Annotated in this window: 53 protein-coding genes and 1 other annotated feature (2 of these 54 cut by a window edge); of the genes, 11 read left to right on the forward strand and 42 right to left on the reverse strand. The window is 47.7% G+C overall.

Annotation, left to right across the window (positions count from 1 at the left end):
• From rlmN to RCO25_RS02935, 16 genes are all read right to left on the reverse strand, one after another.
• Positions 1 to 915, reverse strand: the 5' portion of a protein-coding gene (rlmN, locus tag RCO25_RS02860; protein WP_308994627.1) for a dual-specificity RNA methyltransferase RlmN. 132 nt of this gene lie to the left of the window's left edge; 915 of the gene's 1,047 nt are visible here — the first part of the coding sequence; it begins with the start codon at positions 913 to 915; its stop codon lies off the left edge, out of view.
• 100 nt (positions 916 to 1,015) lie between these two features.
• Positions 1,016 to 2,530: a 16S rRNA (cytosine(967)-C(5))-methyltransferase RsmB gene (rsmB, locus tag RCO25_RS02865; protein WP_308994628.1), complete on the reverse strand. Its 1,515-nt coding sequence runs from the start codon at positions 2,528 to 2,530 to the stop codon at positions 1,016 to 1,018.
• Positions 2,527 to 3,480 (reverse strand): methionyl-tRNA formyltransferase, encoded by a 954-nt coding sequence (fmt, locus tag RCO25_RS02870; protein ID WP_308994629.1) that lies wholly within the window; start codon positions 3,478 to 3,480, stop codon positions 2,527 to 2,529. The genes rsmB and fmt overlap by 4 nt, the downstream gene beginning before the upstream one ends.
• A 4-nt stretch (positions 3,481 to 3,484) precedes the next feature.
• The gene (def, locus tag RCO25_RS02875; protein ID WP_308994630.1) at positions 3,485 to 3,970 is read right to left on the reverse strand and encodes a peptide deformylase; all 486 of its coding nucleotides are present in this window, start codon (positions 3,968 to 3,970) and stop codon (positions 3,485 to 3,487) included.
• A gap of 42 nt (positions 3,971 to 4,012) precedes the next feature.
• Positions 4,013 to 6,505, reverse strand: coding sequence for a primosomal protein N' (priA, locus tag RCO25_RS02880; RefSeq protein WP_308994631.1), 2,493 nt, complete (start codon positions 6,503 to 6,505; stop codon positions 4,013 to 4,015).
• Positions 6,502 to 7,716: a bifunctional phosphopantothenoylcysteine decarboxylase/phosphopantothenate--cysteine ligase CoaBC gene (coaBC, locus tag RCO25_RS02885; RefSeq protein WP_308994632.1), complete on the reverse strand. Its 1,215-nt coding sequence runs from the start codon at positions 7,714 to 7,716 to the stop codon at positions 6,502 to 6,504. The genes priA and coaBC overlap by 4 nt, the downstream gene beginning before the upstream one ends.
• Before the next feature lie 87 nt (positions 7,717 to 7,803).
• Complete coding sequence (locus tag RCO25_RS02890; protein WP_308994633.1) at positions 7,804 to 8,328, reverse strand: YfiT family bacillithiol transferase; 525 nt, start codon at positions 8,326 to 8,328, stop codon at positions 7,804 to 7,806.
• 121 nt (positions 8,329 to 8,449) lie between these two features.
• A complete protein-coding gene (locus tag RCO25_RS02895; RefSeq protein WP_308994634.1) occupies positions 8,450 to 8,989 on the reverse strand; it encodes an NUDIX domain-containing protein in 540 nt (179 codons plus the stop codon).
• 480 nt (positions 8,990 to 9,469) lie between these two features.
• Positions 9,470 to 9,652 carry a hypothetical protein gene (locus RCO25_RS02900; protein ID WP_308994635.1) on the reverse strand — a complete coding sequence of 61 codons (183 nt, stop codon included), beginning with the start codon at positions 9,650 to 9,652 and terminating at the stop codon, positions 9,470 to 9,472.
• Between the two features lie 35 nt (positions 9,653 to 9,687).
• On the reverse strand, positions 9,688 to 9,870 hold the full coding sequence (locus tag RCO25_RS02905; RefSeq protein ID WP_308994636.1) for a hypothetical protein: 183 nt from the start codon (positions 9,868 to 9,870) through the stop codon (positions 9,688 to 9,690).
• A 185-nt stretch (positions 9,871 to 10,055) separates the two neighbouring features.
• Positions 10,056 to 10,265 (reverse strand): DNA-directed RNA polymerase subunit omega, encoded by a 210-nt coding sequence (gene rpoZ, locus RCO25_RS02910; protein ID WP_053375625.1) that lies wholly within the window; start codon positions 10,263 to 10,265, stop codon positions 10,056 to 10,058.
• Between the two features lie 16 nt (positions 10,266 to 10,281).
• Positions 10,282 to 10,899, reverse strand: a complete 618-nt coding sequence (gmk, locus tag RCO25_RS02915; RefSeq protein ID WP_308994637.1) for a guanylate kinase — start codon at positions 10,897 to 10,899, stop codon at positions 10,282 to 10,284.
• Between the two features lie 13 nt (positions 10,900 to 10,912).
• Entirely contained in the window at positions 10,913 to 11,173 is a 261-nt protein-coding gene (gene remA, locus RCO25_RS02920; RefSeq protein ID WP_005548256.1) for an extracellular matrix/biofilm regulator RemA, read from the reverse strand.
• 344 nt (positions 11,174 to 11,517) lie between these two features.
• Complete coding sequence (locus RCO25_RS02925; protein ID WP_308994638.1) at positions 11,518 to 13,389, reverse strand: bifunctional homocysteine S-methyltransferase/methylenetetrahydrofolate reductase; 1,872 nt, start codon at positions 13,387 to 13,389, stop codon at positions 11,518 to 11,520.
• Between the two features lie 30 nt (positions 13,390 to 13,419).
• Positions 13,420 to 14,250: a diaminopimelate epimerase gene (dapF, locus tag RCO25_RS02930; protein ID WP_308994639.1), complete on the reverse strand. Its 831-nt coding sequence runs from the start codon at positions 14,248 to 14,250 to the stop codon at positions 13,420 to 13,422.
• A gap of 121 nt (positions 14,251 to 14,371) precedes the next feature.
• Positions 14,372 to 17,155: a calcium-translocating P-type ATPase, SERCA-type gene (locus RCO25_RS02935; RefSeq protein WP_308994640.1), complete on the reverse strand. Its 2,784-nt coding sequence runs from the start codon at positions 17,153 to 17,155 to the stop codon at positions 14,372 to 14,374.
• Between the two features lie 178 nt (positions 17,156 to 17,333).
• On the opposite strand from RCO25_RS02935, the gene RCO25_RS02940 reads away from it, so the two are divergent.
• Complete coding sequence (locus tag RCO25_RS02940) at positions 17,334 to 19,094, forward strand: Rqc2 family fibronectin-binding protein (RefSeq protein ID WP_308994641.1); 1,761 nt, start codon at positions 17,334 to 17,336, stop codon at positions 19,092 to 19,094.
• A 54-nt stretch (positions 19,095 to 19,148) separates the two neighbouring features.
• On the opposite strand, the gene RCO25_RS02945 is transcribed toward RCO25_RS02940, so the two are convergent.
• The 8 genes from RCO25_RS02945 to RCO25_RS02980 form a co-directional block, all read right to left on the reverse strand.
• Positions 19,149 to 20,120: a MerR family transcriptional regulator gene (locus RCO25_RS02945; RefSeq protein WP_308994642.1), complete on the reverse strand. Its 972-nt coding sequence runs from the start codon at positions 20,118 to 20,120 to the stop codon at positions 19,149 to 19,151.
• A complete protein-coding gene (locus tag RCO25_RS02950; protein ID WP_308994643.1) occupies positions 20,110 to 20,997 on the reverse strand; it encodes a PHP domain-containing protein in 888 nt (295 codons plus the stop codon). The genes RCO25_RS02945 and RCO25_RS02950 overlap by 11 nt, the downstream gene beginning before the upstream one ends.
• Complete coding sequence (locus RCO25_RS02955) at positions 20,988 to 21,899, reverse strand: selenium metabolism-associated LysR family transcriptional regulator (protein WP_308994644.1); 912 nt, start codon at positions 21,897 to 21,899, stop codon at positions 20,988 to 20,990. The genes RCO25_RS02950 and RCO25_RS02955 overlap by 10 nt, the downstream gene beginning before the upstream one ends.
• Positions 21,900 to 22,029: 130 nt before the next feature.
• Entirely contained in the window at positions 22,030 to 22,467 is a 438-nt protein-coding gene (locus RCO25_RS02960; protein ID WP_308994645.1) for a hypothetical protein, read from the reverse strand.
• 240 nt (positions 22,468 to 22,707) lie between these two features.
• On the reverse strand, positions 22,708 to 22,971 hold the full coding sequence (locus RCO25_RS02965; protein ID WP_138751699.1) for a YlbG family protein: 264 nt from the start codon (positions 22,969 to 22,971) through the stop codon (positions 22,708 to 22,710).
• Between the two features lie 111 nt (positions 22,972 to 23,082).
• Positions 23,083 to 23,577, reverse strand: a complete 495-nt coding sequence (locus RCO25_RS02970) for a YlbF/YmcA family competence regulator (RefSeq protein ID WP_308994646.1) — start codon at positions 23,575 to 23,577, stop codon at positions 23,083 to 23,085.
• A gap of 69 nt (positions 23,578 to 23,646) precedes the next feature.
• Positions 23,647 to 25,695: a helicase-associated domain-containing protein gene (locus RCO25_RS02975; RefSeq protein ID WP_308994647.1), complete on the reverse strand. Its 2,049-nt coding sequence runs from the start codon at positions 25,693 to 25,695 to the stop codon at positions 23,647 to 23,649.
• On the reverse strand, positions 25,692 to 27,383 hold the full coding sequence (locus tag RCO25_RS02980; RefSeq protein WP_308994648.1) for a DNA repair helicase XPB: 1,692 nt from the start codon (positions 27,381 to 27,383) through the stop codon (positions 25,692 to 25,694). Before RCO25_RS02980 ends, RCO25_RS02975 begins: the two co-directional genes overlap by 4 nt.
• Positions 27,384 to 27,714: 331 nt before the next feature.
• Here RCO25_RS02980 and RCO25_RS02985 point away from each other — a divergent pair, with 331 nt between their 5' ends.
• A complete protein-coding gene (locus RCO25_RS02985) occupies positions 27,715 to 28,563 on the forward strand; it encodes a thermonuclease family protein (RefSeq protein ID WP_308994649.1) in 849 nt (282 codons plus the stop codon).
• A 134-nt stretch (positions 28,564 to 28,697) separates the two neighbouring features.
• On the opposite strand, the gene RCO25_RS02990 is transcribed toward RCO25_RS02985, so the two are convergent.
• Entirely contained in the window at positions 28,698 to 29,894 is a 1,197-nt protein-coding gene (locus RCO25_RS02990; protein ID WP_308994650.1) for a M20 family metallopeptidase, read from the reverse strand.
• A gap of 345 nt (positions 29,895 to 30,239) precedes the next feature.
• Here RCO25_RS02990 and RCO25_RS02995 point away from each other — a divergent pair, with 345 nt between their 5' ends.
• On the forward strand, positions 30,240 to 30,584 hold the full coding sequence (locus tag RCO25_RS02995) for a YugN family protein (RefSeq protein ID WP_183561949.1): 345 nt from the start codon (positions 30,240 to 30,242) through the stop codon (positions 30,582 to 30,584).
• Positions 30,585 to 30,594: 10 nt separating this feature from the next.
• Entirely contained in the window at positions 30,595 to 31,797 is a 1,203-nt protein-coding gene (gene ftsW / locus RCO25_RS03000; RefSeq protein WP_308994651.1) for a putative lipid II flippase FtsW, read from the forward strand.
• Between the two features lie 35 nt (positions 31,798 to 31,832).
• Here the strand turns inward: ftsW and RCO25_RS03005 are convergent, their stop codons facing one another.
• Positions 31,833 to 32,216 (reverse strand): Asp23/Gls24 family envelope stress response protein, encoded by a 384-nt coding sequence (locus tag RCO25_RS03005; protein WP_308994652.1) that lies wholly within the window; start codon positions 32,214 to 32,216, stop codon positions 31,833 to 31,835.
• Between the two features lie 244 nt (positions 32,217 to 32,460).
• Here RCO25_RS03005 and cax point away from each other — a divergent pair, with 244 nt between their 5' ends.
• Positions 32,461 to 33,519 (forward strand): calcium/proton exchanger, encoded by a 1,059-nt coding sequence (gene cax, locus RCO25_RS03010; protein WP_308994653.1) that lies wholly within the window; start codon positions 32,461 to 32,463, stop codon positions 33,517 to 33,519.
• 44 nt (positions 33,520 to 33,563) lie between these two features.
• On the opposite strand, the gene RCO25_RS03015 is transcribed toward cax, so the two are convergent.
• The 5 genes from RCO25_RS03015 to RCO25_RS03035 all read right to left on the reverse strand — a co-directional run bounded on the left by RCO25_RS03015 (position 33,564) and on the right by RCO25_RS03035 (position 38,353).
• Complete coding sequence (locus RCO25_RS03015; RefSeq protein ID WP_308994654.1) at positions 33,564 to 33,851, reverse strand: Fpa/YlaN family protein; 288 nt, start codon at positions 33,849 to 33,851, stop codon at positions 33,564 to 33,566.
• Positions 33,852 to 33,989: 138 nt separating this feature from the next.
• Positions 33,990 to 34,232 (reverse strand): HPr family phosphocarrier protein, encoded by a 243-nt coding sequence (locus RCO25_RS03020; RefSeq protein WP_183561958.1) that lies wholly within the window; start codon positions 34,230 to 34,232, stop codon positions 33,990 to 33,992.
• Between the two features lie 137 nt (positions 34,233 to 34,369).
• Positions 34,370 to 35,485, reverse strand: coding sequence for an aminopeptidase (locus RCO25_RS03025; RefSeq protein ID WP_308994655.1), 1,116 nt, complete (start codon positions 35,483 to 35,485; stop codon positions 34,370 to 34,372).
• Between the two features lie 52 nt (positions 35,486 to 35,537).
• A complete protein-coding gene (locus RCO25_RS03030) occupies positions 35,538 to 36,275 on the reverse strand; it encodes a hypothetical protein (RefSeq protein WP_308994656.1) in 738 nt (245 codons plus the stop codon).
• A gap of 134 nt (positions 36,276 to 36,409) precedes the next feature.
• Entirely contained in the window at positions 36,410 to 38,353 is a 1,944-nt protein-coding gene (locus RCO25_RS03035) for a sensor domain-containing diguanylate cyclase (protein ID WP_308994657.1), read from the reverse strand.
• Between the two features lie 362 nt (positions 38,354 to 38,715).
• Here RCO25_RS03035 and rpsD point away from each other — a divergent pair, with 362 nt between their 5' ends.
• Entirely contained in the window at positions 38,716 to 39,318 is a 603-nt protein-coding gene (gene rpsD / locus RCO25_RS03040) for a 30S ribosomal protein S4 (RefSeq protein ID WP_308994735.1), read from the forward strand.
• Positions 39,319 to 39,376: 58 nt separating this feature from the next.
• On the opposite strand, the gene RCO25_RS03045 is transcribed toward rpsD, so the two are convergent.
• The 3 genes from RCO25_RS03045 to tyrS form a co-directional block, all read right to left on the reverse strand.
• Entirely contained in the window at positions 39,377 to 40,906 is a 1,530-nt protein-coding gene (locus RCO25_RS03045; protein WP_308994658.1) for a flotillin lipid rafts scaffold protein FloT, read from the reverse strand.
• A gap of 26 nt (positions 40,907 to 40,932) precedes the next feature.
• Positions 40,933 to 41,463, reverse strand: coding sequence for an NfeD family membrane protein (locus RCO25_RS03050; RefSeq protein ID WP_308994659.1), 531 nt, complete (start codon positions 41,461 to 41,463; stop codon positions 40,933 to 40,935).
• A gap of 132 nt (positions 41,464 to 41,595) precedes the next feature.
• Positions 41,596 to 42,852, reverse strand: coding sequence for a tyrosine--tRNA ligase (tyrS, locus tag RCO25_RS03055; RefSeq protein WP_308994660.1), 1,257 nt, complete (start codon positions 42,850 to 42,852; stop codon positions 41,596 to 41,598).
• A gap of 54 nt (positions 42,853 to 42,906) precedes the next feature.
• Positions 42,907 to 43,208: a binding site (T-box leader), on the reverse strand.
• Between the two features lie 121 nt (positions 43,209 to 43,329).
• Between tyrS and RCO25_RS03060 the strand changes: the two genes are divergently transcribed.
• Positions 43,330 to 46,389 carry a transglycosylase domain-containing protein gene (locus RCO25_RS03060; RefSeq protein ID WP_308994661.1) on the forward strand — a complete coding sequence of 1,020 codons (3,060 nt, stop codon included), beginning with the start codon at positions 43,330 to 43,332 and terminating at the stop codon, positions 46,387 to 46,389.
• Between the two features lie 85 nt (positions 46,390 to 46,474).
• Here RCO25_RS03060 and RCO25_RS03065 read toward each other — a convergent pair whose 3' ends face one another.
• Positions 46,475 to 47,434: an aldo/keto reductase gene (locus RCO25_RS03065; protein WP_308994662.1), complete on the reverse strand. Its 960-nt coding sequence runs from the start codon at positions 47,432 to 47,434 to the stop codon at positions 46,475 to 46,477.
• Positions 47,435 to 47,656: 222 nt separating this feature from the next.
• Here RCO25_RS03065 and RCO25_RS03070 point away from each other — a divergent pair, with 222 nt between their 5' ends.
• The gene (locus RCO25_RS03070) at positions 47,657 to 48,040 is read left to right on the forward strand and encodes a VOC family protein (protein ID WP_308994663.1); all 384 of its coding nucleotides are present in this window, start codon (positions 47,657 to 47,659) and stop codon (positions 48,038 to 48,040) included.
• Between the two features lie 96 nt (positions 48,041 to 48,136).
• Here RCO25_RS03070 and acsA read toward each other — a convergent pair whose 3' ends face one another.
• Positions 48,137 to 49,861, reverse strand: coding sequence for an acetate--CoA ligase (acsA, locus tag RCO25_RS03075; RefSeq protein WP_308994664.1), 1,725 nt, complete (start codon positions 49,859 to 49,861; stop codon positions 48,137 to 48,139).
• 243 nt (positions 49,862 to 50,104) lie between these two features.
• On the opposite strand from acsA, the gene RCO25_RS03080 reads away from it, so the two are divergent.
• Positions 50,105 to 50,740: a GNAT family N-acetyltransferase gene (locus tag RCO25_RS03080; RefSeq protein ID WP_308994665.1), complete on the forward strand. Its 636-nt coding sequence runs from the start codon at positions 50,105 to 50,107 to the stop codon at positions 50,738 to 50,740.
• A 126-nt stretch (positions 50,741 to 50,866) separates the two neighbouring features.
• Positions 50,867 to 52,045, forward strand: coding sequence for an acetoin utilization protein AcuC (locus RCO25_RS03085; protein ID WP_308994666.1), 1,179 nt, complete (start codon positions 50,867 to 50,869; stop codon positions 52,043 to 52,045).
• 90 nt (positions 52,046 to 52,135) lie between these two features.
• Here RCO25_RS03085 and RCO25_RS03090 read toward each other — a convergent pair whose 3' ends face one another.
• From RCO25_RS03090 to RCO25_RS03105, 4 genes are all read right to left on the reverse strand, one after another.
• Positions 52,136 to 52,834, reverse strand: a complete 699-nt coding sequence (locus RCO25_RS03090; protein ID WP_308994667.1) for a 5'-methylthioadenosine/adenosylhomocysteine nucleosidase — start codon at positions 52,832 to 52,834, stop codon at positions 52,136 to 52,138.
• Between the two features lie 5 nt (positions 52,835 to 52,839).
• A complete protein-coding gene (gene ccpA, locus RCO25_RS03095) occupies positions 52,840 to 53,844 on the reverse strand; it encodes a catabolite control protein A (RefSeq protein WP_308994668.1) in 1,005 nt (334 codons plus the stop codon).
• A 139-nt stretch (positions 53,845 to 53,983) separates the two neighbouring features.
• Positions 53,984 to 54,367, reverse strand: coding sequence for a hypothetical protein (locus RCO25_RS03100; protein WP_308994669.1), 384 nt, complete (start codon positions 54,365 to 54,367; stop codon positions 53,984 to 53,986).
• A gap of 186 nt (positions 54,368 to 54,553) precedes the next feature.
• Complete coding sequence (locus RCO25_RS03105; protein ID WP_308994670.1) at positions 54,554 to 54,991, reverse strand: VanZ family protein; 438 nt, start codon at positions 54,989 to 54,991, stop codon at positions 54,554 to 54,556.
• A 52-nt stretch (positions 54,992 to 55,043) separates the two neighbouring features.
• Between RCO25_RS03105 and RCO25_RS03110 the strand changes: the two genes are divergently transcribed.
• Positions 55,044 to 55,574 (forward strand): type 1 glutamine amidotransferase domain-containing protein, encoded by a 531-nt coding sequence (locus tag RCO25_RS03110; RefSeq protein ID WP_308994671.1) that lies wholly within the window; start codon positions 55,044 to 55,046, stop codon positions 55,572 to 55,574.
• Here the strand turns inward: RCO25_RS03110 and ptsP are convergent.
• Together ptsP and RCO25_RS03120 are read right to left on the reverse strand one after the other, a co-directional pair.
• Positions 55,571 to 57,313, reverse strand: coding sequence for a phosphoenolpyruvate--protein phosphotransferase (ptsP, locus tag RCO25_RS03115; protein WP_308994672.1), 1,743 nt, complete (start codon positions 57,311 to 57,313; stop codon positions 55,571 to 55,573). The two genes, RCO25_RS03110 and ptsP, sit on opposite strands and share 4 nt — an antisense overlap.
• A protein-coding gene (locus RCO25_RS03120; RefSeq protein WP_308994673.1) for a glucose PTS transporter subunit IIA crosses the window boundary here: on the reverse strand, positions 57,310 to 57,671 show its end. 1,525 nt of this gene lie beyond the right edge of the window; only the last 362 of its 1,887 coding nucleotides appear in the window; the start codon falls outside the window, past its right edge — the gene reads right to left on this strand; the stop codon is at positions 57,310 to 57,312. The genes ptsP and RCO25_RS03120 overlap by 4 nt, the downstream gene beginning before the upstream one ends.

Raw genomic sequence — 57,671 nt, forward strand, 5'->3', positions numbered from 1 at the left:
CTCGCGCGGCGTCCGAACATAATTTCGTTCAGGGACATGGTTTACAGGAATTAAATTAACGTGGCATAACATGCCTTGAAGTACATCAGCAAGCTCTTGCGCATGCTCCGCGCGGTCGTTCACTCCGCCAATCAAGGCGTACTCAAACGTAATTCTCCGGCCAGTTTTCGCGATATAGTTATGGCAAGCCGCCATAACGTCATCAAATGGAAAACGGCGGTTAACCGGCATCAGCTTCGAACGCAGCGCATCATTCGGCGCATGGATCGATAGGGCAAGGTTAATTTGAGTATTTTCCTCTGCGAATTTATACATGCTTGGTACAATTCCACTCGTAGAAACCGTAATGTGGCGTTGACCGATGTTTAGCCCTTTTTCGTGAATCATAATACGCAGGAAAGCCATCGTTGCATCATAGTTTTCAAAAGGCTCTCCAGAGCCCATGATGACGATACTGGATACGCGCTCGCCTGTTGCGTCAAGCATTTGCTGAGCAGTAACAACTTGAGCAACAATTTCTCCCGCTGTCAGGTTACGCTTCAAGCCGCCTAGCGTTGATGCGCAAAACGTACAGCCGATTCGGCATCCGACCTGAGTCGTCACGCAGATGCTATTGCCGTAATTATGACGCATAATAACCGTTTCGATCGCGTGCGCGTCATGCAGACCGAATAGAAACTTGACAGTGCCGTCCTTCGATTCGAATTTCGTAATTTCGCTAAGCGTAATAATCTGGAAGTTCTCCTCGAGCTTATCGCGAAGCGCCTTGGATAGGTTAGACATATCTTCAAAGCTCTTTACACGCTTCACATAAAGCCAATCAAACAACTGTCCGCCGCGGAATACCGGCTCGTCGTTATCTTTCATCCACTGTTGAAGCTGTTCGAGCGTGTAGTCATATATGCATGGTTTCATTTCATCACACCTGTACCTTATAGTAGGGCGGACCAAGCGTTCTGGTTCCAGCCATCGATTTATTTTACCACAAACGCCCATGTTCAGCCATAAGCGCGGTTTATGGACGCTTTACCATCCTTGCAATGTAAAAACCGTCGCTGTCAAAATGCTGCGGAAGCAGCTGCGCTTGACCATCGAAATGCTCATCGATTGCGCCTGCTTTCATCAACTGATCCACAATGGCTTCCGGCCAGTTGCGATCCAATTCATACTCAGGATGCTCCTGTAGGAACCGGGCGACCTGCTGCTCGTTCTCGTCTTTCTCGATCGTGCATGTGCTGTAAACGAGCACTCCCCCAGGGCGAACCAAATCGCATACAGCGTTTAATAAACGCTGCTGAATGGCAGCGATATCCGAAACATCGCCGGCAGTTTTGGTCCATTTGATCTCCGGCTTGCGTTTAATAACGCCAAATCCGGAACAAGGAGCATCGAGTAACACAGCATCCATCGATTGCGGCTTGAAGCGGCCAGCCAGCTTAAGTGCATCCTCGGTAATGGCTTCGACATTGCGAAGCTTCAAACGCTCGGACTGAGTCACGATCAAATCGCGCTTATGCGCGTGCAAATCGTTAGCCCATACCTTGCCCTTGCCATCCATTAATTCAGCCAAATGCGTGCTCTTTCCGCCGGGTGCAGCGCAGCAATCCAGCACCTGCATGCCGGCTGTAGGCGCAACCACCTCAGCAACCAGCATCGAGCTTTCATCCTGCACAGACCACAGCCCTTCGCGGAAACCGTCAGTATCAGCAAGATTGCCGCCTCGCTGAATAGTTATACCTCCTGGCGCAATAATAGATGACTCGGCCTCAAAGCCTGCTTCTTTCAAAAGCGCAATGGCTTCTTCGCGGCTAACCTTTAATCGATTAGCACGCAGGCTTGTATGCGGATGGTCATTCCCCGCCGCACAGATTTCTTCTGCCTTTTCCGCTCCGTAGGCTGTTACCCAGCGGCTTACCAGCCATTCCGGATACGAATGGCGAAGAGCAATTTGAACGACAGGGTCAGCATGCTTGATCTCGAGAGCCTGCAGTTCCGTCCGGCCGCGGTCAATGCTGCGCAATACACCGTTTACCATGCCGGAAATACCCGAATGCCCGCGTTTCTTCGCTATGGTTACTGCTTCATTCACAGCTGCGTGCGCAGGTATGCGATCTAAATATAGCAACTGGTATGCGCTCATTCGAAGCAGCTGATGAACCCATGGCTCAAGCTTATGTAGACCTTTCGAAACGAATCGGTTTAACCAATAGTCAAGCGTTGCTTGACGCTGGATTGTCCCATATACGAGCTCTGTTACCAGCCCCGCGTCCGCACGCTGCAAGCCGGCATCCTGCAGTGTCCGATTGAGCTGCAAATTACTGTATGCTCCAGTCTGAGCAACCTTAACCAATGTATCCATCGCCAGCTCGCGCGGCGATTTCGCTTTGCGGGTTCCCTGCTGCGGCGGTGTCTGGCCAGCCTGAGCGGGTCTGCCGTCGGAAGTTGGACGCTTATGGCCGTTTCTTGCTTTAGGCTTGCCTTTTGCGCCATTACCATTGTTGCCCGTTTTTTTCGTGCTGCTCTCCGTCATGCTGTACCTCCATCGCCAAGCAGCGTGCCTGCTTCAAGGCGTGCGCCTTTCAGCCAATCTGCCGCGCTCATCGCTCGTTTGCCTGCTGGCTGAATTTCTTTCAATACTAGCACGCCCTCGCCAGTCTGGACATGAATGCCGCTGCTGTCCGATGCAAGAACGGTTCCTGGTGCAGCAGCTTCTTTTGAAGCAGCGGCTGAAGGCACGGCGCACTGCCATAACTTAAATACTTCTCCATTCAAATAGGTAAAAGCACCAGCCATCGGCGACAAGCCCCGGACCTGATTAAAAATCGCGCGAGCCGGTTTCGTCCAATCGATACGCTCATCCTCACGCGTTAAGTTGGGTGCGTAGGTTGCTTCCTCATTCTGCTGCGGAACGGCCTTTGCTTCTCCCAAAATAATGGACGGCAGCGTTTGTCCAAGCAGCTCCGCCCCGGCAAGACTGAGTTTCTCAAACATGGTCCCGGATGTATCCTCGTCACCTATCGGCAGTTCGACAACGCTGATCATATCGCCGGTGTCCAAGCCTTCCGCCATATACATAATCGTAACGCCAGTCGAGCTCTCGCCGTTAATGATAGAGCGCTGGATAGGAGCGCCGCCGCGATATTTCGGCAGCAAAGAGCCATGCACGTTAATACAGCCAAGGCGTGGAATATCAAGCAGCGCCTTCGGCAAAATTTGGCCGTAGGCAGCCGTAACAATCAGGTCCGGCTTCAGCTCGGCTACCGCTGCAACGGCGTCTGCATTGCGCATCCGCTCAGGCTGGAGCACAGGCAGATTGAATGACAACGCCGCTTCCTTTACAGGCGGCGGCGTTAGCGTTTTTTTGCGGCCCTTCGGCCGATCAGGCTGTGTGACCACAGCAACAACATTGTACTGCTGCTCCAAGAGCAGCTTCAAAGAGGGAACGGCAAATTCCGGCGTTCCCATAAATACGATACGCATGAAGCTATTCGCCGCCTTTTCTAGCTCTTTCCGAAATGTCGTAGATGCTCTCCGCCAAATCGGTAAACAAAATACCGTTCAAATGGTCGACTTCGTGTTGGAACGCACGGGCAAAATAGCCCTTCGCTTCGACCGTAAACGTCTTTCCGCTGCTATCTTGTCCAGTAACCACGATGCGGTCTGCACGCAGCACATCGCCGTTTAGATTGGGTATGCTCAGGCAGCCTTCAGGACCAAGCTGCTCGCCTTCTTGCTCAACGATAACAGGGTTTACCATTTCGACTAAACCATTCTCATCGCCCACATCCACAACAATAATCCGTTTCGAAATCCCAATTTGCGGCGCCGCAAGGCCTACGCCCTCTGCGTCGTACATCGTATCGGCCATATCCTTAAGCAGTTTTTGCAAATTTGAATTAAATTTCGTTACTTCCTTTGCCACTTCCCGCAATACCGGGTCCGGCTCTTTCACAATTATACGGATACTCATTGTATTCCCTTCCTTTACGATCATTAAAATAGTAATAGCTATTTATAATATAACTTGTGGATCTACGTCAATACTGAATTGCACAAGGCGTTGCGGCGGACCATCCGTGAATGGGATAAGCGCCTTGCGGACAAGAGCTGAAGCATCGATGCTCCCACGATATTTTATCACACATTGAAAACGGTAGCGATCTTTCATTCTCGAAATCGGTGAGGCGACTGGTCCAAGCACCTCCAGCGCTCTTCCGAAACCGCTGCTAAGCGAAATTAGCACGCCTTCATTTTCCGCAATCTCTCGCAGCTCAGCGGCAAAGCTTTCGCTGATTGAGGATAACAGGGGCAGTTGTTCATGCGACATCGTCACAAGAATCAGCCTGCAATATGGCGGATAGCCCATCGCACTGCGATGCCGGAGCTCCTCGCTTACGAAAGCCGCGTAATCATGCTGCTGCGCCGTAATGACAGCATAATGCTCTGGCGCATAGGTTTGTATGACGACCTCGCCCGCCAAATGATGCCGGCCCGCGCGACCCGCAACCTGCGTGAGCAATTGAAATGTACGTTCCGCCGCACGAAAATCAGGCAGATTAAGCGACGTATCCGCAGCGATCACGCCAACAAGTGTAACGTAAGGAAAATCGAGACCCTTTGCTACCATCTGCGTCCCAAGCAGCACATCCGCTTTCCGTTCGCCGAATTGCTTCAACAGCTTCTCATGGGCATTTTTTTCAGTCGTCGTATCGACATCCATGCGGATTACTCTGATGCCGGGGAAAAGCTTGGACAGCTCCTCCTCAACCCGCTGGGTACCGGTTCCAAAATATCGAATATGCTCGCTTTGGCAGGATGGACAGCTTGTTGGCGCCTGCTCCGCATGCCCGCAATAATGACAGCGCAGCGCCCGCGACTTTTGGTGATAGGTCAGCGAAATGTCGCAGTGCGGGCAGGCAGCGGTATAACCGCAGGAGCGGCACATGACAAAGGTCGAATAACCTCGGCGATTGAGCAGAAGCACGGATTGTTCGCCACGCTCCAGCCTCTCAGAAAGCGAGCTGTGCAACAGCCTGCTGAACATCGAACGATTGCCCTCTTTTAGTTCCTCCCGCATATCGATTACCGTGACGGGCGGCAGCGGCCTTCCTCCGACACGCCCCGGCATTGGAAGCAGCGCCGGCTCGCGCCCTTCATCACGTGCGGTTAACGGACGGCTTGCCGCAGCAAAGGATTCAAGGGATGGCGTCGCCGACCCAAGCACAACAGCCGCGCCATGCTGCTTAGCCCTGCGTACCGCTACATCGCGGGCATGATACTTCGGACTCTCCTCTTGTTTATAGGATGATTCATGCTCTTCATCCATTATAATAAGCCCAATTCTCTCAAAAGGTGCAAAAATGGCCGAGCGTGCTCCAATGGCTACCTGCACCTGCCGGCTGCGAATTTTGCGCCATTCGTCGTATCGTTCCCCATTCGAAAGTCTGCTGTGAAGTACTGCAACCGCATCACCGAATCTGCCTTTAAACCGTTCTACCATTTGGGGCGTCAACGAGATTTCCGGGACTAGAACAATCGCCTGCTTCTCCTGCTCCAAGCAAAATTGAATGGATTGCAAATAAACCTCTGTTTTCCCGCTTCCCGTAACGCCATGCAGCAGCATGGTTTGGGGCTCGCCAGCATCAACGGCTCTGACTATACGGTCATACACAGCCTTCTGACCTTCAGTCAGCTCTAGCGGCGATGTTCTCTCAAACTCTCTGCCTGCATAAGGATCGCGCTGCTGCTCAACTTCCCGCAGCTCAAGCAGCCCTTTCTCGGCTAATGAACGCACGCTTGCGGCAGACCCGCCTGCTTCGGTGAGAAGCAGCTGGAGCTGCAACGGACCGCCATGTTCAAGCATAAAGGCAAGAACTTCGCGCTGCTTCGCCGCCCGCGAGGGCAGTGCTTCCATTTGCTCGCGCACTGCCTCGACATTGTCCGGCAAATAAACGGTCAGCACCTTGCGAACAGCAAGCCGGTCGCGTACCTTGGTGTGCTCAACGAGCACGCCTTCGCGCAGCGCGGCCTTTACAGCCTTCGCATGCTCTGGAAAACGCTCCAGCAGAACCTCAAGCTTGACAAGCTGTCCGCTCGTCCCCATCCATTCCGTCATAGCAAGCGGCAGATCCTCTCTCGCCGCTTCCTCATCCTCAATGCCGACAAGCCTCTCGGCTTTGCCTTTCAAAGCAGCCGGGATCATAGCCTGCAGCGCCGTTGTCCAGGAGCAGCAATATTTATCGCTCATCCACTTGGCCAGTCCGATAAGATCAGGCAGCAGCGGCGGCACATGATCGAGCAGCTCAGAGATAGGTTTTAACCGCTTTGAATCGATATTAGACGTCTCGGCTAGCTGCGTAACGAAGCCCTGCAGCACTCGTCCGCCGAACGGTACGCCAACGCGGCTTCCCACCTCGATCCAATCCGCAAAGGCCTCAGGCACCTCATAATCAAACGGCCGATCCGTCTGGCGGCTCGGCACGTCTACAATTACTTTAGCAATCATTCGGCAATCCCTCCGGGAGAGATAAGCCGCCCCGCAACCAACTCCAGCAAACGAACGGCAACTTCGCGCTTAGACAATAACGGCATCGCTTCGACGAGCCCCTCCGGACCGAATACCTGAACGATATTCGTATCGCCGTTAAAGCCTGCCCCATCCTTGCTCACATCATTTGCCACAATAAGATCGCAACGCTTCCTGCTCAGCTTGTCCATGGCATAATGCTCGATCTGCTCTGTTTCTGCAGCAAAGCCAACAAGAAATTGATGCCGTTTCCGCTGTCCGAGCGTTTCCAAAATATCAGTCGTCCGCTCAAGCTCAAGCACTATCTTCTCTCCGTTTTTCTTCTGCTTCTGTTCGCTTACATTCACCGCGCGGTAATCGGCAACCGCTGCGGCTTTTATGACAATGTCCATCTCGTCGTAACGGTTCGTAACGGCTTCCAGCATTTGCTGTGCGGACTCTACCCGAATAACCTTTACGCCAGCAGGCAGCGCAGCAGTGGTCCGGCCTACAACTATAGTGACATCGGCCCCCATTAACAGCGCTGCCTCCGCAATCGCAAAGCCCATCTTGCCTGATGAATCATTAGTCAAAAATCTAACCGGATCCAGCCTCTCCATCGTTCCGCCCGCGGTAACAAGCACGCGTTTTCCTTTTAGTTTGGCGCCTCTGCTAAACCACGATTCAATCGCCGCGACAATGTCTTCAGGCTCTGCAAGCCGGCCTTTGGCAACATAGCCGCAAGCCAGCTGGCCTGTGCCAGGCTCAACGAACATTGCCCCACGCGAAGAAAGCAGCTCTAAATTATGGACGACTGCAGGATGCTCATACATATGTACGTTCATTGCCGGCGCAATGAGAACAGGACAAGTTGCTGCGAGCAGCGTCGTGCTCAGCATGTCGTCGGCATGGCCTCCGGCTAGCTTAGCCAACGTATTGGCGGTAGCCGGAGCAATGACGATCAAATCCGCATGATCTGCCAAATGGATATGCGAGACGACTGCCGGATCTATCTCATCGAAGGTATCGATATAGACCGGGTTGCGGGATAACGTTTGCAAAGTCAGCGGCGTTATAAATTTCACTGCTGACTCCGTCATGATCACATGGACATTAGCGCCAGCCTGCACCAGCTTGCTGCATAATGCTGCTCCTTTATAGGCTGCAATTCCGCCTGTAATTCCTAGTATAATGGTTTTCCCTTTTAGCATGGTGTATCTCCTATCAAGCGAAACAATGAGTAACAAGCTTGTCATTTGTATTTTAAATAAAGATGCCTTTTCAATTCCGCGCTTAAGTTACCAATCCTTGCGTTCTCTCAAGCTTGTTATTTGAGCAACGTGATGTCTTCCATGCCACGCTACAAATCCTAAAAAATAAGCTAAGCCTATCTGGCTTCCCTTTTCGGGATGATAGAACATTTTTTCAAAATCAGAGGGCTGCATCGAACGAAGCAGCAGCACCCAGCGGGTATATATGCCCTCTACGATCGCAAAGCTAATCTCCGGCGATGCCTGCAGGCTATCCGCCGTTTCTGCCCAGCGCTCTTCGTTAAAGGGCTTAATTGTCGGGTTATTCTCCGTAAGCGCCAGCTTGAAGCGTGAAAAACAATTCATTGAAGCATCCGCCAGATGATGCGCAACCTGACGCACGGTCCAGCCTCCGCTTCGATATGGCGTATCCAGCTGCTCCTCATCTAAATCCGCTAACGCAGCTCGCAATTGACCTGGCAGCCTCTCGATGTCCGCAATCCACTGTTCACGATGCTTATTGGTCATTCCTTCGAACGAGTACCTGCCAATCGGATAACGTAATTTGTCCATTCCGTTCCCTCCTGTTCATTCGTCCACGAAACATAAGTCCCGCCATCTATCATAACATATGCGGACTCAAAATCTAACCAGACCTTATACTTTTTGAACAATAAAGCCGCTCATCGCAAAATTACAAAAGGCCATTTCGGATACGATGCGCCATCCAATAAAGCTCGGCGATATCCGGACGTCCGATCGTTCTGAAACGTCTGACGGCTTCATCAATGTCGACTACCTCTACGACTGCCACTTGCTCGCCATCCGGGGGATTTAAAGGTTTTCCCACAAGCTTTACCTCGCCGTATCCGACAAGCCTCACAAAATTCGGATGGGGAATATGCGGCCGATAAGGCTCTTTAGCTGCTGAATGGCATGCGAAGCAGCCGAATAAGGTATAGGAAAGCAGTTCAGCACCAAGCTCCTCCTTCACTTCCCTGACCAAAGCATCCATGTGATGCTCTTCAGGCTCCAGCGTCCCCCCTGCAAGCTCCCACCTTTCATCCTCCAATTGCATGACCGCATACCCATCACCAACGGTAGGAATTATGCTGATATTGCTCACCAGCGCTTCATCAACCTGATAATCCTGGGTAAAGCAGTTTTCAACCGCTCCCCAAACAATACTTTTTGACAATGCTGGAAAATCACTTATGCTGAGGCTCTTGTTCATATCATCAATCATCCTATTCCCTTTAAATTCTGTTCAATTTCATCCATTTCACGTATAGCATTCTTAATAGTTTAACAAATTAACGGCTTCTGTTCACACAAATTATAGCCTCAACGCCATTTAAACCTTCTTGCAATCGTAAACGGCTGTCGTCGTCCTCTGTGGCAAAAGCAGTCGTTTCGCGGAGATATATAAGCACATTTATATGTGAAAACATATAAATTCTTAGATATCAATAAAAAGCCGCTCAGCGATCCTGCTGAACGGCCCTTTATTTCCAAATGCGAAGCTTATTCGAGAAGCATTGCGGTAATTTCTTCTGCCTGTGCTAAGATCGACACGGGGTCGAAGCCTTTTTGTCGTCCCCGCCATGAATCATAATGCTCGGATTCTTTTCATGATCATCATCCAATGATAACCATTATCAATTATAAAGGCAGAATAGGCTTCGGGGAAGTACGACTTCTGTAGAAATGGCCGCTAACTTATGAATTGAAGCACGCCTACGGAGATTATAAATACGGCAAAAACAATAAGAAAACCAATACCAAAGCTGGCCCAGCTTGAGCGACTGCCTCTTGACCCCGCCTTCAGCTCCGCCACCTGCGCCTCTAGCTTAATAATGGATTCCTTGATTTCACGAATCTCCTGCTCATTAGCCATTCTGATCGCTCCCTTCAATCTCTGCTTTTTATCGTCTATAATCGCTTATCGACGATATGTTTATTTTCGTGAATTTCCTTTCTCAGCAGCTTCATTTCTTGGTTAAGCGATTCCAACTGCTCTGTTAATTTAGAAGAATTAATAGCACCGCGAATGACAACCGACAGAAGCAGCATGAAAACGACAAAGACAATAATCGAAAGTAAAATAGGATCCATTTCTCAACCCCCCTTTGGACAGACATATACACTTCAGAAGTTCATATTCGTCTCGAATATAACCTATATTTTACCATTAAAGTATAGATTATTTAAAGATTTTCAGCGTTATTAAAAAAGAAAGCGGAGTGCTTCACTGTCGCCAGTAAGCACTCCGCCATTACAATGATTATTAAAACCTCTGCTTAGTCCTCTTTTGTTGCGAGGTTTTCTACTTGGAGAATGTCGCCGTAAATTTCTTCTAGCGCAACACCTACATACTTGCGGGAGCGCGGGTTTTTAAGTTCCGACTTGTCTCCGTTGCGAAGCATACGGGCACGTCTGGAAGCTGCTACGACTAACGTGTATTTGCTGTCAACTTTTTTCACCATTTCATCAATGGACGGGTATAACATCGTTCATTCTCCTCACTCATGCTTTCTCAATTGCTGCGACCATACCCGAAACGTAAGGTAAATATCTGTCTCTGCGGCAATGTTCTGCTATCATGATGCTGCGAATACGATCGCAAGCAGCATCTATCTCATCATTCAATACCGCATAGTCGTAATGGCCAAGCAAATTCATTTCCTCGACCGCGACAGACATGCGATTATTGATCGTATCCAAGGATTCCGTACCACGTCCGGTAATTCGCTGCTTTAGCTCATCCAAGGAAGGAGGCAATAAAAATACAAAAATACCTTCAGGAAACTTTTGTTTCACTTTCAGAGCACCTTGTACTTCGATCTCCAAAATGACATCCTTGCCGCTCGCTAACGTGCGTTCAACGAAATCACGCGGCGTACCGTAGTAGTTACCAACATATTCGGCATGTTCCAGAAGTGCGTCTCGCGCGATCATATCCTGAAACTGCGCCTTGCTTTTGAAAAAATAATTCACGCCGTCTACTTCACCCTGACGCGGCAGTCTAGTCGTTGCCGACACCGAATACACCAGCTCAGGAACCTTATTACGAAGAACGGAACAAACCGTCCCTTTGCCAACCCCTGAAGGGCCGGACAATACAATTAGCAATCCCTTATCCATATTACTCCCCGTACTATTCGTCGTTATCGTCGTCCTTAGTGGATAGTCGGTGTGCAACCGTCTCAGGCTGAACTGCCGACAATATCACATGATCGCTATCCGTAATAATAACAGCGCGCGTGCGGCGTCCATATGTCGCATCAATAAGCATATGGCGGTCGCGAGCTTCTTGAATGATCCTCTTAATCGGAGCCGATTCCGGGCTTACGATTGAAATAATGCGGTTTGCCGATACAATATTACCGAATCCGATATTAATAAGTTTAATAGCCAAGCCTGGTTCCTCCCCCGCCTACGGTCTTCCCTGTGCATCTGTCTGCAAGTGTTCAAAAAGCATGTTTATATTTAATGAATGTGAATACGACAAGTTTGCGTTCTTGCCAAATACCGACAGAACTACTGCACTATTGTTGACGAAAAAAGTGCCGTGCATACTTCTCTTTGTAGACTAAAGCATCTACCGTTACCGGTTTCCAGCAGCCTGTCCTTGCCATGCCGTGTAAGTGTGGCAACTGTATCCATGCTTTATTTTAATTGATTTTCCGCGAACGAACAAGCGAAAATGCGAAAACAAGCAAAAAAGGCTGTTTTTCGCATCCATTCTACGCTATTTGGCTACTAACGCCCTGTCTTCTGCCATACGTATTCCGTGAGCTGAACGCCCATATCGTAGAACATAAACGGAGTTATTAAATATATGCCTTTAAAATGCGGCAAAGCAGCATCAAGCAGCTCCTTGGCAATTTTCACGCCCTCTGCACGGCCCGCTTCTCCCTCGAGTCCCGACATTCTGGCTCGTACCTCGTCAGAAAGCTGAATGCCCGGAACCTCATTATGAAGATATTCAGCGTTGCGTCCGCTGGCCAGCGGCATGATTCCAATAAATACCGGAACCGATAGATGCTTGGTTGCTTCCGCTATTCGTTCAATAAGGCTTGGATCATAGACGGGCTGCGTCATAATATAGTCAGCGCCTGACGTTATTTTGCGTTCGAGTCGCTGAACGGCTTTGTCCAAATGTTTGACATTCGGATTAAAGGCAGCACCAACAACAAACTTGGCCTTTTGCTTGAGCGGCTTACCGGAGAAGGCCGTCCCATCGTTCAGCTGCTTGATCATTCGAATCATCTCAAAGGACGTAAGATCATAAACGGAGCTGGAATCCGGCAAATCTCCGAAACGGGCAGGATCGCCGGTAACCGCAAGCACATGATCAATATCGAGCGCATCTAATCCCATCATGTGAGATTGCGTCCCGATCAGGTTGCGGTCACGGCATGCAATATGCACAAGCGGACGAATGCCGACCTTCTCCTGTACAAGCGCGGCAAGCGCTATGTTGCTCATTCGTGTAACGGCAAGGGAATTATCGGCCATTGTAACCGCATCCGCCTTTGCTTCCTTCAATGCGGCAGCGCCGTCCATGAATTTGCGGATGTCCAAATCACGAGGCGGATCCAGCTCTACGATCACTGTATGGCGCTTCTGTACTAAATCAACAATAGAAGGCTCCTGTATGACGGACTGCTTCGGTGCAGATACAGGTTCATCCGGTTTCTCAACCGGCTTTATGACAATCCTCTCAACCGCTGCCAAAGGGGCAGCTGCTTGTCCGAATTGCGGAATATAGCCGTCGAGCGCAGCAGCAATTGCTTTAATATGCTCAGGCGTCGTGCCGCAGCAGCCGCCGATCAAGCGGGCACCGCGGTCTGCAAAGCGCTGGGCTGTTTCAGCAAAATACTCCGGGCCTGCCGAGTACGTATATTTACCATCGATATAATCCGGTATACCGGCATTCGGGTAAACCGATAGCGGCAATCCTACAGGGCCAGCTATGGAATCCATCGCTCTCATGATTCCGTTGGGACCGCTGCGGCAATTAAAGCCGACCACGTCGGCGCCTTCTTCTTGCAGCTGATCAAAAGCGCCCTTCATGCCATTGCCGTCCTGCGTGCGGCCAACATCCTCCACCGCGAACTGGCAAATGACGGGAACGTTCGAAGCCGCCCTTGCAATACGAAGCGCAAGAAGCATCTCATCCAGATCATAAAAGGTTTCCAGCAGCAAACCGTCAACGCCCTCATCGAGCAGTGCGTGCATTTGGCGCTGGTAGGCTTCGATCACTTTTGCCGTGCGCAAATTTTTCAGCTTCCCGTCCCGGATAGAGCCGACCGCGCCTACTACGTAGGCATCCGGGCCGATTGCACCACGGGCAGCGCGAACGCCTGCACGGTTAATCGCATCCATATCACTCTCTAAGCCGTATTTGGATAGCTTCTCTAAATTGGCCGAAAACGTATTCGTCTCGATGACGCGCGCCCCTGCTTCATAGTAGCGGCGGTGGATATTTTCAATCACATCGGGACGAATTGTATTGAATTCCTCATAAGAAACGCCGACAGGGAACCCCATCTGATATAGATAGGTTCCCATCGCGCCGTCCCCGGTCAAGATACGCTGCTGGAGCGCTTCCCTCAAATCCGGTTTCATTATATTCATACCACCCATCTTACGTTGCTCTTATAGCGAGCCGCGGAACGATACCGCTGCTGGACCAGTCATGTAAACGTGATTATCGGATTCATTCCATTCAATCAGAAGATCTCCGCCTTTAAGCGATACCGTAGCCATGCGATCCGTTGCGCCGTTCAAAACGGACGCGACAACCGTTGCGCAAGCACCGGTACCGCATGCCAAGGTAGGACCCGCGCCGCGTTCCCAAACACGCATATCTGTTTGCGAACGGGAGTTTACCGTCGCGAATTCAACATTGATTTTACGTGGAAATAACGGGTGCGTTTCAAGCTTTGGCCCCCAAGTGTTCAGATCAAAATTCACGGCATCGTCTACATAAATGACGCAGTGCGGATTACCCATGGATACTGCCGTGAAACGGAATTCGCGGCCGTCCACCTCGATTGGATGCTCGATTACGCGTTCAGCGTCAATGGTAGTCGGCACCTGCAGGCCGTTCAAAATCGGCTCGCCCATATCGACGCGAACAGAGGAAACCTCGCCATTGTCTACAGTAAGCTGTACCTTCTGAGCTCCGGCGCCAAGTGTCTCTATCGTAATTTCTTCTTTATCGGTTAAACCATTATCGTAAACATATTTGGCCACGCAGCGAATAGCATTGCCGCATTGTTCAGCCTCCGAACCGTCGGAATTAATAATCCGCATACGGAAATCCGCGATTTCCGAAGGAAGAATGTAGACAAGACCGTCTGCTCCGATTCCAAAAAATCGGTTGCAAAGTCGGACAGCCAAATCGGCTGCGTCTGCTGGCAGCTGCTGTTCACCTGCGATTACTACGAAATCATTGCCTAAACCGTTCATTTTTGTAAAATTCATCTGTTTGCCCTCTCCTTGCTACATCACTAGGTATGATCTTGTTATTATTTATTCCTAATAGCATACCGCAAAGCAAGGAGAAAGGCTATTCATAATTTGTTCTATCATTTGTATTTTTCTGTTATCTAGCCGCGGTTTGCGGGCCGATCGGCCATTTCGTTTTGGTCTTGTTTTTCTTCGAAGTGCCAAGCACGCTCCCAATCCCCATTAGGAATGTCGGGATTCCTGCTGCTACAAATACAAGGCACCATTCACGGAAGTTAAGCGGGACCGTTTTGAATATCGGCTGCAATGCTTCAATATAAAGCACGCCGATCATAAGAAGCAGCGACGAAAGCACGGCCAGCACCAAATATTTATTTTGAAACGGATTTCGGTGGAAAATCGAGCGCGAGCTCCTGCAGTCGAATACGTGAATGAGCTGTGCCATGACGAGGGTAGCGAATGCCACCGTCTGAGCTTTCATCAGCTGTGCAGTGCTGCCGGGCGCATCGTGCAGGGTGATCCAGAAAGCCCCGAGCGTACAAACACCGATCAAGATACCGCGGCTAATAATTTTCCAGCCGAGTCTGCGCGAGAAGATGCTTTCCTTCCCAGAGCGCGGTTTTTGCTGCATTAAATCCTTCTCTGCCTGATCTACGCCGAGTGCCATTGCTGGCAAGCCGTCTGTGACAAGGTTGACCCATAAAATTTGAATCGGAACCAGCGGAAGCGGAAGCCCCGCCATCATTGCCAGGAACATGACGAGTATTTCCCCAACGTTCGACGCCAATAGATAACGGATAAACTTACGAATGTTCTCGTATATGCCTCGTCCTTCTTCTATTGCGGCCACAATAGTAGAAAAATTGTCATCACTTAGAACAAGCGCGGAGGCTTCCTTCGATACATCCGTACCGGTAATCCCCATAGCGATACCGATATCTGCTGCCTTGATCGCGGGAGCGTCATTCACGCCATCACCTGTCATCGCAACGACATGCCCTTGGCGCTGAAGTGCTTTGACAATTCGTAATTTATGCTCGGGGGATACCCTTGCATACACATAAATATTATCAACGAGCCGGTCAAGCTGTTCATCATCCATAGCCTCAAGCTGTCTGCCGCTCATGGCAATACCGCCGCGCGGCATAATGCCCAGCTGGCCCGCAATGGCTTCCGCTGTTAATTGATGATCCCCCGTTATCATTACCGTCTTGATCCCCGCACGTCTGCAGGTCGCAATAGCTTCCTTCACCTCTCGGCGCGGCGGATCGATCATTCCCGTCAAGCCGACAAACACAAGCTGGCATTCCGCATCCGCTTCCGTCTCGCAAGCATCACTAGCTCGCAAATCGCGATAAGCAAGTCCGAGCACGCGGAGAGCCGACTGTGCCATAAGCTCGCCTGCCTCGGCGCATTTCCGCTTGAGTGTTGAGGTGAAAGGCACGACCTTGCCCTCCCAAAGCACGTAGGAGCAGTGGTCCATCAGTAAATCAGGAGCTCCTTTTGTACAAATCAGACGGCCCCCTTGATGAGCCACCACAACCGACATCCGCTTACGCTCCGAATCAAATGGAAACTCTTTCTCGCGTTTATATAACGGCTCAAGCGATTTGGCCGAGGAACCAAGCTTGGCAGCAAGCACTGCCAATGCCCCTTCCGTCGGATCTCCCTTAAGCACCCATTCCTCTTGCACTTCCTTGCTTTTTCGTTTGCCTGTTTCGGCTAATTCCACCTTTACGATTTGAGCGTTATTACACAGAGCGCTTACCTGAAGGAGCCGCTTGATCGATTGATCGTGTTTAATATCAAGCGCATTGCCAGCTTCATAAATGGCACCCGTCGGATCATAGCCTTCGCCGCTTACCTCAAGCTGCCTGCCGCCAATCCATACATGGGTAACCGTCATTTTGTTTTGCGTCAGCGTGCCCGTTTTGTCCGAGCAAATAACCGATGCGCAGCCGAGTGTCTCTACGGACGGCAGCTTGCGGACGATTGCTTTTCGTTTAATCATTCGCTGTACGCCAAGCGCGAGTGCGATGGTTACAATAGCAGGCAGCCCCTCTGGAATTGCGGCTACTGCCAAGCTGACGCCGGCAAGGAACATGCCGTATGCAGGCTGGCCGTGCATAATTCCGGCAACGACAACCATAACCGTCAAGCCTATCGCTACCACGATCAAAATTTTTCCAAGCTGCTCTAAACGATGCTGCAGCGGTGTTTCCATCGATTCCGTTTGTTGAATAAGACCCGCGATTTTGCCCATTTCCGTTTCCATGCCCGTCCGGATGACCACAGCCTTTGCTGTTCCTCTCGTGAGCATCGTGCCCATGAAGCCCATATTTCTCTGGTCTCCAAGGGGCAGATCATCCTCCGCGATCGCTGCCGCATGCTTTCCAACGGGTACCGATTCCCCCGTCAAAGCCGATTCCTCAACATAACAGCTGTTTGCTTCGAGAAGCCGCACATCTGCCGGTATCCGGTCCCCGCTCTCCAAATAAATAAGATCGCCTGCAACCAGCTCTTTGGCAGGAACGGTCAACAGCTCTCCGCCCCTGAAAACCTTGGCCGTTGGCGCAGAGAGCTCTTTAAGCGCCCGCAAGGAGCGTTCCGCCCGAAATTCCTGCACGAAGCCGAGGACCGCATTAATACAAATAATTGCAACAATCGTAATGGCGTCCAAATATTCGCCCAACAAGCCTGAAATTAAAGTCGCGCCCATTAGTACAAGCACCATAAAATCTTTAAATTGATTGAGGAACAACAAAATCGGCGAAACGCGTTTGCCCTCCGTCAATTCGTTACGTCCGTTCTTCTCCAGCCGCTGCGCCGCTTCCGACGTCGTCAGCCCTTGAACCGGGGAGCTGACTAATTTGTCAACCAGCTCACTTGTCCCCATTTGATGCCATTTCATTTGTTCCATGGTATAACTCCCTCCCGTAATATGCCGAGCCAAGCAGACACGACGCCAGCCCTTCGGACAGCCTTCTAGGGTAAATGTATTCGGACAGCCCATAAAATATCCCTTAAAGGACTTAAGTTTTTGGCTCAACTATGGCATGATAGAGAAAGACAGACCAAGGAAGCGAGGAACACACACCATGGCATTAGACGGTATCGTCACCCATGCAATTACGCAAGACCTGCAGCGCTGCGTTGGCGCGCGTATACATAAAATTCATCAGCCTACCAATCATGAACTCATTTTCAGCATTCGGGGCGGCGGCATGCAGGGCAAGCTGCTTCTATCTGCTAACCCCACCTATCCCCGCGTCCACTGGACAACAGGCACTTACGTCAATCCGATGGAAGCTCCTATGTTCTGCATGCTGCTTCGGAAGCATTGCGAGGGTGGCGTCATTGAGTCCATTAGACAAATCGGGCGAGAGCGTATTATCCATATCGAAGTCAAGCATCGGGACGAGCTCGGCGATTTGTCGAACAAAACGATTGTTATCGAGATTATGGGCCGCCACAGCAATATTATTTTGATGGACAAAGCTACTGGGATGATTCTTGACGGTATTCATCATGTTACACCTGCCATCAGCAGCCACCGTATCGTATTGCCTGGCAGCAGCTACGCTCCGCCTCCAGAGCAAGGAAAGATTGATCCGCTGGCACTTGATACCGAACAGGCGTTTTTGAATGCGCTGAGCGATACGGATGAAACTTCGCCTATGCATAAAAGACTAGTTGATAAGTTGAGCGGCTTCAGCCCCTTACTCGCGAAGGAGCTAGTATACCGCGCACAGGCTGGCGCAGAATCATTAGAAGAAGGCTTACCACAAAGCTTGGAACAGGCATGGAGCAGCTTCTCCAGCTTTATCCAGCAAGTGAACAGTGAGCAGTACACGCCTATGATCAAAACAAATCCGGACACCGGAAAATCTTTTTTCTCTGTTACGGAGCTTACGCATATCGAGGGTGAAGCCGAATTTTTCGCGGATGTCAGCGCTTGTCTTGAAGGCTTTTACGGCAATAAAGCCGAGCGCGATACCGTAAAACAACGTGCAGCAGATCTCATCCGATTCGTTCAAAATGAGAAAGCAAAAAACATCACAAAAATTAAAAAGCTTGAGGATACGCTCGTAGAAGCCAAGGATGCTGAGAAATACAGAGTACTCGGCGAGCTCCTCACCGCTTACATGCATCAAATGAAGCGCGGGGATACTTCCATTGAGCTAATCAACTTTTATGATGAAGAACAAAGTTCGGTTACCATTGAGCTTGATCCGCATCTGACGCCTTCAGACAATGCCCAGCGCTATTTCCGGCGTTATACTAAACACAAAAACAGCTTGTCCATCGTCGCTGAGCAGATGGACATCGCACGTACTGAAATTCAATATTTTGAATCCTTGCTGCAGCAGGTCGATAACGCTTCTCTTGGCGATATCGGGGAGATTCGTGATGAGCTAGTGGAGCAGGGCTACATGAAAGAGCGCGGCCGGCGTGGACCAAAAAAGAAAAAAACGCTCAAGCCTTCCTTGCTTTGTTACACATCCTCCGAGGGGGCCACGATCTATGTCGGCAAAAACAACACACAAAACGAGTATTTGACGAATCGGCTTGCGTCGCCTTCAGATACATGGCTGCATACAAAGGATATTCCAGGCTCACATGTCGTCATACGGGGCGGAGACTTTGGAAACGCTACGCTTGAGGAGGCAGCCATGCTTTCTGCCCATTACAGCCAGGCTCGCGATTCCAGCTCCATACCAGTCGATTATACGACCATACGACATGTCCGTAAGCCTAGCGGCGCTAAGCCCGGTTTCGTTATCTATGACAACCAGAAAACATTGTATATTACACCGGACGAGCAGCGGATAAAATCGCTTGCTTGCGTGATGAAATAGACCCGAAGTTTTCTGAAACACTTCTCTCAAAAGCAAAAACACGGCTTCTTATTCTTAAGGAATAAGAAGCCGTGTTTTTATTTTTTCGATGCAGCGCTTGCCATCCCCCGTAACCAGAAACACATGCTCTGCTCCGGACAGTAATCCATCTTCATAAACCGCTCTTCCACCAATAAACACTTTAGTCGTTAACTGACTCTCTTGAATCATTCGGTCAAGCTTAAGCAAGAATGCTTGCGCTGACTCCAAACGCTCCGCGGTGGAAAAGCTGAACGTAAAGGCGGCCGGCTTTACCTCACCCAAACAATCGAAAATCCCTTTTTCTGAAGGCCAGCTCCCGAGGTAGACTACGCGGAAGCCCTCCTGCTGTGCAAAAAAACCAATGAACAGAATACCGAGCTCATGGCGCTCGCCCGGACCGCATGCCGTCACCAGCAGCGGGCTATCGTTGTTAGGCCGAAACAAGCTGCGAATCGCTAGCACTTTATCACGAATGAAATGGCTCCCGAAATGCTCTTGGTACTCTGATATGTCTCCACGCTCTAAGCGCTCTCCTAGCTCAACAAGCGTCGGTTCTAAAATATTTAAAAGAAGATGCTCCAAATGATACATGGTGAGCAGCTGCTCGTAAAATCGCTGCGCATTGCTAAGATCCAAATGCATAAAGCATTGCAGCAGGTAATCTATCGGCTTGCTCCAATCCGGAGAAACCGGTATATAAAGCTCTTGCTGCCGTCCCGTATGATGCTGTCCAGCAGTATCCCTACTCCCTACATCCGCTTCCGCGGCAGCTGCTTCAAGGCCGTTTTTCCATTCCAGAACAGCCATTCCGATCGGAACGCCTTCATCAACCTGTCCTTTCAGCCAGAGCAGCGTATCGATATCCTGTTTCGAATAACTGCGATAGCCATTCGTCATTCTCTCAGGTTTTACGGCTTCGTATCGCTCTTCCCATTTGCGAATAAGCTGTGTGGATACGCCTGTACGCAGAGATGCTTCCTTAATTGTATAAAGCCTAGATGTCATTCCGAGCTCTCCTCCATGAAGGCAGAAGCGCCTGCAGTACGTCAATACTTACCGTACGACTGCCTACTGCACCATGAAAAACAACACCCTGCCGCGAGCCATGAAAATCCGATCCCCCCGTAGCTATCAATTGATAGCTGGCTGCAAGCTCCGCATATCTGCGCTCTTCCTCTTGTCCATGATCGGAATGATACACCTCAATGCCCTGGGCGCCGTAGCGTATGATCTCTTCCACTAAAGAATCGTTGTTGTATAATCCAGGATGCGCAATAACGCTTGTGCCTCCAGCTTCCTGAATCCAGTCAATCGCCTCAAACGGGTTCAGCCTTGGTGGATTGACATAAGCCGCGGCACCCGCAGCTAAATAACGGTCAAAGGCTTCCTTCATATTCGATACGGCACCTTTGTGGATAAGCGCCGCAGCAATATGCGGACGACCGATGCTGACGGCAGCCGACCTTAATGAATCTATCGTACGGTCTCCATGAGCGGCCGCAAGCACATCATCCATCGTTAGGGATATACCCAGCTCATTCAGCTTGTCGACAATCATTTCATTTCGTTGATCTCTTACACCGCGCAAGCTTGCGAGTCTCGAGAGCCATTTTTCGTCGTCGTTATTCGTGTAATAACCTAGAATATGTATATCCGTACCGGCAGCAACCGTACTCACCTCAACTCCAGGCACAACAATAATACCGAGTTTCTCGCCTTCTAACAGCGCTTCTGCTACTCCCGTGACCGTATCATGATCAGTGATCGCAATCGCGGAAAGTCCAGCTTCTTTTGCCAACTTGACGTTATCAGCAGGGCTGTGCATGCCATCCGATGCAGTCGTGTGTGTATGCAGATCAGCAAGTCCGTGCGCTAGAGCCATTGCTGCAAATCCCTCTCTCTCAAAAACGACAAGAATGTTACGGCGGATATCGGCAATATAGCCGATTTCAGATAGATCGAATAGAACTGCCGCTGGAACTTCGAGTCTGATACCTTGATCATTCTTATTAAATCGAGCGCAACCTCATGCTTAACGGATGAGGACGAGACAAACGATATGCCTAAGCCGGCTTCAACAGCCGATTTCACGGCGCCTGTGCTGCCGAGCTCCATGACGATTTTCATAGAAGCAGGATCTATATTTTTATTTCTAAGCTGCTCCTCCATCACAAGCCTAGTTCCCGAGCCCTGCTCGCGCAGGACGAACGGGAAGGCCATCGCTTCCTCTAAGGTAACAGAAGCACGGTCTGCTAGCGGATGTGATTTGGATACGATGAGCCTGAGTTCATCGTTCATGACGGCTTCCATATGCATGTCAGGATGGTTAACCGGAGCCTCGATCAATCCAAAATTAAGCTGATGGTTTAAAATATCTTCCATTATTTGTGATGTATTCATAACTTTCATGCTTATTGAGATATGCGGATATTCCTGCCCGAACGGTCCTAGCAGCCGCGGTAAAATATACTCCCCTATCGTCAAGCTGGAACCGAGCTGCAATCGGCCCTTTAATTGTTTTGTGAACGCAGACATCGCCTGATCTGTATCTCTGATTAAATCGATGCTGCGCTGGGCGTAAGGCATTAATGCCCTTCCCGCTTCCGTCAGCTCGATTCGTTTCGTAGACCGCTGAAGCAGCTTTGTGCCAAAATAATCTTCCAACGACTGTACTTGCATCGTTACGGCAGGCTGAGTCATATGTAAAGATTGCGCCGCAGCGGAGAAACTGCCACGTTCTGCAACCGTGCAGAAAATGTGAAGCTGATGAAAATTAAGCGCCATGATCGATCATCCTTTCTTCTGGTGCTTATTATACTACAAACCTTGTACGGATTCTTACAACCTCAACAAAAAAAGCATGCAATCTTTTTTGGATTGCATGCTCAGATACTGTTTATATAGTTATAATGCCTTATTTGCGTTTTCTGCTGCTCTTAACGAGAGTCATTCGCCTAGAATGACGAAGCCATGAATAATAGGACTTTAGGTCTCTAAGCTCAATGGTCTCAGACATTCGTCCAAGGAAGGTTACTATGATCATTTTATGTAAGGGAACTCCTGTAATATCCGTTTCCGTCAGTGATTCAGCAAATTCAGCAACAAAGACCAGATCGTCATCAATTAAATAAACATCTTGCTCGTTGCGATAGTACGGCTCGATGCGTCCCTGCTTTAAGCATTCCCATAGAAATTCAGCAATATCTTCAAACCCGGTTTTCTCACTTTCAATCCGGTCCAGCCAACGGCTTTTGGCATGGTTTGTGATGACGATATCCGCTACTTTCTTATCACCTAGATCAATATAAAACGACTCATATGTACTCCATCTTCTCGTCATTTTATCTTTCACTGCGCATCTTACTCCTTCCTAGGACCCAGGGCTTTTATACTATGAATTTAATTCCATTCTATCATGATTGTCCGAGATTACAACAATAAATTAAAGTACGACCATTTTTGTAAGTTATTGGATAATTCGTTGTAAAAAAAGACACTTCTCGGCGTTAATCGACACGGAGAAGCGTCTTTTTTTCATGCGCATATATACGATTACGAAATGAAGATAGAAAGTATCAGCCGCTTAACCTGCTTACAGGCTGTAAAACCTTGTTTTATCTTCACTGTCTTTGCTGTATTCGGTTTTGATTTCATTGCGGTACGAACGTTCTATCTTGCGAACGTAAGAAAGCTTACCCATCTGCCGCACAGCCTCTTCAGAGCGTTCCGCATTCATATACATCACGACGTAATGCATCTTGCGTGACATATAATGAACCGTCCCGAACCTCTCCAGTGATCGCGCCGCTTTCAAATCACTTACCCATACGATATAACCCGTTCGTTCCGGTAGCATCTTTTCCCTCCTAAAAGGTTTGCTCAACAAACCTGACTCATAAGCCTATGCTGAGGTTTGCTCTGCAAACCTGCTTCGTAAACATGCCCTTAACCGTACCTAGCATCTAACTTAGCTGCATCCGCCGCTTCCGCAGCTGCATGAGCCGCCGCTTCCACAGCTGCCGCCGCCCGCAGCCTTTTCATTGCCAGGCACTTTAATATTGTCCGAAACGGACTCCGCGATCGTGCGAGAAACATCATAGAGCATTTCATCTACGGCCTGCTCGGCAAGTTTAAAGCGACGAACGCTTTCGATACCGCTCAGCTCCCGCTCGATCTGCTTCACTTTGTCCTTTGCTTCGTTATAATCCGGATGAAAGCGACCAAATCGCTCACATTCGACAAACAGTTCCTTCGCCTTCGCGAAACGCTTCGTCATTTGCTTGACTTCATCGTCCTCGCTCACAGCATTCTTCCAATATAGATAATCGGCTACTTCCGCCGATTGATTAATCCAATCTCCTAGTTCATAGGCACAGAGCAGCAGCGACGCCATATCGAGAGAAGAAACGCCGCCTTGCGGTTGCTCCAACTGAATAGCCGTTAAACCTTCAGCAGTTGGCATTCATCCACCTCATTTCAATTGCTTCATTCAAGAGTATCATATCATATTCGCTTTACCAATTGATAGAGATTATATTGGGCTTTCTTGACCTGGAATGATGAGGCGCATTTCTTCCCACATATCCGGAGTGAGCCGGATTGTTTGTGGCTGCGGATCATCACGAAGCAATCCGACGACGGCCCATCCTTCGTCCTGAAGCTCAAGCTTCTCAGGCACGAATGAACGAAGCCCCTGCTCCATGCGCAGTTGAATCGGAGTTTGCCATTGCAGAGCCTGCTCAATGAGTTCTCTTCTTGTGGAATGGTGATACGTACGGAGCTGCTTTATCCACATGGAAGGTACTCGCTCCCGCTGTGACCAGGATTGAAGCTTTTCCTTCCCAACTTGATTATTGAGCTCAAAATGATGAAGGGGAAATGCTTCATAAATAAAATAAGATGGTTCTGTAATCGTTCCTTCAATTGTCTGCTGTTCATTCTGATGGCCCTGTTCCCTATTAAATATTGGGAATGAGATGGCTGCGTTCTCATCTCGCGAGGATTCGGATTCAACCGATTTACGTGCAGGGTAGCCGGCTTTTTGCAGCAAACGTCTGATTTCGCTGATTTGTCCTTGTTCAACTATAAAATCTAAGGAACCAAGCTTTTGCTTCAGAAATGGCGCAATTTTCACATCACTCTCAATAATCGCAGCCATCTCAGCGTTATCACAACGAAGCAGGGCCACCTCTGCAAAAGAAGTACGACAAGCACGGCTTGTCCATGCATCCAGTAAAACCTCTACAGTGGACGGCAGCATCGGCGCACCAGAAGCCTCCCGAAGAAAGCTTTGAATAGACGCAAGCGTTCTTCCCTGCTCCAAAGCCCGGGAAACTGCGGCGGCTTCCAGCTGATAAACCGTAACCTGCTCATCCGATTTCCGTTCCGCAAGCAGTTCCAGCTCCCACCGTATCCAAAATGGGCACTCTGACTCTACGATCATTTCTCCGTTAGGCTGGACAGTAACATAAGATGGATGCTCCGTTGCTCGCTCCTGCTCCCGATCATGCCAAGGCACAGCTGAATTCCATCTGAAGAAAAGCTCTTTTCCATTCGCATGCTCGCAATCGACAAGGTCAATCCAGCCCATGCTATGCCATAATTCACACCAGTTGCTACTAGCAGAGACGCTTTGGCCGCTAGCTTCATTGCCTGAAGGTGCGGCAGGATGTAGATCAACGAACCATAAATCTATGCTGCTCTTTGAATGCCATTGCCCCGACTGCAGGCCCATCATGGACGCAGCCATATGAGCATTACCAATCCCTGATGGCAGCAGCAGTGCTAAACACCAGTCCATTATTTGTATTTCCCGCGCAGCGTTTTCGAGCTTAAGCCATTGGTGGAGCATGGCTTCGTTCCACTTGAGTGATCCTTTTACAACCGTGAGCAAACCAAGTGCGGATGCCGCTTCCAGAATGAAGGCTGCTTGCAAAGGATAAGCATCGGCATGAGACCATTTTAATTCGAATGATTTTAACCAACGCTCATCTAAATCAACTGACTGAATCAGCTTGCTCACTGTTTTTTTGGGAAGCGTACCGTTCAATGTAAGTCCTAATCCGCTTAGCCCTAGTACAGCGAATGCGCTAAGGAGCTGCCTGCTAAAAGGCCGACAAAAGGGACGCATAGCCCCATTCATTAGTCTTTCCCGCTCAAAGGATGTTAGCTGCTCGGGTTTGTATGGGAAAAATACCTTTTGCCAACCAATGAAGCATTCCACTGGTAAAAAATAAAGGTTCTCTCCCCATATTTTTTGTACGGAGAATAAGATGCCCGCATCTGCCAGCTCAGCGACTCCAAGCTGACATTCCGCGCCGGATAAAGAGGTGCACTTTCGCAGCTTCCGAATTAGCTGTTCGCCTTCGATTGGGACGGCTGCGAAATGACGTGCAAATTCTTTTATCACTTCAGAAGCATGCGGCGTCAGTCTTGCAGCCGCTTCTTGGATACTCTCGTGATCTACGGCTGCTTGCTCCCAAGTAAGCCCCTTATTACGCGCTGAATGCCACACTGATGCTTGCATAAAACTTTCCATTCGTTCAGAGGAAAGCTTACCAAGCAGCTGTTTTATTCTCATAGAGCTGCAGCCTCCTCATGCTTGTCCTCGTCGCAAGGAACGCTAACCCTCTCATAATGGTAGCCTTGTTCGAGCATGAACAGCTGCCTTTTCATCGCAAATTCCGTTTCTTTTGTTTGGTCCGTTACAATCGTATAAAACCAGGCTTGATTGTTTCCGCTCTTCGGTCTTAACAATCTTCCGATCCGCTGCGCCTCTTCCTGCCGGGAGCCGAAGCTGCCGGACAGCTGGATCGCGACAGCCGCATCAGGTAAATCAACGGCAAAATTCGCTACCTTCGATACGATAAGCACGGATAGATCTCCTTTTTTAAAGCGGTCATACAACTTTTGCCTCTCCTGTTGAGGCACTTCGCCTGTAAGCAATGGTACCTGTAACTTTGCCGACAGCTCGTTCAGCTGATTCAAATACTGTCCAATAATCAGAGTAGGTTTACCCTCATGCTCCTGCAGCAGCTGCTTCACGATCGCATATTTTTCGGGATTTTCAGCAGCCATGCGAAGCTTGGCTCTAGCACTTGCCTGCGCATACAAAGCTGACATATTTTTATGTAGAGGTACTTTTATTTCCGTACAGGACACAGCCGCAATATGAGAGCTGGCTTCTGCAGTTTTCCATTGCATGTCAAATTGTTTAGGTCCGATCAAGGAATACACATCCTCTGCGCAGCCATCTTCTCGTACGAGCGTTGCGGTTAAGCCCAGCCGTCTTGTAGCCTGTATGTCGGCCGTCATTCGAAACACAGGTGCCGGAAGTAAATGCACTTCATCATAAATAATAAGACCCCAATCCCGTTCAGTGAACAGCTTCATGTGCGTGAACGGCATATCCTTTGATTTTCGATGCGTCAAAATATTGTAGGTAGCTACCGTAACCGGACGTACCTGCTTCAACGTACCGCAATATTGTCCAACATCAGAATCCTGCAAGGATGTTTTGTCCAGCAGTTCATCCTTCCATTGTTTAACTGAAGTAGAATTTGACGTAAGAATGAGCGTCGCCCTGCCCAAACGCGCCAATGCCGCAATGCCGACAATGGTTTTACCCGCTCCGCAGGGCAATACGATTACTCCGCTGCCCCCTTGAACGGTTCCTTCCTTATAGAAATGCTCTACCGCTGATTGCTGATAGTCCCTTAATTCAAACAGACGATCCCGTAGCGTACGTTTTCTAAGCTCAACCTCAAGTGCCTCGCCGGCATGATAGCCAGCCAAATCAATCACAGGGTATCCAAGACGTGTGAGCTCCTGTTTCAATGAGCCGCGGCATTCTTCATTAAGTTTCCACGATCCGCGTGTCAAACGAACAGATACATGGTCCATAATACTTGCCAGCCCGGACAGCTCGTCCATAATCATTTCATCACCGTGTAAAATCAGACTATCAGAATCGTTCGACAACCAAAGCTTGCCATACCTGCCGACCAGCTTCCTAATTCGGGCTTCTGCCTGAAAAGGCAGCTCATATCGGCTGTATGCGGTAAGCCAGCCCACGATATCATCCGCTGATATTCCGGTTGCCGCTGCATTCCATAGCGTTAATGGTGTCATTCGGTAAGTATGGATAGCTCCTGCTCTCCGAACGGCATCCATGAAGAGAACGAGCTTCTCTCTAGCTTGCTTTGCATCCGGCTTGCGCTCATCAAGCAGCACCAATAGATCCGATTGAACAATTACTGGTCTATCCATAAGATCGTGCATCATTCTCCTCCTTCAAGGTTTGTGGAACAAACCCGCATCGTAAGCATAATCCAAGGTTTGTTTCACAAACCTGCTTCGTAAGCATAAACCTAAGGTTTGTGGAACAAACCTGTATCGTAAGCATATTCCTAAGGTTTGTAAGCAAATCTTCAACGTTCGCACTGTTCCGGACAGAATGCTCCTCTAGACAGTATGCAAAAATTAACACTTTTTTATGCTTGAATAGCTGCAATATCCGCGCGATTTTATAATGCGAAATGTGTTATAGTAATAAGAAGTTCTTATTATGACCGCATTTTGGGCTGGAGGTACCACATCTATGAAAAGAATTATAATCATTCTCCTCATGCTCATTTGCATGCCGCTAGCCGGCTGCTCGGCCATTTCCGAGCTTTCCTCGAACGTAATTCAAACGAACCAATGGTATCAAGTAACAGGCTTTATTGATGGAGATACCTTCAAAATCAAGACTGGTTCCGATGAAACGACGGTTCGACTGCTTTATGTGGATACGCCGGAAATCCAAAGCCCAAACAGCGAGCCTGAGGCTTTTGGTCCCGAGGCTTCTGATTTTACGCAAGAGCTTTTATCCGAATCACAAGAGATAAGGCTTACCTTTGACAAGGAGCAGAAGGATCGATTCGAGCGCATGTTAGCTATTGTGGAGCTTAAGGATGGCCGGATACTGAACGAGCTGCTGCTGGAAAATGGACTTGCGAAGGTTCTTATCGTTGAACCTAACGTCAAGATGGAAAACGCATACAAACAGCTTGAGCAGCAAGCCAAGCAAGCAAAAAAGGGTCTGTGGAGCATCGTTTCTGAAAGCAATCATACCGAATTCCCCGTTAAGAAAGCAGCAAGAAGCGGCATTATTATCGAGGTAGACAAACAAGCTGAGCTTGTTACCATAACGAATACGACCAATGAAGCCATCGACATAAATGGCTGGAAGCTTATTAGTGTCCGCGGCAATCAAACCTATCCGTTTGGGGCGTACGTTTTGGACGCGCAGCAAAAGGTGCTCATCTCCTCTGCCGATGAGACAATCAGCTCGAATTTGGACTTGCTCCAATGGGGAGCAACAAATATCTGGAACAACAAGCAGTCCGATCCTGCTGAGCTTTACAATCAATATAACGAGCTAGTATCCGTCTGGGAGGATAATTAGCGAAAAGACTTCCATAACAAAAAAAATGCTGCCCGATTGCGATCAGAATCGCAAAGGGCAGCATTTTTTGTTAGATACTCATAATCAATGATCCTTTTATTCCTATATTCATTTCAATACTCGAACAGCTGCGCTTAAACCTTTGACCCCTTGCTGCTTGCGTAATCCTCGGCCATTTCAATCAGAAGCCTAGCTGCACGCTGCATCGCTTTCTCATCGATATCGAACTTCGGATGATGATGGGCATAAGTCGCGCCGCTGCTCTCATTGCCCGCTCCAACGAACATAAAGCAGCCGGGTACTTTCTCCAAATAATACGAGAAATCCTCAGCAACGGTAATCGCCTCTGAGCTAACAACGGCAGATCCGCCAAACAACGACTCTCCAACCTTAAAGAATCGTGCAGCTTCCTCTTCGTCATTCACGACTGGCGGATATCCGATTCTCATTTGATAGTCGAACGCAGCGCCGTGCATTTGGCAGACATGCGTCACCAGCGACTCCAATCGAACGTGGATCATCATTCTTGTCTTCTCGTCAAACGATCTGACTGTTCCCTTAAGTCGGCAGCGCTCCGCAATCACGTTGTTTGTAGTTCCTGCTTGGAATGAACCGATCGTTACGACAGCCGGGTGAAGCGGGTTCACATTTCGGCTGACAATCGACTGTACGGATTGAACAAGATCCGTGCCGATCAGGATAGCATCAACGGCTTGATGCGGCAATCCTCCGTGACCGCCCCGCCCAATAATATCGATGACGAACTCATCCGCAGCAGCCATGAATGGTCCAGGCTTGGACGCAACTAACCCATAGTCGAGCGGTGTCCATAAATGTACGCCATAGATGACATCTACGCCATCAAGCGCGCCATCCTCAATCATTGGCTTTGCGCCGCCAGGCGTGACTTCCTCTGCTGGCTGGAACAATAACCTGCGTTCACCGCTAAGCCCCGCCCGATTAGCAGCATAATAGGTTGCGATTCCAAGCATCGTAGCCGTATGAGCATCGTGACCGCATGCATGCATAACGTTCGGCACCTTGGAAGCGTACTCGCATTTTTTCTCATCCTGTATTGGCAGAGCATCGATATCCGCCCTTAACGCAATAATCGGACCCGGCAAATCGCCGTTTATAACTGCAATGATTCCATGACCGCCAATTCCGGTCCGCACTTCAATACCGAGTTCGCTTAATTGGCTGGCAATCCAGCTTGACGTTACACGTTCATGGAACGATAGCTCCGGATATTGGTGGAGATGCCTGCGCCACTTAATCATTTTTGGAAACAACTGCTGTAATGCAAGATCTACGATATCCTCTGTCTGCAAATCGCAAACCTCCTAACATTTTCTGAAACGAATTAACGCTAGCCAGACTATCCTTCGGCAGCGCGTCGCTCTCTCCCGAAAGTCTCCTCTTTCAAACGCAAGAGTCATTTCATCTAGTTTACCAGAAATAAGCCTTATTAAGGAAGCATACGTCGCATGGAATCCGCCCGTACCGTACATTTCTTCAAAATGTCACTTTTGAGCGCTCTTAGAGAAGGGAGTAAGGGTTGCGCTTGCTGGGGAAACATACTATCATGAGAAAGAATGTACAACTCTGTCTTTTGAATTGGAAGCATATGCTTGCGAAGTCAGTTTTGCTTCACAAAACCTTTGGGAGGAACTACCATGATTATTGAAAATACCGGCTTAAACGGTGTTAAAAGCGAACTTGACCATTTAGACGAATCTGCTGAAAAAGTCGGCTTTGTCCGTTGGCAATGGGAATATTATCGCGCTACATACGACTTGAAACTAGAGGATCGCGCGAGCGGCTCCGATTACTACTTGAGAATTACTACACGCGCAATCGAAGGCAAGCTTGAATCGCCGCATGCCGTGCTTATTATTGAATCCGTCTACATCGGACGCTCCACTTTCCCGCATGGCCTTGAATATGAATCTCCGGTCCCTCAGCCAATCATGAACACGGCTACGCAACGACTACAGCAATTGAAACAACTGCTAGCGTAACGGTGGGCACATGAAAGCCACGCAGAACGGCAGCCGAGGAAGACCGGACTTTCTGCTTCTCATTTTGACTCTTCTGCTCTTAGGCTTTGGACTTGTAATGGTGTTCAGCGCAAGCTCGAGCGTCGCTAAAGTATCCTTTGATGATTCACTGTACTTTATTAAGCGCCAGTTCATGTGGGCTGGCCTTGGTACTTTGATTATGCTGTTCATGATGAACATGAGGTATCAAGTGTATAAGAAAGCATTCATGCTTTTATTTATTCCTGTCATCATTATGCTCATTCTCGTTCCTTTTGTGAGCGAGTCCATTAATGGTGCTAGAAGCTGGTTTGGTATCGGTTCACTAGGTATTCAACCGACTGAACCTGCTAAGCTCGCACTCATTTTGTACCTTGGCGCATTAATTTCCAAGAAGGAAGAGAAGTTTCGCGATTTCAAAAAAGGCCTTATGCCTGTCATTGTCATTGTCGGCTTTATATGCGCTCTGATCATGATGCAGCCCGATCTCGGCTCATGCTTGGTAATAGCCACGTGTGCAGCCATCATGATCTTGGCGGGAGGCGCGAATTTAAAGCATCTATTTTTAGCCGGTTCCGCATTAGCTTTGCTTGCAGCGGCTGTCATCGGAATCTGGATGGCAGCTAATCCTGAAGGATGGCAATACCGGATCGACCGATTCACAGCCTTCACCGATCCTCTTGCCGATGCGCAAGGCACAGGATGGCAAATGGTATCCTCTTTGCAAGCACTCGGGCATGGCGGTATAACCGGGGCTGGCTTTGGTGAGAGCGTGCAGAAACTGCATTATTTGAAATATGCCTACAATGATTTTATTTTTTCGATCATTGGCGAAGAGTTCGGCTTCATCGGCAGCTCGATTTTCCTGCTCTTTTATTTACTATTTCTGTGGCGCGGTCTCATTGTGGCTTTGCGTTGTCCCGATCAATATGGCACCATTGTTGGTGTCGGCATCGTCGGCTTGATCGCGACACAAGCTTTTATTAACATTGGCGGAGTTACGAAGGCCATACCCATGACAGGCGTTACCCTCCCTTTCATAAGCTACGGCGGCTCATCGCTGCTCGTTTGTCTTATGTGTATGGGGGTCCTGTTAAGCGTATCCAGAGAATCAAACAAAGCTGACAATAAAAGCTCGAATACTGCCAATAATAGCAGAACCACAGCTGCAACAAAAAGGACCTCTTCTTTGTAGGAGGTCCTTTTTGTTGCAAGCATATAAGCTTTAGTCTACTTCAAGCGCTGCTGCTGCGAATCATCGATTTCTTCTTCTTTGAAGGCGACACCTTCCACTTTCACGTTCACTTCCACGACATGCAGGCCGGTCATGTTTTCAACAGATTCACGCACGTTTAGCTGAAGCTGACGGCAAACCTCTTGAATCGGAATACCATAGTGCACGATGATACGGAGATCAATCGCAGCCTCTGTGGTCCCTACTTCAACAGAAACGCCCTTTTGCACATTCTTTCCACTCAACCGTTTAGCGAGTCCCTCGGAAATGCCGCCTGACATTGCCGCTATGCCTGGTGTTTCAAGTGCTGCGAGTCCAGCTATCGTTGCTACTACATCATCAGAGATTCGGATAAGACCTGTTTGAAGTTCTTCGGTCATGTGACTCACTCCTCATTTTGCCATATAGGTTTATTATAGCAGACGGACATAATCACAGCAAAGTAGAGACGTAAAAAGCTTTTGTTAATGCACTTTATCTTTATCGAAATAAATTTCCTTAATTACCCTACTATTTCAGAATACATTTACAGTAAAATATTTGTCATTTGGTAAAGTTTACATGAGTGTTGATTTCCGCTATAGTATTATCAAGTTTTCAGCATATCGTGAAGAGGTGTTCAGAATGAACCAAAAAATGTTTTTCTCCGGGTTAATTACTATGTTTTTGCTTAGTGCGATCGGGCATTTCGCCCATTGGAACAACACGCTGCAGTTCGTCATTTCAGCGATCGCCATAATCTTTGTGGCTGGCTTCCTCGGTAAAGCTACCGAGAGTGTCGCACATTATGCCGGACAACGGCTTGGCGGTTTTCTAAATGCAACCTTCGGCAACGCCGCAGAGCTCATTATCGCAATATTTCTGATAAAAGAGCAGCAATTCGCCATGGTGAAGGCGAGCTTGACGGGCGCGATTATCGGAAATCTTTTACTCGTACTTGGATTAAGTATTTTGCTTGGCGGACTGAAGTACAAGGAGCAGCGCTTTAATAATCGTCTGGCGGATCATAACTCTACGCTTATGGTCATGGCCGTCATCGGACTGTTTGTGCCAGCCGTATTCGTCATCTCTGAGAAGTTTACGATTGAAAAAGATCAGTTTCTGAGTCTTGCGGTTGCTGGTATCCTGATTGTCTCTTATATCTTGTGGCTTTTATTCTCCATGGTTACCCACAAGGATATGCTTTCTGATGAGGTTATGAACGCCGATCACGGCGAGGAGCCAGCTTGGTCCAAAGGGAAGTCCATTTCCTTCCTTCTTCTGGCAACCGTTATGGTGGCTTTTGTGAGTGAATGGCTCGTACATACCCTTGACGCGTTCAGCGCGCAATTTGGACTGTCTGAGCTGTTTATAGGTGCATTTGTCATCGCGATTGTCGGTAATGCCGCAGAGCATAGTGCGGCTGTCATATTGGCAATGAAAAATAAGATCGGCGCGGCCGTCGAGATTGCCATCGGGAGTAGTCTGCAGATCGCATTGTTCGTAGCGCCCGTGCTCATCCTCATCAGTGCGTTCTTCGGCAACACGATGGATATCGTATTTACGCCGATTGAATTGACCGCAATAGGCGTATCCGTTTTTATCGCCAAATCCGTATCGCGTGACGGTCAGACGAACTGGTACGAAGGCGTACTGCTTTTAATGGTTTATGTCATCCTAGGCATTGCCTTCTACCTTGTATAGTCAGCCGATGTGAACAAAAAAAAAGAGTAGTCTCCATTAGGAGTCTACTCTTTTTTTTCCAACGCTTCGTATAACATAGCTAAATTTCTCTCTAGCCTACTTACTATTTCCTTGCCTGCCATCTCAGCAATGAGCCCTGTGCGAACAGCAAAGTCAACCTCTCGCGAGAATCCATACATTTGCGTATCCAGCACTTCTTCGTACAGTGGACATTGACGTGTAGTCAAATTTTCCATCTGAACTTCGATTAGTTTTTCTATTTTACTCGCATCTTCCTGAAGGAGACGAAGCGCTTTCTCATGCAATTGTACCGTAATTTCCGGTGAAGACATCGTTTTCCCCCCTGTGCGCGTATCCGCCGTCTTCTATACCCTTTATATTAGACGAAAAAGAGGGATTATACAAGGTCAAAACAGAAAAGCACCCCTTCAAGAATGAAGAGGTGCTCATTTGGGAACTTTATGATCCTACTAATCCGTAATAACGTTGACGTTCAGGTTATGCTTAGCAAATACATTAGCCATAGCTGTTTTTGCTTCTTCAGCATCAGGACCATGTACATGCAATTCGTACGCATGTCCGCCTACCAATGTTGTGAAGAGTCCGAGGATGCTTTTTACATCGATATATTTGCTCTCGGCTTGCAATACGATGGACGAAGTGAATTGGCTAGCCGTTTGGGAAATTTCTACGATAGCTGCGTTGTTAGACATGGGAAATCCCTCCAGTTAAATTAGTAAAGCTTACCTTTGTCACCATGATAACCTGAAAAAGAGTATCCAGCAAGAGGCAAAATGAAAAACGCTTTATTTTACATTTATTACAAAGGAAATCAATGATTAATCATTACTTATTTTAGATTTTCTGCATTTAATCCTTCCAGCTCGGGAATTACGAAAACGCCATCTTTACGAATAAGCACATCATCGAAATAAATTTCTCCGCCGCCGTACTCGGGACGCTGAATTAACACTAAATCCCAATGGACTGCGGACCTGTTGCCGTTATCCGTTTCCTCATAAGCTTGGCCGGGCGTAAAATGCAGGCTGCCCGCAATTTTCTCATCAAATAAAATATCATTCATGGGATGCAAAATATGCGGATTAAAGCCGATTGCAAACTCTCCAATATAGCGAGCTCCCTCGTCCATGTCTAAAATCTCGTTCAAACGGGCCGTGTCATTGCTTTCTGCTTTCACGATTTTCCCGTTTTCAAACGTAAGCGCAATATTCTGAAACGTTACGCCTGAATAGACGCTCGGCGCGTTGTAAGTAATCTTGCCCTGCACAGAATTACGAACCGGTGCCGAGAACACTTCGCCGTCGGGGATATTGCGATGACCTGAGCATTTTTTCGCTCCGATGTTTTTAATTGAGAAGCTTAAATTCGTACCCGGTGAAACGATGCGGACACGATCCGTTTTTTGCATAAGCGCCTGAAGCGGATCCATTGCTTTATCCATTTTGGAATAATCCAAGTTGCATACATCGAAATAGAAATCCTCAAAAGCTTCCGTGCTCATATTGGCAAGTTGTGCCATCGATGCATTCGGGTAACGCAAAACGACCCATTTCGTTTTTTTAACGCGCTGCTCCGTATGTATGGGGTTTCTGTAAATTTGATCGTATAGCCGCATATTCGTTTCGGGCACGCCTGCAAGCTCATTCACATTGTCTCCTGCACGAACGGCGATGTAACCTTGCATATTTTTCATCCGTTCTAAATCAAGCTCTGACCAAAGCTCCATTTGCTCCTTAGAGGCATGCTTCAGCAAGGTGCGAAGAACGGATCGATCACTCGTTTCTACAAAAGGCCTGCCGCCTCGCTTAGCAACCTCTTCTATGAGGCATTTTGTCAATTCTCGGTCGGAACCAATCATGTCAAGCAAAACATTTTCACCTGGCTGAACATCGATTGAATATTCGACTAAATTTTGAGCCAGCTTCTGCAATCTTGGATCGCGCATGTAGATAACCCCTCCTTCTAAACTACTGCTCCATCTCACTTTCAACCATGAACTAATCTATCGTAACATGTTTTCTCTTCTGCTGAACAGTCTCGCTCGATGCGCCATTGAACGACTGAAAGCGGACCGTGGTGTATCTCGTTTCCGAATAGGGCTTTTGATCATTCTTGTAATGAAAGGAGGTCTTCTCCTCCATTTTCAACGGAAGCATGCGATCACGGTCAATAACCAGCTCATATTCCGTATCTGCCTGCAGCGAAGCGAGCATACCCTCTAACTGATTGCGGGATCGCGTAAATTCCTCTGTCCATTCTTTGAGATACGGACGATTCTCTTCCGGTCTATTTGCTCCAAGCTGATCAAGCTGCTTGAGAAGCCGTTCTCTCCATCTTTCCTTAGAGACCTCAGCAGACTCCTTTATGACCAGCGTGATCGTCTCCGGCTCAGCGCTACTGCTCGCTATACGCACATTTTCGTTTGATTGATTAAGCGCCTCAAGAACCTGTACCGGATTCCAATGCAGAGGGTCCTCACTATTCGTCTGCAGCGTCAATTGCTGATGATCAACGACCTTACCTTCGAAGGTTTCAGGTTTAAATGCCAAACCATCCTCCGCCTTGATGCTCATTGATCCTGTAAAAGCGTATTGATCTGTTGCGGCAAGACCCGAATAAGATAAAGAAAGCCATTCCTCCGGCGTACGCTGATCACCGACATTTCCGCAGCCGGCCATGAAGAACGTAAATGCGAATAATAAAACAGCTGCCTGCCCTGCATGCCTTAGCTTCATAACTTTACCCCCCGTCCATCCTATTCAATAGTATCCTCCCAATCGGGCCAGCTCCTTATTCCCATCTTAAACAAAAAGAAAAGGATGCCTGAATTGGCATCCTTTTCTTTTTAAGCGGATAAAATAATGACCGATTAGCTTTGGCCTACGAAAATACAGTTTCTTCCGTTGTTCTTGGCTTCGTAAAGTGCCATGTCAGCTCGATAAAACAACGATTCCACGCTTATTTTCTCGTCCTCGAAGGTCCATTCAGACACCCCGCAGGATACCGTAACGACTGGATCCGTCTCCTTCTCTACATGCTGTCTAATCCGCTCAGCGATTCGATAGGCTTGCTCTGCTCTTATGCCTGGCAGGTAAACGGCAAGCTCTTCACCGCCCCAGCGTGCAGCGATGTCGCCATTACGAATGGCGCTCCTTACAATGTCGCTCACTTGAATGAGAATCCGATCACCAACCTGATGGCCGTACGTATCGTTTATCCGTTTAAACAGATCAATATCTACAAGAATGAGAGATCCGATTGGATCCTTCCGTTGACGTCTTTGAATTTGTTCGTTAAGGTAATGACGCGCGTGCAGACCGGTCAAGATATCAGTGATAACCATCCTTCGTACTTCAGCATGGAGCGAAGCATTCGTTACCGCAAGTCCAATATGAGTGCTCATCACTTGGAGCAATTTATAATTTTCGTACGAGAAGAAATTTGGCATCTTATGTGTGACCAGAATAACACCTACTACCACTCCATCCACCATAATGGGTGCCGCGATAAGTGATCTTGAAGCCGTATTGTCCATTAGCATGGAGGTAACTACGCGAGTATGCCAATAATCAGATATGATTAAAGGTTCACGCGTGCGATAAACCATCCCGCAAAAACCATAATCAGGCGAGAATTGCTCATTTGTCAGTCCAGGAAAATTGCTCGACATGACAATAAATTGATTTTTTTCTTTGTGGAGCTGCAAAACACAGCAATAATCCGCATCGAATATCGTCAAAAGCTCGCTGGTGGCAAATTGAAAAATATCTTTGAGCTTAAGTGACTGGTTCAAACGCTTCGTAAGTTCATTGATAAGACGAAGCTCATTAATTAGCAAATTGGATTGCTCGTACAGTTTCGCGTTCTCGAAGGCTGAACCTGAAGTCTCTGCCAGCATCAGAAAAGCGGGAAGATCTGCTTCATCCCATAGGCCTGGACCAATCGAAAAGCACAAAACACCATAAGCAGCTTGTTTCCCGGTCATTGGCACCGCTAGTCTCAGTGAACCATCGCGATCGTGCTCAGTCACCGACTTTCCGTTCAAAAAAGCTTTCGCAACAAGATCATGTTCCGCATTTTTGAAAACAAGCGGTTTCACGCGAGGATCTCCGTTCAAGTGATCTTGCGATAGATACAAATGTACCTCTGAGTTCGGATAAAGCTGTTCTAAGCTGCGGAGCAATTCTGATATCACCGAGGCCACATCAATTTGATCATACAGCCTCTTTGCTGCTTGAAATAAGGCATCTCTTCTTTTTGCGTCTTTCTCTGCCCGATGCTGCTGCAAGAGCAAATCTTTGACATAAATCTGTTCGAACTTATGGTAAAAGCAACTTCGAAAATGCAAGGCGCAAATTTGCAGATTTATAAGATCCGTATGAGCTGCTGTCGAGGACATATAGGCAAGAACGCAAAAAACTGAGCCATCATTTCGCCTGCATATCGGTACGGCTGCGATAAACTTGTCTTCTGTTTCTTCAATACATGGCCCGCCATTGCTGACTGCGCTGCGAACAAGCCTTTTAAGCGTCTCCTTGCCATTTTCGTTCGCTTCTCTTTGTTGTGAACCGGCGAAGGAGATTTCTATGGCTTCTTTATTGAATAGCAGAAATTCACCAACCTCGAATGAGGCTAATCCAGCCGCTTCATTTACCCATTGATTAAAGCTGTCTTGGAACAAAGGGGTTAGCATAGGCTCGTCTGCATCGCTAATGTCTTCACTAATGAACCAAACCGGTTGTGAGTCTGCTGATGTATCCACGATTGTTGCTGTTTGACGATATGCAAAATTGCTAATTATTTTATCAACCATGCAGCCCCAACCCTTTCATCTGTCAACCAAGGAGATGAGCTTCCTATTTTCGCTTAATATTACAACCATCATACTCCATTTTTAAGATATTTGCACTAGGATGTCCATAAAATATAGGACTTTCGATGCTCTTTCCCTATCATTAAAATTCATGTTCTAACCTTGACAACGGCTATATATTTCATATATTATTTATTGATGAATAGATGGGCGTACGGTTTTGTGTCACCCTCAGGAAATACGTTCACTGTAGGCCAGCGGCTGACTAGCCTCACAGGGACGAGCATGCTCGGACGTTGAACGTATTCGGCGAAACACAACCCCATTCACAAATTTATTTGATGAAGGAGTTAATATTACGTATGTCACGTTATACAGGACCTAAATTTAAACTAAGCCGTCGCCTTGGAATCTCTTTGAGCGGCACAGGTAAAGAACTTGCAAAACGCGCATTTCCACCAGGTCAACACGGCCCTAACCAACGCAAAAAAATGAGCGGTTATGGCGTTCAATTGCAAGAGAAACAAAAGCTTCGTCACATGTACGGTTTGAACGAAAAACAATTCCGCAACTTGTTTGACAAAGCGGCAAAAATGAAAGGTAAAGCCGGTGAAAACTTCATGGGCCTCCTTGAAAGCCGTCTTGACAACCTCGTTTACCGCCTTGGCCTTTCCAACTCACGTGCAGGAGCTCGTCAGTTGGTATCACATGGTCACGTAACAGTAAACGGCAAGAAAGTGGATATCGCTTCTTACAGCGTATCTCTTGGCGATGTAATCGGTTTGCGCGAGCGCAGCCGCAGCCTGAGAACAATTAAAGAAGCTATGGAAGGCCGTCATCACCTTCCGAACTACTTGGAGTTCAACGATCAAGCTTTGGAAGGTAAATTCCTTCGTCTGCCTGACCGCGGTGAGCTTTCCCAAGATATCGATGAGAAACAAATCGTCGAATTCTACAGCCGTTAATAAACAAAAAACCTTGGACCAATTGGTTCAAGGTTTTTTTTATGTTTAAATCATGCTCCTAGGATGAATGATCAGGCAATTTGGGTGTTGCAGGTTCAGCGTTGATATCTATTGGACGGTTGCTGCCCGCCTGCGCTTGCACCGCTTTGGATGTCAGGCCTTTGATCAGCGCATTTACGTCTATTCCAGATACACTCTTCAGCATTTCTGGTGCGGTAGACATTAAAGAAGTAACATAATTGCTGAGCCGCGCAGCACCTTCCCCATTACCCGTATCTACGACGGTCAGCTTATCGATATTGCTGATAGGTTCTGCAACCTTCCCGGCAAGCTCAGGCAGCATTTTTACAATGATATCAAGCACGGCAGCTTCGCCAAACTTCTCGAAGGCTTCCGCCAATTTCTCTTTCGCTTCCGCTTCCGCTAATCCGCGAAGACGTATAACGTCAGCTTCGGCCGTTCCCTTCGCTCTTTCTGCTTCCGCAACAGCCAAGCCGTCCAAACGTTTCTGTGCGGCATGTGCCTTCGCTTCTGCTTCAATACGGTATTGCAGCGCATCAGCTTCACGCAATTGCTTTGCTTTATTTGCTTCGGCCGCTTGTTCAACCGCATAACGGTCAGCATCGGCTTTTTTCTTCACTTCCGCATCATACTGCTTCTCACGACGCAAAATTTCCTTGGCTTCTAAATCTATTTCACGTTCCTTACGCACGAGCTCGACTTTCATTTGCTCCTCGACAACACTTTGCTTCGCACGGGCTTCTTGAATCGAATAAGCCTGATCCGCTTCCGCTTTGGCCGTATCCTGATCGCGTTTAAATGAAGCAACCTTCATCTCTTTCTCTTTCTCTGCTTCAGCGATATTGGTGTCGCGCACGAGCTCCGCTTTCTGCCCCGCCTCCGCCGCGAGCGCTTTCTGAATCCTAGCATCCCTTACCGCTTCGGCTTCTGCTATTTCCGCATCACGCTTAACCGCGGCAATTCTCGGCTTCCCGAGCGCATCTAAGTAACCGTGCTTATCGCGTAAGTCTTTAATTGTAAAGGAGACGATTTGCAGTCCCATCTTCTTCAAATCTTTAGCCGCAACGCCCTGCACTTCTTGCGCAAACTTATCGCGGTTTCGGTAAACCTCCTCCACGGTCATCGAGCCGAGTATAGCTCGCAAGTGTCCTTCCAGAACCTCCTGCGCCTCTCCTTTGAGCGCTTCAGTCGGTTTTCCCAAAAACTGCTCTGCCGCTGTCGCCACATCCTCCACGGCTCCGCCAATTTTAATAATGGCTACGCCGTCCGCCATAACGGGCACCCCTTGCTCGGTATACACCTCCGGGGTTGACACATCAAGCTTATGCGACAGCAAGGAAAGAAATTCAGCCTTTTGAAATATGGGCAAAATAAAGGCGCCTCCGCCTCTAATGATTTTCACTTTGCGGCCTGACTCATCAGTACTGGCGTTACGTGAACCTAGAAATGATCCTGTAACAAGCATCGCCTCATCCGGACTCACTGTTTTATAACGCGCCCAGAACGCAAGACCAAGTACAACAAGCACCCCGACTACAATAGCCGGTATAACAAAATATTCTGGCATCAAATTTCCCCTTTCAGCTGCATAAGTTAAGATAAATTCACTTCCGAAACATAAAGCGTGCTGTCTCTTACCTCAACGATAACTACCCTCGAACCTCCAGCGATCTCAATCCCATCAAAGCTCGCAGCGATTTGATTCGTAAAGCCGGCTCCAACTTTAACCATCACTTCCCCATAACCTTGTGCGGGAATCGGAACGATTACTTCCCCTAGCATGCCGGACATACCATTCAGTGAAAAGGCAATCGAATTTTCACTTTGCTCCATAGGCTTAATATAGAGGAAAAATACAGCAGTTCCTGCTAGGAGAGCAATTAATAATGCAACCGTCACAATTGCCGCAGATCCAAAAGCAGTGTAGCGCTGCAGCATAACGCCTGCTCCGCCAAACACGGTTATCCCACCTACAAGCGCAGTCGGCGACAGCCATGAATGACCGTCAATCGATAAGAAATCGAGCGCACCGTCTAACGCCTGCCCCAGCCAATCTCCAAAAATAACGCTTACGAGTGCATATAGAATTCCGCCGATTAGACAAGACAAAAATAGCGTCTCCAACTTCCTCCTCCTCTCATAAAATCCATAACTTGCTAACTCTTCCGTTATTTATTACGTTTGAAACGGTCTTTTGTTTCTAAAAAAAATAAAGCTTGTTGAATTTTATCGATTCAACAAGCTTTATTAGAACAATTAGGCTAATTTAATTTTCACAAACTTCCGTTTACCAACTTGAAGGATATCACCGTCCTTAGGTAAAACATCAGCGTTGATATCCGTTATTTTCTCTTCGTTGATCCGCACGGCGCCTTGCTGTACACTCCTTCTGGCCTCACTGCTGGTAGATTGCAGAGCAAAAACGGTAAGCAGCTTCACGATATTGATTTGGCCATTAGTCAGTTCTCCCTCAGAGAGGGTCACCATTTCAATGTCTTCTGGCAGCGCACGCTGCTGGAATACAGTAATGAAATGATTTTCCGCTGCTCTGGCTGCCTCTTCACCGTGGTACATTCGTACGAATGTCGCTGCAAGCTGCATTTTCGCATCGCGTGGATGCACCGTGCCCTCTTCGAGTCCAGCTTTCAAGGCCGCGAGCTCCTCATTGTTCAAATCTGTTGCAAGCTCGTAGTATTTATACATTAATTCATCGGGTATCGACATCGACTTGCCGTAGATTTGATTCGGCTCCTCATCGATACCGATGTAATTGCCCAAGCTTTTGCTCATTTTATTCACGCCGTCTAAACCTTCAATCAAAGGTGTCATAATGGCAACCTGGGCAGGCTTGTTGTATTCCTTCTGGAGCGTTCTGCCCATCAGCAGATTGAATTTCTGATCCGTACCTCCGAGCTCGACATCTGATTCAAGAGCTACGGAATCATAGCCCTGCATAAGCGGATAGAAAAATTCATGGATACTGATCGGCAGGCCCGTAGTATAACGCTTGGTGAAATCATCACGCTCCATCATGCGTGCAACCGTTACTTTGGCCGCCAAATTAACCACATCGGCAAAGTTGAGAGGCGCAAGCCATTCTGAGTTATAATAAAGCTTTGTTTGCTCCGGATCTAATATCTTGTAGATTTGTTTCTGGTAGGTTTCCGCATTCCTTTTTACATCCTCTTCGGTTAACTGCTTGCGCGTTTCCGATTTTCCTGTAGGGTCGCCGATTCTGCCCGTAAAATCGCCGATTAACAACTGAACCTGATGGCCGAGCTCCTGGAACTGCCGCAGCTTATGAAGTACGACGGTATGACCGATATGAATATCGGGCGCAGACGGATCAAGACCCAGCTTTACTTTCAAAGGCGTTCCAGTCACGACAGCATTCGCTATTTTATTCTTCAACTCATCCTCCGGAACAATTTCGACAACACCGCGTCGAATGACGGCCAGCTGACGCTCTACCTCAAATTGTTGTTCCTGCGTTAAACTTTCCCACTTTACCATAAAACTTTTCCTCCCTCGTATGCGTCTATATAGACATAAAAAATCCTTCCAGCCCCAAGGGACGAGAAGGATTAGCTCGCGGTACCACCCTCGTTAGAGTACTCCTTCTTTATAAAATGAATAAAAGAGGTACTCTCACTTCGTTGTTGATAACGGAGACGGTCTCCGAAGTGAACTACTACGGCTGATTCAGCCCCCATTGGCCGTTGGCCATGCATGGACTGAAGTTGATCAGCAACGGTTCCTTCACTTAGCTCCAGGCGGTAATTCAACATGCGGCGCATACCGGTTTACACCACCCACCGGCTCTCTGAAATGACGGATCGCTGTCTACTCATGCCCTTCAAAGCATTGATTGGATAAAACATTATTGAATTTATACCACAGCGCTACCAGGAAGTCAATGCTGTTAAAGAATGCGTTACTTTGACGATTTATGTTATAATGGGTGTGCTATTTGGAGGAGGAGTCAAAAAAATGCAAGAGGATCGTCAACAAACGCCAGCCAAAAGAAGCAAATGGCGTACATTCGGAATTGTAACTTTTATAACAGTAAAATGGATGGTATATTTCGGAATTTTCATCGGTTTGCTGGCAGGAGGCGCCGTAACCGGCTATGTTGCTGCCCTCGTGAAAAATGAAGAAGTAAGACCACGGACCGTTATTGAAGAGAAAGTCGGCGAAAACGCCATTACCGGATTCGTTTACTTCAATGATGATTCACTAGTCGGACAGCTAAGAACGTCTGAGGACCGGATGATTATTACATATGATGATTTACCGCCACAGGTTATCAATGCGGTACTTGGCATTGAAGACAATAATTTTTTCGAGCACAATGGCGTAGACATCAACGGTCTGGGACGTGCGGTGAAGCAGAAGCTTCTGAATGAAGATACGCAAACGGGAGGAAGCACCCTTACTCAGCAGCTTGCGCGTCGCGTATTCCTAAGCTTGGACAAAACCGACAGCCGTAAGATCAAAGAAATATTTTTATCGCTTCGAATGGAAAGATATCTAACGAAGAAAGAAATTTTAGCAGCCTATTTGAACAAGGTTCCTTTCGGGAACGGATCAAGCGGATACAATTTATTCGGCATAAAAGCAGCTGCCAAAGGGATATTCGGCATTACGGACCTAAACAAGCTGAATATTGCACAGTCTGCTTATCTTGCAGGACTTCCGCAAAGGCCATCTGCCTATACCGCTTTTACAGGCAAAGGCCAATTCAATCAAGGCGGCTTTGATTTAGCGCTAGGACGTCAAAAAACGGTGTTAATGAGAATGCTGCAAACAGGCCGCATCACTCAGCAGGAATACGACGAAGCACTCAAATTTGACATAAGAAAAACACTTGCCGAGCCTTCCGAGAAAGCTTACACGACTTATCCTTATCTGATGCTTGAAGCTGAGCGTCAAGCTGCTGAAATCATGCTGATGGAGCAGGATCCAACATTGACCAAAGCAGATTTGAGCAAAAAGGAAAATGCTCCACTAATCGAGGAGGCGCGTGATCACCTGCTGCGCGGAGGTTATCATGTTTATACGACGATCGACAAGGATATCTATCAGCTCATGCGCGAGATCGGCACCAATGATGAAAACTTTACACCTTACAGCGAGGAAAAAGGTCTTGAGCAAATCGCCGCAGTCATGCTGGATCACAAGACAGGCGCTATTGTGGGCATGCTGGAAGGCCGTGATTTCTATGAAGAGCAGCTAAACTATGCTACGCAAATGACTAGGCAGCCAGGCTCGACAATGAAGACGTTAGCTGCTTATCTGCCCGCTATCGAGATGGGTATCATACAACCCGCAAGCATAATTGACGATGCTCCTGTCGTATTGAAGGATGGCCAAAAGGGCTTTCATATCCCAATGAACGTAAACCGTAAATTCGCGGGCCTCGTCACCGCGCGCGAAGCGTTAAACCGTTCATTGAACTTGCCAGCCCTGAAAATTTTCAACGAAGAAGTCAAAATCGATAATGCATGGGCTTTTGTGAAGAAGCTCGGCATAACGACGCTGCAGCCGGAAGATTCCTATGCACAAACCGGCGTAATCGGCGGATTAAGCATCGGCGTATCTGTGGAAGAGCTTACAAATGCGTACGGCTCGATTCCGAACAAAGGCGTTTTCAATGATGCATATATGATTTCACGTATTACCGATGCCAACGGAAAAATCGTATACGAGCATAAGCAAGAGCCAAAACGGGTTTTCTCTGAACAAAGCGCATTTTTGATGACAGATATGCTTTCCTCCGTCATCTCAAGTAGGAACGGATCTGCAAACAAGCTGAAATCACAGTTCAAGAAATACGGAGAAATTCCGATTGCCGGTAAAACAGGCTCAACCCAAAGCTATGGCGATGTATGGTTCATGGGCTTCTCGCCTGACATCACTTTAGGTGTGTGGGCCGGCTATGAGGAACAGGTAAACTCCCTATCTGAAAACGGAAAAGCACGTGCACGCTCAATCTGGGCGTTAATCATGAACGAAATGGCTGAAAAGAAACCTGAAGTATTCGCAACAGATAAGTTTGAGCGTCCATCTGGAATCGTAAAAGCGACGGTTTCCAGTGCGAGCGGCTTGCTTCCTAGCCAACTGACGAAGGAAGCTGGCATGCTAGTAACGGATTGGTTCAACAAGAAGGATATACCTAAGAAAACGGATGATGCGCTCGTAAAAATGGCGTACATTTCGTACAACGGCGTTAACTATGTGCCTAACCCTGCTACACCGAGCGACATGGTTAAAGAGCAAATCGTAATTAAACGAAAAAAACCGCTGGATGTCCTAATGGATGAGATTCAAGCTGCGCAAGCGAAATTGCCAGCGAAGAGCCGCCGCTCGATGAGTGCCTATTTGCCTGCTGATGCAGAAAACAATGCACCTTCCAAGCCTGATCCTCGTGTTGATGACGGAGCTGCACCGCCGCCGCCTGCTAGCGTTAAGCTGCAGTCATCAGATGGCGTGCTCATCCTGACGTTTAGTGACAGCTCAGCCAAAGATGTGGTTGGTTACCGTGTTTATAAATCCGTTAATCAAGGAGCCTATCAAAAACAAGGCGAATCCATCACCGTGGGTTCTGACAAACGGATGAAGCTGTATGCTTCGAGCTCGCAAAACACGACCTATTATGTAACGGCGGTTGATGTTGCCGGTAAAGAATCTGCGCCAAGTCCGCTCGTTCAATACGGTAACTCTCCAATCAATCCTTCGCCGCCCCAGGGCGGTGGTAACGGCGGCGGAAACGAGCAAGGTAATTCGGCTCCTGCTGCTCCAACAGGCCTACAAGCCTCAAAAACGGAGCTTAGCGTACGACTAACTTGGGCATCGAACAGTGTGTCCGACCAAGTAACGCAATATCATGTATATTACAGCCCCAAAAACGACGGACAATATTCAAAGCTCGCATCGACTTCTGAAACCAGCTATGAGTATGTAGCTCCGCTCATAACAGGGTCCTTCTATGTCACCTCGGAAAATGCGAATGGCGAATCCGCTCCATCCGCTAAGCAGGCGGTAAATTGATACCTTCTTCGGCACCAAAGAAAGGAAGCAGTCTCACAAGAGGCTGCTTCCTTTTTTTTGTTGAGGTAAGGGATTTGTTGAATCTTTAAATGACATAAGATGAATCCGTTTCGAACAATCGGCTAATCTGCTCATACTCTTCTCGGGTTAAGCTCCATTTCGCGGCAGCAGCGTTATCCTCTACCTGTTGAATCGTCTTTACGCCGATTATCACACTCGTAATTTCCTTCCGATACAATAACCAATTAATAGCAACATGATTAAGCGGTTTTCCAATTGTTCTCGCCAATCCGGTAAGCGTTTCGATGATGACGATGTTTTTTGTAAACTGTTTCGCAGAGAATAAAGGGTTGAGCTGCGCGCGCACATCTGTTTTTGGAAGCCTCGTTAAATAATTAAATTTTCCCGTCAATAATCCCTGAGCTAAAGGGCTGTAGGGTATAAATCCGATATTAAGCTGCTTTGCATAAGGCAAAGCTGCATGTTCGACATCACGTTGAAATAAGTTATACGGCAGCTGTACGGACACGATAGGGCTTACAGCCTGTGCAGTGACCAGCTGTTGAACATTGAAATTCGATACGCCGATATATCTTATTTTCCCCTGCGCGGCCAATTGATTTAAAGCTTCAAACGTCTCTTCTACCGGTGTTTTCCCGGTAGGGTCAGGCCAATGAATCTGGTACAAATCAACATAGTCAGTCTTTAATCGACACAGGCTCTCCTCTACTTCGCGCACGATTTTAGCTTTAGTCACGTTTATGCTAAACTGTCCCTGCCCGTTCCACTCAAGTCCTGTTTTTGTTGCGAGGATCACATGCTCGCGTACCGGTTTAAGCACTTTGCCTAACAATTCCTCCGAATGACCGAGGCCATAGGCGGGAGCTGTGTCGTAAAAGGTAATACCCAAGTCATATGCATGACGAATAGCAGCCTCGGTCTCGTCATCGTCCACATCACCCCAGCCCGCTTTTCCTGCTGCCCAAGAGCCAAATCCAATGACGGTAGGATACAGATCGCTATTGCCTAATTTCCTAGTGTCCACCAAACAACCTCCTAAACTCATTATTCCCACCTAATTACTTGGTTTTGTAATCATTATTATATAACCTAAGGATGAAAGTCAACCCATTTTTTTCAGGTTAGACTTCTTAATCCCGCATATCCGATCAATCCTACTTGACAGCTATATCCCTTCTCCTTATGATAGACATCGTTATCCATCATAATAAAAATTCAAAACCTAAATAGAAAGGAATTCATCCTCATGACCAAAAAACGGATTGACCATGTTGGCGTAATGGTAAAAAATATGGAGGCTTCGATTGCCTTTTACACGGGGATACTCGGATTTGAGCTTAAAGGACGCATCCCCCATTCTAATGGTATTATTGAGCTTGCCTTTTTAGGCTTTGGCCATGAAGGCGAAACGGATCTAGAGCTAATACAGGGCTATAATGATAGCCTCCCGTTGGAAGGTAAGGTTCATCACTTTGCCTTATCCGTTGATGATGTACAAGCTGAATTTGAACGTTTGAACAAGCTGGACGTTACCTTTATTGATGACGGAATAACGACGCTTCCGAACGGCTTTCAATACTTTTTCGTGAGCGGTCCTGATGGCGAGTGGATTGAGCTATTCCAGCGGTAATTGCTAAGCGTCCATTAACAAAATAACAAAAAAGAGGACGACTCCTATCTAGGAGCCATCCTCTTTTTGTTATTTGAGATGTTAGCTGCATATGCTCTAATCTTCGATTGTGGACAAATCACCCGTCGGTAAATTCAGCTCCCACGCCTTCAGCACGCGACGCATAATTTTTCCGCTTCGTGTTTTTGGAAGCTTATCTTTAAATTCAATTTCTCTTGGCGCAGCATGGGCAGATAAACCGATCTTAACAAACTGTGAAATTTCCTGTTTTAATTCATCGGAAGCCTCATACCCTTCACGGAGCGCAATGAAGGCCTTGATGATCTCTCCGCGCATAGGATCGGGTTTGCCGATAACGCCTGCCTCCGCTACCGCTGGGTGTTCCACAAGCTTGCTTTCGACCTCAAATGGGCCGACTCTCTCCCCTGCGGTGTTAATCACGTCATCGATTCGCCCTTGAAACCAGAAATATCCATCCTCATCCATATAGGCCGAGTCTCCTGAAATATACCATCCTTTTAGATAGAAATATTCCTCGTACTTGGAGGGATTGTTCCATACCTTGCGCATCATAGACGGCCATGGGGTTTGAATCGCTAGGTTACCCATGCGATATGGCGCAACCTCATTTCCGCTGTCGTCAATAATCGCTGCTTTCACGCCCGGCACCGGTTTGCCCATTGATCCTGGCTTGATATCCATGCTCGGATAGTTACAAATCAGCTGGCCGCCAGTCTCCGTCATCCACCAAGTATCATGTATGCGTTGGCCGTATACCTTAAGCCCCCAGCGTACAACCTCTGGATTAAGCGGCTCTCCTACGCTCAGGACATGTCTCAAGCTGGAGAGGTCAAAGTTTTGTGATATTTCATCGCCTGCACCCATTAACATACGGAAGGCTGTAGGAGCGCTATACCATACGGTCACGCCGTATTTTTGAATAACGCCGTACCAATCACTTGGGCTAAAACGGCCGCCGCGTATAACATTAGTCGCGCCATTAAGCCAAGGCGCAAAAATACCATAGGATGTGCCTGTGACCCAGCCCGGATCCGCAGTACACCAATAAATATCATTTTCTTTCAAGTCGAGTACGATTTGTCCGGTGTACATATGCTGAATCATTGCATTTTGAACATGGTAGACACCTTTAGGCTTTCCAGTGGAACCTGACGTATAGTGTAAAATAAGTCCGTCCTCGCGATCCAGCCACTCGATCTCAGCTTCATCGGATACCGCGGACATCTCTTGCGTGAAATCGATAATGCCCTCTTCCTGCGGTACATCCTTACCGAATACGATCACATGCTTGAGGTTCGGCAGCTCATCCCTCTTGATTCTTTTTAAGAGTGCAGGTGTTGTTATTATTGCTGTTGCTTCACTATCCTGCAGTCTGTCCTTTACCGCCGTCTCCATAAAGGCCTCGAATAAAGGACCAACTACCGCGCCTACCTTCCACGCGCCTAACGCGCTGAAATACAGCTCAGGCGTACGGGGCATAAAGATAAAGACTCGCTCATCCTTCGTAATTCCAAGCTTCCGCAAAACATTTGCAAAACGATTCGATTGCTTGCTCAGCTGTTCAAAAGTGTAGGACTCATCGCGTTCGCTATCGCTATAATATAGAGCGACCTTGTCGCCTTTTCCTTGCTCGACATGGCGGTCAATGGCCTCATAGGCCATATTAACTTTCCCAGTCGTGTACCAGCTAAACTGGCTTTCAATCTGGCTCCAATCAAAGGAGCTGGCTGATTCTTCGTAATTCAGTAAATTAGGATTCGGTGCCGTCGCTGGAATTCGTTCTTGATGTAAGTTGATCATACTATCACTCTCCCATCAAATCTGTGTGTCTGCTGCATAAGAATACGCTTTCATTTCTTTGTCATCGCTTGAGGCAAACAAGCCGACAACCGAACGCGTTTCCCAAAATTTAAACCGCCAAACTCATTATAGCATATCCTTTTTCTATTCGACTACCGCTTTTCATTTGCTTAAAACTTTGCTATAAAGAGTAGTAGAGATGGCAAGTACGTTTTTCCATAGCAAGTAAAAGGGGGGATAGCCTTGGAACATCGGAAGCGTTTGCAGCGAGAAGGTCTCGCTATAGACGCAGGGCGCGAGCTTATTTTAGAAGGGCCAGTACCTCCTGAGCAGCTCGCTTGCATGATCATGCATAAATCGTTAGACGCGTTTCGCAGGCCAAACGAGCAGCATGACGCGCTTGTTGAAATAGCCGGATTGGACGAAGGACGCATCGTTTTGGCACGCGAGGGCAATGTTATTGTCGGATATGTAACCTTTCATTATGCCGATGAGCTTGAGCGTTGGTCTGAGGGCGGCATGATGGATCTTATCGAGCTTGGGGCCATAGAGGTAGCAGATGATTACCGGGGCTGCGGATTAGGAAAAAGATTGATCCAACTCGCGTTCGCTGAGGAACAATTAGAAAATATGATCGTATTTACGACAGAATATTATTGGCATTGGGATCTCGAAGGAACAAAGCTTAACGTGTGGGACTATCGCAAAATGATGGAAAAATTAATGCAGTCCGTCGGTATGGTATGGTTTGCTACCGATGATCCCGAAATATGCTCCCATCCCGCGAATTGCTTAATGGTTCGCATCGGCAAAGAAGTGCCGCTGAGCTCTGTAGAGCATTTTGACCGAGTGCGGTTTCGGCAGCGCTTTATGTATTAATACCATGCTTACGAAGTAGGTTTGCTGCGCAAACCTAAGTCCATGCTTACGAAGTAGGTTTGCTGCGCAAACCTAAGTCCATGCTTACGAAGTAGGTTTGCTGCGCAAACCTTTAGGAGGATAGAGATGGCTTCTGATGCTGTTTTCATACATCATCCGGATTCTAGCGGATATAAATTTGACGAAGAGCATCCATTTGATCCGCTGCGTCTTACGCTTACCATTGACCTGCTCAAAGAAGTGAACGCACTCAATGACGAGCTGATAGAGACCCCACTCCCCTATCCCGATGAGGAGCTCTTGTCACTCGTGCATAGAACAGACTATTTGGCAGCCGTGAAACAATTAAGCGAGCAAGCTCCTATCAACGATAGCGGCCTTCTTGCTCAGCAATTCGGACTGCATACGGAGGACACTCCATTCTTCCCTGGCATGCACAAGGCTGCGATGACGATTGTCAGCGGCTCGTTGGCAGCCGCAGATGCCGTTATGACAGGCCGGGCTAAACATGCTTATCATCTTGCAGGTGGATTGCATCACGCCTTTCCTGACCGCGCTTCGGGCTTTTGCGTGTATAACGATGCTGCAGTCGCCATTAAGCATATTCGCCAAACCTATAATGCCAGGGTTCTTTATATCGATACTGATGTTCATCATGGCGATGGTGTTCAGTGGATATTTTATGACGACCCGGATGTGTGCACCTATTCAATTCACGAGACAGGAAAATTTCTATTTCCAGGTACTGGATATGTACATGAAAAAGGAACCGACCATGGTTTTGGAGCATGCTTTAATGTCCCGCTTGAGCCTTACACGGAGGATGAATCTTGGCTGGAGAGCTTCAATATCACATTGCGCAAAGTGTTATCCGCTTACAAACCGGATGTAATTATTAGTCAGCATGGCTGTGATGCCCATGCCTATGACCCGCTCTCGCACATTCACTGCAGCATGCGGATCTATGCTGAGATCCCTGCCATCATACATGAATTAGCCCATACCTATACAGATGGCCGGTGGATCGCGCTTGGCGGCGGAGGTTATGATATTTTCCGCGTTGTTCCGAGAGCATGGTCTCTCGTTTGGCTCACCATGATCGATCATCCGATTTCTCATGGAATAGCTGCCGGCAAAGTAATAGCTCTTCCTGACTGCTGGGTGAAGCGCTGGACCTCTTTTAGTCCACTGAAGCTGCCTACCACGTGGATGGATGATCCAGCAGATATTGAACCGATGCCAAGGCGGTTAGAAATAGCGGACAAGAACAGAACCATCCAGAATATTGTTATTCAGGATCTTTAAATCTGCGCACTGCATACCGCTCATAGAACGCAAAGAAAGAACCAGCCATGAGACTTACATCAAGGCTGGTTCTTTCGAGTGGTATTAGAGTTAGATATTCTGTAAGATATCATCAATGATTTGGTATGAATGATTAGAAGCCGTTACGGTAAACTCCGAGAAGTTCACATGTGCCGAACCGTCCGCTTTATCCGACATCGAACGAATAATGACAAACGGCGTTTCATTCATATCGCACACTTGGGCAACCGAAGCCCCTTCCATCTCTGCGCAAGCGCCATGGAGTGTCTCATGAAGCAGCTTGACCGTTTCTCGGCTTGCGATGAACTGGTCCCCTGACAATACCTTCCCTTTAAGGCTTCGTCCCGAGAATAGTCTGCTGCTGGCAGCAGACGCAAGCTCGATTAAACGATCATCCGCTGCAAACTCTGATCTTGGGTGAAACGGAATCGTCCCGCGAGCAAAGCCCAGCGGCGAGCAGTCCATATCATGCTGTATGCAGCTCGTTGAAACCACGATATCGCCAATGTTCAACTGAGGATCAACGGCTCCGGCTACACCAGTAAAGAGCACGCAGTCAGCGCCGAGATCAAGCAAAATTTGCGTACAAACAGCAGCATTTACTTTGCCGACACCTGATTTGCAATAAATGACCTCTTTGCCGTGAAGGGTACCTTCATAATATGTAATTCCAGCTTTCGTCACTTGAGACGCTATGTTTACATGCTCATGGAGCAATTCAATCTCTTCCGCCATAGCGCCTATAATTCCTATTTTGTTAAAAAACATTTTTCTTATATTCCTCCAACCGATTGACGCACGACGATTTCATGCGGCAGTATCACTTTGGATTGATCTACATTTTCTTTTTTCATAAGCTTGGTCAGCAAACGCATGGAAACTGCGCCAATATCATACATCGGTTGTGCGACAGCTGTAAGCTGAGGGCGAACCATCGATGCCATGCGGCTGTTATCCACGCTAATAATGGAAATATCATCCGGCACCTTTAATCCGGAATCCTGAATACTATGAATTGCCCCAATCGCCATTTCATCCGTTGCGGAAAATACAGCAGTTGGACGCTCGTCCAATTCAATAAAGTACTTCATAGCTTCAGCGCCGGACTCATACCGATAATTACCGATACGCACTAATGAATCATCATAGGCAATTCCAGCCGCCTCGAGCGCACGCTTGTACCCTTGAAATCTTGCATACCCGATTGATGGATCCTGCAGCGTTCCGCTGATCATGGCAATACGTTTATGACCTTGCTCCAGCAGCTTCTGAACAGCATCAAACGCAGCATCTTCATGATTGATATCGACAGATGGAATCTGTCCGCTTTCATCGGATGTCGCACAAAGCACAATCGGAACGTTCGCCGTCTTAAAAGCTTGCAGATGCTCCTCTGTTACGGCCCCGCCCATAAATAACAAGCCGTCGACCTGCTTCTCCAATAATGTGTTGATAACGCGGATTTCTTTATCTTTTTTCTTATCCGCGTTGCACAAAATAATATTATAATGATACATATTGGCAATATCTTCGATACCGCGCGCTACTTCCGCAAAAATAGCATTTGAAATATCAGGGATAACAACCCCGACCGTAGTCGTTTTCTTGCTTGCCAGACCTCTTGCTACAGCATTCGGACGATATCCAAGTCTTTCTATTGCTTCATATACTTTCTTGCGTGTTGCGGGCTTCACATTCGGATTGTTGTTAACAACCCGAGAAACCGTAGCCATCGACACTCCTGCTTCTCTTGCTACATCATAAATGGTTACCGTCACAGTGGTTCTCTCCATTAGCTCAGATTTAAAATTACGTACGACGCATATTAACGTAATCATACGACAAAATATTACTTTTCGCAATGTTGACGCATGATCAGCTCTGTTGCATGGTATGTAAAAATGTAAATCCGAGCACTTATGTAAGCAGTGTCCGACGGCTAATTTGCTCAAGTCTCTTCTTTAAATCCGCAATCCATGCTTCATCATTAAGCGTTTGAGCAAGTAAATATAAATCGAGCAATTTGTTAATTCTCTGCTCAATCAATCTCTCGAAGGCGGATTGATCCGTTTGCAGCTTCTCCGCTTTCGCTTCGACCAACAAATTAGCCCATTCATTGCATTCATTGAACAGAAACGTTTGTTTATTTGGTTGAGCACCTAGTTGAGCGATTAATCCAGTTAAATCCGGCTTTACCTCCGGAAATACCTCACTTCGGTTACAGGTCGTGCAAGAGAATATAGGAACGTTATCGATTTCTACTTTCCCCGAATAAATAACTGTGCGCAGTTTCATCTTCATGATGTCGCCACAATGACACATCTTATGCAAAGTGGTCCACTCCTTCTTAGTAGCAGCTACCCTTGTCAGCATAGCTTTCAGAGTTCTAATCTATAAATGATTCGACCATTTTCGCGTAAATTCCTGCTTACACAGTCTTGTAATTTTTACTACTAAACGTATCAAAAGAACATCTTACTCCGTTCACTACGGCGCTATTTTTCTCCATTTTGCACGCATCCAAGGTATGGCTGCCAAAGTCGTCCAAATCGCTGCTCCAATGAGATCATTTCGGACATCCAATGGATCAGGCATCCTGCCTCCAACAAAGGATTGATGATATTCGTCCGTTATGCCGTATAATCCGCAAAGCAGCACGATGATTACCTTCATCCAAAAACGATCGCCTTTTTTTCCGATTCCATAATCAAGTGTGAGTGCAAGGATGAAATAAGAAACAAAATGCCCCCAATTGAAACCTTCCATAAAAGGAAAAAACTTCTGAAAGAACGGAAGGAAGGTATCAATCTCGTCGCTCGTTCTTGAAGATAATCCAAATATAACAGCCATCCATACGGCAGCCGGTATAAATCGCAGCAAACGCATAGATATTAATAATTGAGCTTTCGATTCAGTTTGCTTCATTGTTGCTCCTTCGTTACAATAATAGAGATCTTTAATAGATGGAGGGGAAAATATGTCTTTACAAAACAAAACCGTCATCTGCTTGCTAGACGACGAATTCGAAGATTTGGAGCTATGGTATCCCGTATATCGGGCACGCGAAGCTGGCGCTACCGTTCTGTATGCCGGTCCTGAAAAAGGCAAAACCCATATTGGCAAATACGGTGTGCCTGCAGTCGCTGATCTGTCATTTGATGAAGTGAACAGCAATGATATTATCGGCCTATTGGTTCCAGGCGGCTGGGCTCCCGATAAATTGCGCCGTTATCCAAAGGTACTCGAGCTTGTGCAAGAGCTGAATGCGGCTGACAAACCAATCGGCCAAATTTGTCATGCTGGCTGGGTCCTCATTTCTGCAAAAATTTTAGAGGGACGCAAGGTCACATCGACTCCCGGCATACGTGATGATATGGAAAATGCTGGCGCAACTTGGTTTGATGAAGCTGTCGTTGTTGACGGAAATCTTATCTCGGCACGTCGTCCGCCAGATCTTCCTCCCTATGCGAAAGCTTTTGTAGATGCACTAGTACAGCGAATGGGCTAACCATTCGCTGTTTTTTTGTCTACGCGCTCCATAAATGCCGTTAACAGCTCTAAAATTTCACTACTCGTACGACAGCTGTGCAGTTGTTGGAAAACCTCTCTGCTCTCTTCCTGTGAAGTACTCAGAAGTCTTTGCTTGACCTGCAAAATAGAGTGCGAGGACATGCTTAGTTCGTCAACGTCCAGACTAAGCCAAATCGGCAGCGCCCTCAAATCGCCAGCAAGCTCTCCGCACACACCAACGGAAATACCGGCTCGCTTGGCGGCTTCAACCGTCATGCGCAGCATTCGGATCAGTGCGGGATGATACGGCTCATACAAATGAGATATTTCTTCGTTCATCCGATCAACCGCAAGCGTGAATTGAACCAAATCATTTGTACCAATACTGAAGAAATCGACCTCTTCCGCAAGCAAATCAGCAATCATTACGGCTGCGGGCACTTCGATCATAATACCGATCTTCATCCCTTTATCGTAAGAGATTCCCGCTTCCTCAAGCTCCAACATTGCCTCGTTTAACACGGCATTTGCCGCACGCACCTCATCTACCGAAGAAATGAGCGGATACATGAGTTTTACTTTGCCGTAATGGCTCGCACGAAGGATGGCGCGAAGCTGTGTCTTAAATAAATCTTTACGATCTAGCGATATCCGGATAGCCCTATATCCAAGAAAAGGATTGTCTTCCTCAGGCAATTCAAAATAATCAAGCTGTTTGTCTCCGCCCACATCAAGCGTACGAATAACGAGCGGCTCGCCTGCAAGTCTTTCTGCCACGCTGCGATAAACCTCGAATTGCTCCTCTTCTTTCGGAAACCGATTGCGGTCCATATACAAAAATTCAGTCCGGAACAAACCCACGCCGTGCGCGCCGGACGATAAGGCGATTTCCAATTCCTTAAAGGAGCTGATATTGGCCGCAAGCTCCAGTCTTTTTCCGTCAGGCGTAACTGGCCGATGACCGGCGATGCCGTGCAGCCGTTTTTTTGCTTCTGCTTGGTGATCATGCAGCTCCGTGTAGGCATCAATAACTTCCTGCACGGGATCGATAAATACGCTGCCGTCATTGCCATCGATAATAATCGTCTGGCCGGTTTGAATAGGCTCCAACAGCTTTGTCTCTACGCCTACGACGAGCGGTACGCCAAGCGCCCTTGCCATAATGGCTGAATGGGATGTCGTGCTGCCTGCGAGCGTGACAATGCCAAGTACATGCTGCGGGTTAATGTGAGCGAGCTGAGAAGGCGACAGCTCCTTCGCAATCAATATAAAGGGCTGGGTATCCGAAGGCAATGTTATCTCCGGTGCGCCAAGCAAATGCTTTAGCAGCCGGTTTCCGACATCCTTAATGTCCAGCGCACGCTCCTTCATATACTCGTCATCCAGCAAATCAAACATCGTAACAAAATGATCAATGGCTTCCTTCACAGCTACCTCAGCTGCTTTGTACTGGCGTTGGATAATGCCTTGAATTTCATTCATAAAGACAGGATCGTCCAAAATGGCTATATGAGCATCGAATATGTGCGTTTCCTCTGAGCCGACAACATCTCGCAGCTCATCCTTAATCTGTTCGATTTCCGACTTCGAGGTACGAATTCCTTCGTATACACGTTCGAACTCTCGGGCAAAATCCGCTACGTCGATTTTTTGCTCCGGCAGCTCCCATTCCCAGTTCGGTAGCACAAACGATCTCCCAATCGCTATGCCTGCTGACGCCCCTATTCCTTGAATCATTGTGTTTCCCCTCCACCGTTTCTCTCTTTCAGTACAACAGACAACACCGAGGACTGTCCCTTTTTCACCGCTTTGAACGGTGCAAACCGCCAAGAATGAACAAGATCAGAATTTGTAATAACCATTGGGGTAGCAAGCGACTTACTTTCCTTACGTACCCGCTGCAAATCAAACTTGATGAGCATCATGCCAGGCGTAACTTCATCGCCTTCTTTAACAAGCGCATTAAAATATGCTTTGCCAGCCAACCGCGAGGTGTCAATGCCAATATGCAAAAGTACTTCCAGCCCTTCTGGCGTAAGTAGGCCAATAGCATGCATCGTTGGATAAATATGAATGACTTTACCTTTCACCGGTG

This window comes from Paenibacillus sp. LHD-38, assembly GCF_031157315.1.
Taxonomy (GTDB): domain Bacteria; phylum Bacillota; class Bacilli; order Paenibacillales; family Paenibacillaceae; genus Pristimantibacillus.

What these genes read in the sequence shown, in the direction of transcription:
- rsmB (WP_308994628.1), bottom strand. Translation starts at nt 2,530, where the DNA reads ATGACGGAGAGCAGCACGAAAAAAACGGGCAACAATGGTAATGGCGCA.
- fmt (WP_308994629.1), bottom strand. Translation starts at nt 3,480, where the DNA reads ATGCGTATCGTATTTATGGGAACGCCGGAATTTGCCGTTCCCTCTTTG.
- def (WP_308994630.1), bottom strand. Translation starts at nt 3,970, where the DNA reads ATGAGTATCCGTATAATTGTGAAAGAGCCGGACCCGGTATTGCGGGAA.
- priA (WP_308994631.1), bottom strand. Translation starts at nt 6,505, where the DNA reads ATGATTGCTAAAGTAATTGTAGACGTGCCGAGCCGCCAGACGGATCGG.
- coaBC (WP_308994632.1), bottom strand. Translation starts at nt 7,716, where the DNA reads ATGCTAAAAGGGAAAACCATTATACTAGGAATTACAGGCGGAATTGCA.
- RCO25_RS02890 (WP_308994633.1), bottom strand. Translation starts at nt 8,328, where the DNA reads ATGGACAAATTACGTTATCCGATTGGCAGGTACTCGTTCGAAGGAATG.
- RCO25_RS02895 (WP_308994634.1), bottom strand. Translation starts at nt 8,989, where the DNA reads ATGAACAAGAGCCTCAGCATAAGTGATTTTCCAGCATTGTCAAAAAGT.
- RCO25_RS02900 (WP_308994635.1), bottom strand. Translation starts at nt 9,652, where the DNA reads ATGGCTAATGAGCAGGAGATTCGTGAAATCAAGGAATCCATTATTAAG.
- RCO25_RS02905 (WP_308994636.1), bottom strand. Translation starts at nt 9,870, where the DNA reads ATGGATCCTATTTTACTTTCGATTATTGTCTTTGTCGTTTTCATGCTG.
- rpoZ (WP_053375625.1), bottom strand. Translation starts at nt 10,265, where the DNA reads ATGTTATACCCGTCCATTGATGAAATGGTGAAAAAAGTTGACAGCAAA.
- gmk (WP_308994637.1), bottom strand. Translation starts at nt 10,899, where the DNA reads ATGGATAAGGGATTGCTAATTGTATTGTCCGGCCCTTCAGGGGTTGGC.
- RCO25_RS02925 (WP_308994638.1), bottom strand. Translation starts at nt 13,389, where the DNA reads ATGAAACCGGATTTGAGGGAAGCGCTCCAGCAGCGTATCTTGACCGGG.
- dapF (WP_308994639.1), bottom strand. Translation starts at nt 14,250, where the DNA reads ATGAATTTTACAAAAATGAACGGTTTAGGCAATGATTTCGTAGTAATC.
- RCO25_RS02935 (WP_308994640.1), bottom strand. Translation starts at nt 17,155, where the DNA reads ATGGAACAAATGAAATGGCATCAAATGGGGACAAGTGAGCTGGTTGAC.
- RCO25_RS02940 (WP_308994641.1), top strand. Translation starts at nt 17,334, where the DNA reads ATGGCATTAGACGGTATCGTCACCCATGCAATTACGCAAGACCTGCAG.
- RCO25_RS02945 (WP_308994642.1), bottom strand. Translation starts at nt 20,120, where the DNA reads ATGACATCTAGGCTTTATACAATTAAGGAAGCATCTCTGCGTACAGGC.
- RCO25_RS02950 (WP_308994643.1), bottom strand. Translation starts at nt 20,997, where the DNA reads ATGGCTCTAGCGCACGGACTTGCTGATCTGCATACACACACGACTGCA.
- RCO25_RS02955 (WP_308994644.1), bottom strand. Translation starts at nt 21,899, where the DNA reads ATGGCGCTTAATTTTCATCAGCTTCACATTTTCTGCACGGTTGCAGAA.
- RCO25_RS02965 (WP_138751699.1), bottom strand. Translation starts at nt 22,971, where the DNA reads ATGCTACCGGAACGAACGGGTTATATCGTATGGGTAAGTGATTTGAAA.
- RCO25_RS02970 (WP_308994646.1), bottom strand. Translation starts at nt 23,577, where the DNA reads ATGCCAACTGCTGAAGGTTTAACGGCTATTCAGTTGGAGCAACCGCAA.
- RCO25_RS02975 (WP_308994647.1), bottom strand. Translation starts at nt 25,695, where the DNA reads ATGAGAATAAAACAGCTGCTTGGTAAGCTTTCCTCTGAACGAATGGAA.
- RCO25_RS02980 (WP_308994648.1), bottom strand. Translation starts at nt 27,383, where the DNA reads ATGGATAGACCAGTAATTGTTCAATCGGATCTATTGGTGCTGCTTGAT.
- RCO25_RS02985 (WP_308994649.1), top strand. Translation starts at nt 27,715, where the DNA reads ATGAAAAGAATTATAATCATTCTCCTCATGCTCATTTGCATGCCGCTA.
- RCO25_RS02995 (WP_183561949.1), top strand. Translation starts at nt 30,240, where the DNA reads ATGATTATTGAAAATACCGGCTTAAACGGTGTTAAAAGCGAACTTGAC.
- ftsW (WP_308994651.1), top strand. Translation starts at nt 30,595, where the DNA reads ATGAAAGCCACGCAGAACGGCAGCCGAGGAAGACCGGACTTTCTGCTT.
- RCO25_RS03005 (WP_308994652.1), bottom strand. Translation starts at nt 32,216, where the DNA reads ATGACCGAAGAACTTCAAACAGGTCTTATCCGAATCTCTGATGATGTA.
- cax (WP_308994653.1), top strand. Translation starts at nt 32,461, where the DNA reads ATGAACCAAAAAATGTTTTTCTCCGGGTTAATTACTATGTTTTTGCTT.
- RCO25_RS03015 (WP_308994654.1), bottom strand. Translation starts at nt 33,851, where the DNA reads ATGTCTTCACCGGAAATTACGGTACAATTGCATGAGAAAGCGCTTCGT.
- RCO25_RS03020 (WP_183561958.1), bottom strand. Translation starts at nt 34,232, where the DNA reads ATGTCTAACAACGCAGCTATCGTAGAAATTTCCCAAACGGCTAGCCAA.
- RCO25_RS03025 (WP_308994655.1), bottom strand. Translation starts at nt 35,485, where the DNA reads ATGCGCGATCCAAGATTGCAGAAGCTGGCTCAAAATTTAGTCGAATAT.
- RCO25_RS03030 (WP_308994656.1), bottom strand. Translation starts at nt 36,275, where the DNA reads ATGAAGCTAAGGCATGCAGGGCAGGCAGCTGTTTTATTATTCGCATTT.
- RCO25_RS03035 (WP_308994657.1), bottom strand. Translation starts at nt 38,353, where the DNA reads ATGGTTGATAAAATAATTAGCAATTTTGCATATCGTCAAACAGCAACA.
- rpsD (WP_308994735.1), top strand. Translation starts at nt 38,716, where the DNA reads ATGTCACGTTATACAGGACCTAAATTTAAACTAAGCCGTCGCCTTGGA.
- RCO25_RS03045 (WP_308994658.1), bottom strand. Translation starts at nt 40,906, where the DNA reads ATGCCAGAATATTTTGTTATACCGGCTATTGTAGTCGGGGTGCTTGTT.
- tyrS (WP_308994660.1), bottom strand. Translation starts at nt 42,852, where the DNA reads ATGGTAAAGTGGGAAAGTTTAACGCAGGAACAACAATTTGAGGTAGAG.
- RCO25_RS03060 (WP_308994661.1), top strand. Translation starts at nt 43,330, where the DNA reads ATGCAAGAGGATCGTCAACAAACGCCAGCCAAAAGAAGCAAATGGCGT.
- RCO25_RS03070 (WP_308994663.1), top strand. Translation starts at nt 47,657, where the DNA reads ATGACCAAAAAACGGATTGACCATGTTGGCGTAATGGTAAAAAATATG.
- acsA (WP_308994664.1), bottom strand. Translation starts at nt 49,861, where the DNA reads ATGATCAACTTACATCAAGAACGAATTCCAGCGACGGCACCGAATCCT.
- RCO25_RS03085 (WP_308994666.1), top strand. Translation starts at nt 50,867, where the DNA reads ATGGCTTCTGATGCTGTTTTCATACATCATCCGGATTCTAGCGGATAT.
- RCO25_RS03090 (WP_308994667.1), bottom strand. Translation starts at nt 52,834, where the DNA reads ATGTTTTTTAACAAAATAGGAATTATAGGCGCTATGGCGGAAGAGATT.
- RCO25_RS03100 (WP_308994669.1), bottom strand. Translation starts at nt 54,367, where the DNA reads ATGAAGATGAAACTGCGCACAGTTATTTATTCGGGGAAAGTAGAAATC.
- RCO25_RS03105 (WP_308994670.1), bottom strand. Translation starts at nt 54,991, where the DNA reads ATGAAGCAAACTGAATCGAAAGCTCAATTATTAATATCTATGCGTTTG.
- RCO25_RS03110 (WP_308994671.1), top strand. Translation starts at nt 55,044, where the DNA reads ATGTCTTTACAAAACAAAACCGTCATCTGCTTGCTAGACGACGAATTC.
- ptsP (WP_308994672.1), bottom strand. Translation starts at nt 57,313, where the DNA reads ATGATTCAAGGAATAGGGGCGTCAGCAGGCATAGCGATTGGGAGATCG.